Origin of the sequence: Brachybacterium sp. AOP29-B2-41, from assembly GCF_052378395.1 — a bacterium.
Classification (GTDB): Bacteria; Actinomycetota; Actinomycetes; order Actinomycetales; family Dermabacteraceae; genus Brachybacterium.
The window spans coordinates 57,356-113,837 of the sequence record NZ_JBQSXR010000011.1; the positions used below are offsets into that span (position 1 = coordinate 57,356).

Sequence of the window (56,482 nt, forward strand, 5' to 3'; positions counted from 1 at the left end):
CGAGACCAGGATGTTGTAGCCGATGTCGGCCCAGCCCATGGTCCCGGTGTGATAGTTCAGGATGCCGCGCACGATCTGCGCGGACTGCGCGGAGGAATAGTTGTTGGTCCCCGCAGTATGGTGGAGGACCACTGCCTTGAGCTCATCGGCGCCGCTCGTGCCCCGAACCTTGGACTCATCGGCGCCCCAGGCCGCGCGGGAGACGTAGGAGGGAGCACCCGGACCGAGCACGGGCGTGGCAGGGTTCGTCGAGGCGGCAACGGCCATCGTGGTCACCTGATCGGCCTGGGAGACGCGCGCGGAAGGGCCCGTGTACTGCCCGACCTGGCTGTCGGCCGGGGCCGGCGAGGTGGTGACGACGTGCGCGATGAGGGAATCAGTGACGTCGGCGCCCTCGAGCTCGGCGCGGATCTGCAGCGCGGAGACCACACCGATCCATGCGACCTCGGTGCCGGCGGCGTCCTCGCCCGTCTCAGGGTTCTCCGCGGTCTCCAGCGGGAGCCACTCGGTCCACTCGCCGTCCTCGCCGAGGCCACGAGCCTGGACCTCGGGAGCGTCGGCGTCGTTCGGCCAGGTCACGCCGACCATGGTGGCCGGCTGATCGGCGAGGTCGCGAACCTGCGCGCCGCTGTCATCGAGCAGCGGGACGTCCGCGAGGGGGACGTCGACGATACGGGTCTCGCCGTCGGTCACTGCGGGATCGGCGAGCGCGGGGGCGGCAGAGAGCACAGCGGCCCCGGCCGGAACCGAGGCGGCGGCGACGAGGAGGCCACGGCGCGAGAGGGGTGAGGGTCGAGACGTGTCGGGGGCGGGGGGAATGTTCCGCGTGGACATTGATGAACAGCTCCGAACGAGAGGTGGTGAGGCACGAAGACCGGGGCCGAGGCACACCACGAGCTCGAGGAGCGAGACGAGGTTGCCCGGGGAACGGACATCCGTGGATCACCGTAGTGCACGAAGCCCACGGGGGAACTTTCGCCCGGGTCACGATCGGACAAACACCGGAGATGCTGGTCTCAAAACCGCTAGTGGAACCCGGAATGTCCGGTAAAGACCTATCGTCCGTATTCGCCGATCCTCACCGGGAAGGTGCGCTGATTCCTGAAATTCCGATGAGAACGAGGGCGGACCGTCGGGATCTCTCCCGTCGGCCCGCCCTCGGCGTGGCGCTGCTCCTCAGAGCAGAGTGCTCACTTCTCGTCGTCGGCACCCTCGGCGGGCTCGACCGGAGCGACGTCCTCGGCAGCAGCGGTGTCGGCGGCCGCAGCGGTGTCAGCAGCCTTGGCGTCGTTCTTGGCGGCGCCCTCAGCCTCCTTCACCACGGACTGCTTGGCCGAGAACTCCTCGGTGACCAGCTCGATGACGGCCATCGGGGCGTTGTCGCCACGACGCGGTGCCACCTTGGTGATGCGGGTGTAGCCGCCGGGACGCTCGGCGAAGGTCGGTGCGATCTCCTCGAACAGCGAGTAGACGACGCCCTTGTCACGGATGGTCTCCATGACCCGACGACGAGAGGCGAGATCGCCCTTCTTCGCCTGGGTGATGAGACGCTCCGCGTGGGGGCGCAGGCGCTTGGCCTTGGTCTCGGTGGTGGTGATCGCCTTGTGGCGGAACAGCTCGGTCGCGAGGCTGGCGAGGATCATCCGCTCGTGCGCGGGGGATCCGCCGAGGCGCGCACCCTTGGTGGGGGTAGGCATGGTCGTTCTCCTAGTGAAAGATAAAGGTCAGTACTGGTCGCCGAAGCCGTCGGAGTAGGAGTCCAGGGCAGACGGATCGAATCCGGCCGGGGAATCCTTCAGCGACAGACCGAGGTCGGCGAGCTTCGCCTTGACCTCGTCGATGGACTTCTGGCCGAAGTTGCGGATGTCGAGCAGATCGGCCTCGGAACGGGCGGTCAGCTCGCCGACGGTGTGGACACCCTCGCGCATCAGGCAGTTGTACGACCGGACCGGGAGGTTCAGGTCGTTGATCGGACGCGCCAGATCGGCGGCCAGAGCCTGATCCGTGGGCGACGGGCCGATCTCGATGCCCTCCGCCTCCTGGTTCAGCTCATGAGCCAGCCCGAACAGCTCGACCAGGGTCTTGCCGGCCGAGGCCACCGCATCGCGGGGCGAGATGGCGGGCTTGGTCTCGACGTCGACGATCAGCTTGTCGAAGTCGGTGCGCTGCTCGACACGAGTCGCCTCGACCTTGTAGGTCACCTTCAGCACGGGCGAGTAGATCGAGTCGACCGGAACCCGGCCGATCTCGCCGTCGACGCCCTTGTTCTGCGCGGCGGAGACGTAGCCGCGACCGCGCTCGACGATCAGTTCGATCTCCAGGCGGCCCTTCTCGTTCAGGGTCGCGATGTGGAGGTCGGGGTTGTGGATCTCCACGCCGGCGGGCGGGGTGATGTCGGCAGCGGTGACGCGGCCGGCTTCCTCGCGACGCAGGTACATCACGACCGGCTCGTCGTTCTCGGAGGAGACGACCAGGTTCTTGACGTTGAGGATGACCTCGGTGATGTCCTCCTTGACGCCGGGGACCGTGCTGAACTCGTGGAGCACACCGTCGATGCGGATCGAGGTGACCGCAGCTCCGGGGATCGAGGACAGCAGGGTGCGGCGCAGGGAGTTGCCGAGGGTGTAGCCGAAGCCCGGCTCGAGCGGCTCGATGACGAACCGTGAGCGGTTGTCCGACACGACCTCTTCGGTCAGCGTGGGGCGCTGTGCAATGAGCACTGTGGATCCTTTCAGCGAGCGTCCGCCATATGACGCTCAGAAGGGGGCGATGGGCCTAGAAGGTGAGTGGTGTCCAGGGTGCCGGGCGCGGCAGGAGCCCCGCCCGGCACGGAACGGCACAGCGGGGAGCAGAGCCCCGCCGTGACCGTAGAGGTCAGACGCGGCGGCGCTTGGCCGGGCGGGTGCCGTTGTGCGGCTGCGGGGTGACGTCCTGGATCGAACCGACCTCGAGGCCGGTCGCCGTGAGCGAACGGATCGCGGTCTCGCGGCCGGAGCCCGGGCCCTTGACGAAGACGTCGACCTTCTTCATGCCGTGCTCCTGGGCGCGGCGAGCGGCGGCCTCGGCGGCCATCTGCGCGGCGTACGGGGTCGACTTGCGCGAGCCCTTGAAGCCGACCTGGCCCGCGGAGGCCCAGGAGATGACGGCGCCGTTCGGGTCCGTGATGGACACGATGGTGTTGTTGAATGTGCTCTTGATATGAGCCTGGCCGTTGACAATGTTCTTCTTGTCCTTGCGGCGCGGCTTGCGCGCAGCGGCCTGCTGGGTCTTGGATGCCATGCGGCAGTACTCCTCTGGTGGGTTTCGGGTGCGCCGGGTCCCTCAGCGGCGCGAAGTGACTACGGGTCCGAAGACACTCGCGGTCCGACGGCGGAAGCCGTGGATCAGCGGGCCTTCTTCTTGCCGGCGACCGTGCGCTTGGGGCCCTTGCGGGTGCGCGCGTTGGTCTTGGTGCGCTGACCGTGCACCGGCAGACCACGGCGGTGGCGCAGGCCCTGGTAGCTGCCGATCTCGACCTTGCGGCGGATGTCACCGGCGACCTCGCGGCGCAGGTCACCCTCGACCATGTAGTTCTCTTCGATGTGATCGCGAAGCTTGACGAGGTCCTCGTCGCTGACCTCGCGCACGCGCAGGTCACCAGAGACGCCGGTCGCGGCCAGGGTCTCCAGGGCGCGGGTGCGTCCCACGCCGAAGATGTACGTCAGGGCGACTTCGAGGCGCTTTTCGCGCGGAAGGTCTACTCCCACCAGACGTGCCATGTGCAGATTCTCCTACTGTCTCGGAGGCCTGATCCGACACCTCGCCCGGGTCTGTTCCCTGGACGCCGCAGCCTCCGCGCTGCGGGTAGCCGACCCGAGGGCCGGTGGTGTCGTCTCTTCTTTTATGTGTGTCCGACGGATCGGACGGTGCCCTTCAGGGCTGCCGCCTCTGGGGCGGCTGTCACGGCAGTTGCCGGGATGTGCGGAGTGCTCCGCTCAGCCCTGGCGCTGCTTGTGACGAGGGTTCGAGCAGATCACCATGACGCGCGAGTGGCGACGGATCACCTTGCAGTTGTCACAGATGGGCTTGACGCTCGGATTGACCTTCATAGCTTTCCTTCTCCCGGGACGATCACTTGTAGCGGTACACGATGCGGCCACGGTCGAGGTCGTAGGGGCTCAGCTCGACGACCACACGGTCCTCGGGAAGGATGCGGATGTAGTGCTGGCGCATCTTCCCGGAGATGTGCGCGAGCACCTTGTGCCCGTTGTCGAGCTCGACACGGAAACGCGCATTCGCGAGCGCCTCCGTCACCAAGCCCTCGACCTCGATCACGCCGTCCTTCTTCGCCATGCCTCCCCAATCTCTCGCCCCCGGCAAGCCGGTGCCGAGTTCCGCGTTCCTGATTACTCAGGCTGTGCTCACCGACCGTCAGGTGACGGGACGGTGGTCGACAAGGGTGCGCGTTGTGCGTGTCGTCGGCCTCGCTGATCTTCACGGCTGAGCCGTTGGATCGATCGGCGCGACGGGACTGCACGACCTGCGATGAGGACGACATGCACGGAGCACACCCGATGGATCAGCCTACACGCGCCTCGCGGATCAGGCGAGAGGCAGAGGCGATGACCCCGGTCACGTCGGGCCGGAATCCAGGCGATGAAAGGCCGCGCCCCGTCCTGGTCCTCACGTAGCAGGGTCGGCCAGCGGATCCGGCGCGGCCACGATGCCCCGCCGCGCGAGCTCGGCGGCACCGCCGTCGCCCTCGGTGAGCACCAGCAGCCCCTGCTCGGTCACGGCCACGGAGTGCTCTGCGTGGGCGGCACGGCCCCCGGCGGTGGCACGCACGGTCCAGTCGTCATCGTCCAGCGTCCAGTTGCCGGGACCCTGGATCAGCATCGGCTCGATCGCCAGGCACATCCCCGGGCGCACCCGGGGCCCTCGGGAGCGGGTGCGGTAGTTCATGACGTCAGGCGCCTGGTGCATCGCCGTACCGATCCCGTGCCCGCCGAAGCCCTCGAGGTGGGAGAGGGACTCCCCCGCCGCCTCAGCGACGTAGTCCTCGATCGCGGCGCTGATCTGACCCACCCGGTCCGCGGTCGCGAGCGCGGCGATGCCGGCCCAGAGCGCCTCGCGCGTGGTGCGGACCAGATCCTCATCGGCCACCGAGCGCGCCCGGCCCACGATGTGGGTGCGCGCCGCATCCGAATGCCAGCCCTCGATGATCAGGCCGCCGTCGATCGAGACGATGTCGCCCTCGACCAGCGGACGTTCATCGGGGATCCCGTGGACCACGACCTCGTTGACGCTGATGCACAGCGTCGCCGGGTACCCCTGGTAGCCCAGGAAGTTCGGGGTCGCACCCTCGTCGCGGATCATGTCGTGGGCGAGGGTGTCCAGCTCGTTCGTGGTGATGCCGGGCCGGATCTGCGCGGCGAGCATCTCGTGGACGCGGTGCAGCAGCATCCCGCTGCGGCGCATCACATGGATCTGCTCGGGGGTCTTGAGCTCCACGCGCTCCGGCAGGATGCTCATCGGTCGGCGAGGGCCTCGCGCAGCGACGCGGTGACGTCGTCGATCGTTGCCATGCCGTCGACCCGGCGCACCAGATCACGCTTCTCGTAGACGTCGATCAGCGGCGCGGTCTGCTCCGCATAGACCTCGAGCCGGCGACGGATCGTCTCCTCGGTGTCGTCGCTGCGGCCCTGCTGCTCGCCACGCTCGACGAGGCGGCCCACGACCTCCTCGGTCTCGACCACCAGCAGCAGCACCGCATCGAGCGTGGTGCCCAGCTCGGTGAGCATCCCGTCCAGCGCCTCGACCTGGTCGAGGGTGCGGGGGTAGCCGTCCAGCAGGAAGCCGTCCTGGGCATCGGCCTCGCCGAGCCGCGAACGGACCATGTCGTTGGTGACCGAGTCCGGAACGTACTCGCCCTTGTCCATGTAGGACTTCGCGAGCACACCGAGCTCGGTCTCGCCGGACACGTTGGCCCGGAAGATGTCGCCGGTGGAGATCGCCGGGATGGACAGCTCCTCGGCGAGGCGCACGGCCTGGGTGCCCTTGCCCGCGCCGGGCGGGCCCACGATCAGGAGGCGGCGGGCCTGGACGGGCGAGGCGGCGGAGGTGGGGGTGTTCACCGAAGAATCCCTTCGTAGTGGTGCTGCTGGAGCTTCGCATCGATCTGCTTCACGGTGTCGAGGCCGACGCCGATGATGATCAGCAGGGACACACCACCGAGCGGAAAGTCCTGCGAGGTTCCGAGATAGACGAGAGCGAACAGCGGGATCAGGCAGATCACCGCGAGATAGACCGCGCCGGCGGACTGGATCCGGTTGATCACGTAGCGCAGGTAGTTCTCGGTGGGCTTGCCCGCGCGGACGTTGGGGATGAACCCGCCGTACTTCTTCATGTTGTCCGCGATCTCCTCCGCATTGAAGGTGATCGAGGTGTAGAAGAACGCGAAGAAGACGATCAGGGTCACGTACACCAGGGCGTAGACCCAGGAGAAGGAGAAGCCGAGCACGAGGTGGGTGTTCACCCACGCCACCCAGGGGGCCTCAGGATCACCGAAGGAGGAGGCCATCTGCGGCAGCGCGAGGATCGAGCTCGCGAAGATGACGGGGATGACGCCGGCCTGGTTGACCTTGACCGGGATGTAGGTGGAGGTGCCGCCGTACATGCGGCGCCCGACCATGCGCTTGGCGTACTGGACGGGGATCCGCCGCTGAGACTGCTCGACGAAGACCATGCCCACCATGACGACCAGCGCCACGACGATGACCAGGGAGAAGGTCAGCCAGCCCTGCAGCTGCCACACCTGGCCGAAGGAGCCGGGGAACGAGGACGCGATCGAGGTGAAGATCATCAGCGACATGCCGTTGCCGATGCCGCGCTCGGTGATCATCTCACCCATGAACATGATCAGCACGGTGCCGACGGTCATGGTCAGGACCATGGTCAGCAGGGTCGGGATCGACTGGTCGGGAACCAGCTCGAGCTGGCAGCCGACGAAGAAGTTGCCCGAGCGCACCAGGGTGATGATGGTGGTCGATTGGAGGATGCCCAGACCGATGGTGAGGTACCGGGTGTACTGGGTGAGCTTCGCAGTACCGGATGCCCCCTCCTTGTGGAGGGCCTCGAACCGCGGGATCACCACGCGCAGCAGCTGCACGATGATCGACGCGGTGATGTAGGGCATCACGCCCAGGGCGAAGATGGAGAGCTGCAACAGGGCGCCACCGGAGAACATGTTGACCATGCCCAGCACGTTGGAGCCACCGGCCGAGGCGGCCTGATCAGCACAGAACATCACGTTGGAGGCGTCGAATCCCGGGGTGGGGATAAAGACACCGAGGCGATACACCGCGATCAGACCGAGTGTGAAGAGGATCTTCGCTCTCAGCTCGGGGGTGCGCAGCGCGCGCACGAACGAGTTCACCTGTTTCCCTCCTGGAGGTCCGGGGACGGGACCAAGGGTGTCACGGTCCGTCCCGGTGCCGCGGGATTGCGCGGCCATCGGACCGGCCCCGAAATGACGACAGGGCACCGCGGCACAGGATATTCCGTGCCACGGTGCCCCGTCAAAAGAGACTCACGCGGTGGTGACGGACCCGCCAGCCGCCGCGATCTTCTGCTCCGCCGAGGCGGAGAACTTCTGGGCGGTGACGTCGAGCTTGACGCTCACGTCGCCGGCGCCCAGCACCTTGACGGGCTGGTTCTTGCGCACGGCGCCCTTGGCGACGAGATCCTCGACCGTGACGGTGCCGCCCGCGGGGAACAGCTCCTGCAGGGTCGACAGGTTCACTGCCTGGTACTCGACGCGGAACGGGTTGGTGAAGCCGCGAAGCTTCGGCAGCCGCATGTGCAGCGGCATCTGCCCGCCCTCGAAGCCGAGGCGCACCGTGTTGCGGGCCTTGGTGCCCTTGGTGCCACGCCCGGCCGTCTTGCCCTTGGAAGCCTCACCGCGACCGACGCGGGTGCGTGCGGTCTTCGAACCCGGCGCGGGGCGCAGGTCGTGAAGCTTCAGAGGGCTCTGGTTGGAATCAGTCATGTCAGTCCACCTCTTCGAACGTCACCAGATGGGTGACGGTGCGGATCATGCCGCGGATCTCAGGGCGGTCTTCCTTCACCACGGTGTCACCGATGCGCTTGAGGCCGAGGCCGCGCAGGGTGGCTCGCTGGCTCTTGGTGCCGCCGATGTCAGAACGGGTCTGGGTCACCTTGATCTGCATCAGGCACCCACCTTCTGTGCACGGGCTGCAGCGCGACCCGCGGCCTGGGCCCGCAGGAGCGGTGCCGGGGTGACCTGCTCGACCGTGAGGCCACGACGTGCTGCCACGGCCTCCGGCTCCTCGAGCATCTTGAGCGCGGCGACCGTTGCCCGCACGATGTTGATCGCGTTGGTCGAGCCGAGCGACTTGGAGAGCACGTCGTGCACTCCAGCGCACTCGAGGACGGCGCGGACCGGGCCACCGGCAATCACACCGGTACCGGGAGCGGCCGGGCGCAGCAGGACGACGCCTGCTGCATCCTCGCCCTGGACCGGGTGGACCACGGTGCCCTGGATACGAGGGACGCGGAAGAAGTTCTTCTTCGCCTCCTCGACGCCCTTGGCGATCGCCGCGGGCACCTCCTTGGCCTTGCCGTAGCCGACGCCGACCGTTCCGTCGCCGTCACCCACCACCACGAGGGCGGTGAAGGAGAATCGACGGCCGCCCTTGACGACCTTCGACACGCGGTTGATGCTCACGACGCGCTCGAGGAATGCCGACTTCTCGGCTTCCTGACCGCGGCCGCGGCCACCCTGACGCCCACCGCGATCGTTGCCGCCCTGGCGGGCACCGCGATCATTGCTGGTGTTCGTGTTGTCGTTCCCACGGCCGGAGGCCGCGGGACCGTTGCTACGCTGCTGTGCAGCCATATTCAGATCCTCTTCTCGTCCTGTGTCCGGGCGGCGATCACAGCGCCAGGCCAGCCTCGCGGGCGCCGTCTGCGACGGCGGCCACACGGCCGTGGTACTTGTTGCCGCCGCGGTCGAACACGACGGAGTCGATCCCGGCAGCCTTGGCACGCTCAGCGACGAGGGTCCCGACGGTGCGGGCCTTGTCGGTCTTCGCTGCCTCGGTGCCGCGCAGGTCGGCTTCCATGGTCGATGCCGACGCGATGGTCTTGCCGAGAGCGTCGTCGACGACCTGGACGAAGACGTGGCGTGCCGAGCGGGTGACCACCAGGCGCGGACGCTGGGCGGTGCCGACGACGCGACGACGGACCCGCAGGTGACGGCGGCCGCGCGAACGCAGCTTGCTGCCGCGGTTGCCCTTGGTGTGCTTGAGTGCGTAACCCATGATCACTTACCAGCCTTTCCGGCCTTGCGGAGCACGACCTCGTCGGCGTAGCGCACACCCTTGCCCTTGTAGGGCTCGGGCTTGCGCAGCTTGCGGATGTTCGCTGCGACCTCGCCCACCTGCTGCTTGTCGATGCCGTTGACCGAGAACTTGGCCGGCGACTCGACGACGAAGGTGATGCCCTGGGGCGCCTTCACCACGACGGGGTGGGAGAAGCCGAGGGCGAACTCGAGGTCCGTGCCCTTCGCGGTGACACGGTAGCCCGTGCCCACGATCTCCAGCTTCTTGGTGTAGCCCTCGGTGACACCGAGGACGATGTTGTTGATGAGGGTGCGGGTCAGGCCGTGAAGGGCCTTGCTCTCGCGCTCCTCGTCGGGGCGGCTCACCACGATGGTGCCGTCCTCACCGCGCTCGACGGTGAGGGGAGCCGGCACGATGTGCTTGAGCTCGCCCTTGGGGCCGGTCACCGTGACGGTGCGGTCCTCGATGGTGACGTTCTGGACTGAGGCCGGCACTGCGACCGGCAGGCGTCCGATGCGGGACATAGCTGTTTGTCTCCTCTCCCGCTCACCAGATGTAGGCGAGGACTTCCCCACCCACACCCTTCTTGGCTGCCTGCCGGTCGGTCAGAAGGCCGGAGGACGTGGACAGGATCGCCACGCCCAGTCCGCCGAGGACCTTGGGCAGATTGGTGGACTTCGCGTACACACGCAGGCCGGGCTTCGAAATACGACGGATCCCGGAGATGGCACGCTCACGGCTGTCCGAGTACTTGAGCTCGAGGACGAGCTTGGAGCCCACCTCGGCCTCTTCCTCGGTCCAGCCGAGGATGTAACCCTCTGCCTTCAGGATGTCCGCGATGCGGGCCTTCAACTTCGAGTACGGCATGGACGCGGTCTCGTGGTACGCCCCTGAGGCGTTACGGATCCGCGTCAGCATGTCCGCGATCGGGTCGGTCATGGTCATGTCTGTTGCTTCTTCCTCACCTGGTTTCCCTCGGCCGCCATGTATGCGACGAGGGACCTCTGGCGGTAGTCCTTACCAGCTGCTCTTGGTCACGCCGGGGAGCTCACCGCGGTGAGCCATCTCGCGAAGGCAGACTCGGCAGAGCCCGAACTTGCGGTACACGGAGTGCGGACGGCCGCAGCGCTGGCAACGGGTGTAGCCGCGCACAGCGAACTTGGGCTTGCGCTCCGACTTCTTGATCAGGGCTGTCTTCGCCATATCAGTTCTCCTTGAAGGGGAAGCCGAGCAGCTTGAGCAGCGCGCGTCCCTCGTCGTCGGTCTTCGCAGTGGTCACGACCGTGATGTCCATACCGCGGACGCGGTCGATCTTGTCCTGGTCGATCTCGTGGAACATCACCTGTTCCGTGAGACCGAAGGTGTAGTTCCCGTTGCCGTCGAAGTGCTTCGGGGACAGGCCCCGGAAGTCACGAATACGGGGCAGCGCGGTGGACAGCAGGCGGTCCAGGAACTCCCACATGCGGGCGTTGCGCAGGGTGACGTGGGCACCGATCGGCATTCCCTCACGCAGCTTGAACTGCGCGATGGACTTGCGAGCCTTGGTGACCTGGGGCTTCTGGCCCGTGATGTCCGCGAGATCGCGGATGGCACCGTCGATGACCTTGGAGTCGCGAGCGGCGTCGCCGACGCCCATGTTCACGACGATCTTGGTCAGACCGGGGACCAGCATGACGTTGCTGTAACCGAACTGCTCGGTCAGCTGAGCCTTGATGGTCTCGTTGTACTTGCTCTTGAGGCGCGGGGTGGTCGCCTGGGTGGCAGTCTCGCTCATCTCAGATGTCCTTCCCGGAGCGCTTGGCGAAGCGGACACGCACCTGCTTGGTGCGGCCGTTCTCGAGCTCGAGGGTCTCGACGCGGTAACCGATCTTGGTCGGCTTGTTGTCCTCCGGGTCGACCAGAGCCACGTTCGAGACGTGGATCGAGGCCTCGCGCTGCTCGATGCCGCCCGCGCCGCCAGCCTGGTTGGGCTTGACATGGTGCGTGCGGCGGTTGATGCCCTCGACCAGCACACGCTGGGAATCGGGGAACACCTGCAGGACACGGCCCTGCTTGCCCTTGTCGCCGACCTCGAGACCGCGCTTGGCGGCGGTGTCGCTGTCGCTGGTGCGACCGGTGATCACCTGGACGAGGTCGCCCTTCTTGATCTTCATCTTTGCCATGTCACACCACCTCCGGTGCCAGCGAGACGATCTTCATGAAGCGCTTGTCGCGCAGCTCGCGGCCGACGGGGCCGAAGATGCGGGTTCCGCGCGGCTCCCCATCGGTCTTGAGGATCACCGCTGCGTTCTCGTCGAAGCGGATGTAGGAGCCGTCGATGCGACGGACTTCCTTGGACGTGCGGACGACGACCGCCTTGACGATGTCGCCCTTCTTGACGTTGCCACCGGGGATGGCGTCCTTGACGGTCGCCACGATGGTGTCCCCGATGCTGGCGTAACGGCGACCGGAGCCACCGAGAACACGGATGCAGAGAATCTCCTTGGCACCCGTGTTGTCGGCGACCTTCAGTCGCGACTCCTGCTGAATCACTCGTTCTCCTATCGTCTCACCGGTTCTCTTCCCACCCGCGGGAGCGGATGAGCCGAGCCTTGCGGAACGGAATATGGACACTGCATATTGCACTTCACCGACTCTGGGCAGAACTTCGACCAAAGGCGTGACCGTCGACCGGTCCCGGGCACCAAAAAACTCCTCATCCGGACTCAGGCACTAGCGTGAGGAACGCACAGCGTTCGCTTCTCGTGCGAGGTCTCCGGGGAGGATGGATCTGGTGACACCGGATCCTGTCGCAGCCGTCCATCCGCCAGCATCCGAGGATGCATGCGCACAGCCGTCCGGCAACTGCTCAAGACTACGCGCCGCACCAGCCGCTGTCACCCCTTCTCCCCGAGGCGAACCGTGTGTGCTTGCTCTCCTGCCGATCACCGCCGGCAGCACTCCCCCACGACACTCCCCCACGACGGCGATCACCGGTCGGGCACGGCAGATTCTGGGGTGGGGCATAGGCTCGTGCCCATGATCGACATCGACATCGCACGGCGCCTGCGGGACGCAGGACTGCAGTGGGCGCCGGCGGACGGCGACCTCTTCATCATCGACAACGAGCAGCTGCGGGACGAGACCTTCATGCTCTCGGCGATGGTCATCGAGCTCGGGAATGGGCGCAGCGGAGAGCGGGTCTTCCGGTTCAACGGGACCACCGAGTGGGCGCTGGATTCCGTGGAGCAGGAGGACGCGCTCTGGATCCCCCGGGAGGATCAGCTGCGCGCAGCACTCGGTGAATCCTTCAGCGCGCTACGCCGCACCGCGGACGGCAGCTATGCCGTCGCGCTGATCGACGGCGAAGGCGCCACCCGGGAGGTCCCCGCGCCCGCAGCGGAAGATGCGCTTGCCGGCGCACTGCTGATCCAGTTGACCGCCTGACCCGGCTGGGACGGCGCGGCGCACCACCCCCGCGGCCACAGCGGCCAGCTCGGCAGCAGCGCAGAGACGAAGAGAAGGGCCGACCCTCCCTGTGGGAGGACCGGCCCTTCTCTGGATCACGGAGCGGTCACTGGGACCGCCCGATCACTTGGCGCGCTCGACGATCTCGACCAGACGCCACCGCTTGGTGGCGGAGGTGGGACGAGTCTCCATGACGACGACACGGTCGCCGATGCCGGCGCTGTTCTCCTCGTCATGAGCCTTGAACCGGCTCGTCTTGGTCGTGACCTTGCCGTAACGGGCGTGCTTCACACGCTCCTCGACCTCGATCACGATGGTCTTGTCCATCTTGTCCGAGACCACGTAGCCACGCTGGGTCTTGCGGTAGGGACGCTCGTGGGAGGACGCGTGCGCGCCTTCCTTGTCGAGCTCCTCGACGGCCGGGGTCTCGGCCTGGGTGTTGTCAGTCATCTCTGTTCCTCGCTTCGCGGTCACTCGGCGGCGCCGGGCGCCTGACGGATGCCCAGCTCTCGCTCGCGCAGGATCGTGTAGATCCGTGCGATGTCCTTCTTGACGGACCGCAGACGGCCGGAGTTCTCGAGCTGACCGGTCGCGGACTGGAAACGGAGCTTGAACAGCTCGTCCTTGCCCTTGGCAAGTTCTTCCACCAGCTTCGCGTCGTCCAGCTTGTCGAGTTCATCGGCGGTGAGCTTGGTCGCTGCCATCAGATGTCACCACTCTCTCGGCTCAGGATGCGGCTCTTCATGGGGAGCTTGTGCTGCGCCAGGCGGAGTGCCTCGCGAGCCACCTCCTCCTCGACGCCGGCGAGTTCGAACATGACTCGACCCGGCTTGACATTGGCGATCCACCACTCGACCGAACCCTTACCGGAGCCCATGCGGACCTCGGCAGGCTTCTTGGTGAGCGGACGATCGGGGTAGATGTTGATGAACACCTTGCCGCCACGCTTCATGTAGCGCGTCATGGCGATACGTGCAGCTTCGATCTGACGGTTGGTGACATAGGCGGGCTCGAGAGCCTGGATGCCGTAGTCGCCGAACGCGAGATCGGTGCCGCCCTTGGACATGCCACTGCGGTGCGGTCGGTACTGCTTGCGGTGCTTGGTCCTGCGAGGGATCAGCATGTCGCTCAGGCCTCCGTTCCGGGCTGCTGTACGGGCGCGGGTGCCGCCTGCTCGGCGGAAGCGGACGGAGCAGCAGCCGGAGCTGCACCCTCCGAGCCGTCCCGACGCGCGGTGGCGTTGCGCTCGTTGCGACGGCCACGCGGGCGCTCTGCACGCGGGGCGCCACGTCCGCCGGAGCGGGGACCCTGCGAGGCGGCCTGCTGAGCCGCGAGCTCCTTGGCGGTGACGTCGCCCTTGTAGATCCACACCTTCACGCCGATGCGGCCGAAGGCGGTCTTGGCCTCGTAGAAGCCGTAGTCGATGTTCGCGCGAAGGGTGTGCAGCGGCACGCGACCCTCGCGGTAGAACTCGTTACGGCTCATCTCGGCGCCACCGAGGCGACCGGAGACGGCCACTCGGATGCCCTTCGCACCTGCACGCTGCGCGGACTGCATGCCCTTGCGCATCGCACGGCGGAAGGAAACGCGGGCGGCGAGCTGCTCGGCGATGCCCTGAGCAACCAGCTGAGAGTCAGCCTCGGGGTTCTTGACCTCGAGGATGTTCAGCTGGATCTGCTTGCCGGTGAGCTTCTCGAGCTCACCGCGCAGGCGCTCGGCCTCCGCGCCACGACGCCCGATGACGATGCCCGGGCGGGCGGTGTGGAGGTCGACGCGCACACGGTCACGGGTGCGCTCGATCTCGACCTTCGAGATGCCAGCCCGCTCCATGCCCTTGGACATGAGCGTGCGGATCGCGACGTCTTCCTTCACGTAGTCGCGGTAGCGCTGACCCTCCTTGGAGGAATCAGCGAACCACCGGCTGCTGTGCTCCGTCGTGATCCCGAGACGGAACCCATTCGGATTGACCTTCTGGCCCATTCGGGACTCCTTACTTGTTCACGGGAGCGACGACCACGGTGACGTGGCTGGTGCGCTTCTTGATCTGGAAGGCTCGACCCTGAGCACGCGGCTGGAACCGCTTCTGGGTCGGACCCTCATCGACGAAGGCGGCGGCGACGGCGAGGTCGCGCTCGTCAAAGCGCTCCCCTGCCTGATCAGCCTTCACCCGCGCGTTGGCGATCGCGGACTCGACGAGCTTGAGGACGGGCTCACTGGCGGCCTGCGGGGCGAACCGCAGGATGTCCAGGGCCTCGGCCGTGCTCTTGCCACGAATCAGGTCCACAACGCGGCGAGCCTTCATGGGCGACATGCGGAGATGCCGCACCTGCGCCTTGGCTTCCATTGCTGTCCTGCTTTCTTCTGGGTGTCGGGACGTGCTGCCGTGCTGACCTCAGGTCAGCGACGACGGCCCTTTCTGTCGTCCTTCTCGTGGCCCTTGAAAGTCCGCGTAGGAGCGAACTCGCCGAGCTTATGGCCGACCATCGACTCGGTGACGAACACCGAGACGTGCTTGCGACCGTCGTGCACTGCGAAGGTGTGGCCGAGGAAGTCCGGGGTGATGACCGAACGACGCGACCAGGTCTTGATGAGGTTCTTGGTGCCCTTTTCGTTCTGGACATCCACCTTCTTCTGAAGGTGGTCGTCCACGAAGGGGCCCTTGGCGATACTGCGAGGCATAGTTCCTGGTTCTCCCTATCAGCGCTTCTTGCCGGTCCGACGACGGCGCACGATGAGCTTGTCGCTCTCCTTGCCCGGCCGACGGGTACGGCCCTCGGGCTGACCCCAGGGCGACACCGGATGACGACCACCGGAGGTACGGCCCTCGCCGCCACCATGCGGGTGATCGTGCGGGTTCATGACGACGCCACGCACGTGAGGGCGCTTGCCCTTCCAGCGCATGCGGCCGGCCTTGCCCCAGTTGATGTTGGACTGCTCGGCGTTGCCGACCTCGCCGATGGTCGCGCGGCAGCGCGCATCGACGTTGCGGATCTCGCCGGACGGCATGCGCAGCTGCGCATACGGTCCTTCCTTGGCGACCAGCTGCACGGAGGCGCCGGCGCTGCGGGCGATCTTGGCACCGCCACCGGGCCGAAGCTCGATGGCATGGACCACGGTGCCCAGCGGGATGTTGCGCAGCGGCAGGTTGTTGCCGGGCTTGATGTCCGCGCCTGGACCGTTCTCGATCCAGTCGCCCTGACGCAGCTTGGCCGGCGCGAGGATGTAACGCTTCTCGCCGTCCAGGTAGTGCAGCAGTGCGATGCGCGCGGTGCGGTTGGGGTCGTACTCGATATGAGCGACCTTCGCGTTGACGCCGTCCTTGTCGTGACGGCGGAAGTCGATCACGCGGTAGGCCCGCTTGTGGCCACCGCCCCGGTGACGGGAGGTGATACGACCGTTGTTGTTACGACCGCCGGACTTGGACAGCGGGCGGACCAGCGACTTCTCCGGCGTGGATCGGGTGACCTCGACGAAGTCGGCGCCACTCGAGAAACGACGACCGGGCGTGGTCGGCTTGCTCTTACGAATTGCCATGTGGGATTCCCTCAGACTCTCTTCGGCTCCTCGGATATCGGCCGCCTCAGGCGACCGACCCTCCGAAGATGTCGATGGCTCCGTCAGTCAGGGTGACGATGGCGCGCTTGGTGTCCTTGCGCTTGCCGGTCCCGAAGCGCGTGCGGCGCGTCTTGCCCTGACGGTTGATCGTGTTCACCGAGGAGACCGTGACGTCGAAGACCTTCTCGACGGCGATCTTGATCTCGGTCTTGTTGGCGTCGGCAGCCACCAGGAAGGTGTACTTGCCCTCGTCCATCAGCCCGTAGCTCTTCTCGGAGACGACCGGGGCCAGCAGGATGTCGCGGGGGTCCTTGTTCAGCGAGGTCACTTCGACTCCTCCTCGGTGGACTCCTTGACTGCGTTCACGAACCCGGCGGCCTTGGCGGCCTCCTCAGTCGCGAACCAGACTTCGGCCTTGGTACGGCCGTACCACGGGGAGTCCGGGGTGTGGAACTTCATCGAGTCCTGGTTGCCCTTGATCGTGAAGCCCTCAGGTGCGGAGTCGTCGGCCAGCGGGGCCGCCGATCCCTCACCGAAGGGGGCTTCCTGCGCAGCGGCCGGAGCGGCAGCGGCAGCAGCCGGTGCAGACTTCGCAGCGGCGAAGGTCGAGGTGGACAGGGACAGGGTTGCCTGGGCCACGAAGTCCTCGAGCGCAGCGGCGGTGAAGACCACGTCGTCGGAAAGCATGACGTCGTAGGTGTTCACCTGGTCCGCGTACAGGACGTGGGTGGCAGGCAGGTTGCGCGAGCTCAGCGCGCCGAGATCGTCATCGCGACGCACGACCACCAGCAGGTGGCGACGATCGGAGACATTCGCCAGGGTCTGGCGGGCGGCCTTGGTGGACGCGACGTCACCCTCGAGCAGCGAGGAGATGACGTGGATGCGGCCGTTGCGGGCGCGGTCCGAGAGGGCTCCGCGCAGGGCGGCGGCCTTCATCTTCTTCGGGGTCCGCTGGCTGTAGTCACGCGGCACGGGGCCGTGGACGACGCCACCGCCGGCGAACTGCGGCGCACGGAGCGAGCCCTGACGGGCACGACCGGTGCCCTTCTGCTTCCAGGGCTTCTTACCGCCACCACGCACCTCGGCGCGGGTCTTGGTCTTGTGCGTGCCCTGACGAGCGGCCGCCTGCTGGGCGACGACCACCTGGTGGATCAGGGGCACGTTGGTCTGCACGTCGAAGATCGACGCAGGCAGCTCGACGGAGCCGGACTTCTTGCCGGCCGGATCGAGCACGTCGACAGAGAGATTCGCTGCCATCGGGCTCAGGCCTCCTTCGCGGGGCTCTTGACAGCCGAGCGGACGAGCACGAGGCCGCCCTTGGGGCCGGGAACGGCACCCTTGACGAGCACGAGGCCCTTCTCGACGTCGACCGCGTGAACGGTCAGGTTCTGGACACTGGTGCGGTCGCCGCCCATGCGGCCAGCCATGCGCTGACCCTTGAACACGCGACCGGGGGTGGATGCGCCACCGATGGAACCGGGCTTGCGGTGGTTGCGGTGCGCACCATGGGAGGCGCCGACACCGGAGAAGCCGTGGCGCTTCATGACGCCCGCGGTGCCCTTGCCCTTGGAGGTGCCGACGACGTCGACCTTCTGGCCGGACTCGAACACCGAGGCGTTGATCTCCTGGCCGACGGTGTAGTCAGCGGCGTCGACGGTGCGCAGCTCGACGAGGTGACGGCGCGGGGTCACGCCGGCCTTCTCGAAGTGGCCCTTCAGCGGTGCCGACACCTTGCGGGGGTCGATCTGGCCGTAGGCGATCTGCACGGCGTCGTAGCCGTCGGTCTCGATAGACCGGATCTGGGTGACGACGTTCGCACCGGTCTGCACGACGGTCACAGGGACGAGCTTTCCGTTCTCGTCCCAGACCTGGGTCATGCCGAGCTTGGTGCCGAGCACGCCGGACACCGGACGGGCCTTCTGGCCGGTCAATTCGTTGCTCATCTCCACCACCCTCAGAGCTTGATCTCGATGTTGACGTCCGCCGGCAGGTCGAGGCGCATGAGCGAGTCCACAGCCTTGGGCGTGGGATCGACGATGTCGATCAGTCGCTTGTGCGTGCGCATCTCGAAATGCTCACGGGAGTCCTTGTACTTGTGGGGAGAACGGATCACGCAGAACACGTTCTTCTCGGTCGGCAACGGCACCGGGCCCACCACAGTCGCGCCAGCGCTGGTGACCGTGTCGACGATCTTGCGCGCCGAGCTGTCGATCACCTCGTGGTCGTACGACTTGAGCCGGATGCGGATCTTCTGTCCCGCCATGGCGTCCTGTCTCTCTTCTAGGTCTGGCATGGAAGCAGCCGTCTCCCGGTACCCGAGGACGGGCGTGTCGGCCTCTGCGGGGCACACAAGCCCAGCACAGAACCGCCGAAAGTCGGCTGCTGCTGCGTCGATTCCCTCGTTCGATGCGCGATCCATGCCAGGGGCAAGGTTCGCATCCTCGGGACGGGCCTCATCCGGTGATCATTCGCCGAGGTGCCCCAGGGGACACTCAGAGAACGGAACCGGGTATGTCGGCCCACGCAGACAACTTGAACAGTGTGCCAGAGATCGGACCGCCCCCACAAGGGAGGGGCAGGTGCAGCCGATCACATGCTCAGCACCGGCGCCGGTGCCGGAACTCGAGAAGGGCCCGGACGCTGCCGCCCGAGCCCTTGCCACCGTACCCTCCCACGCCGTCCCGCTGGCACATCCGCCGTTCAGAGGGGAGGCGACCGATCACTTGTTCGTGCTCGGCCCGATCCCGCCCTGCAGCTGACGCTGGAAGATGAGGTACACGATCAGCACCGGGATGATGGTGATGGTGACGGAGGCGAACATCGCGCCCCAGTCCGAGTCGTACCCCTGCTGGGCCTGCATGTTCGCAAGACCCTGGGCGAGGACGTACTTGTCCCGATCGGTGTTCAGCACGATCGGGATCAGGAACTGGTTCCACAGGCCCAGGAAGTTGAAGATCGTCACGCTGGCCATGCCCGGGCCCGCCATCGGCAGCATCACCTGGAAGAAGGTCCGGAAGTCCCCCGCGCCGTCGATCGCCGCCGCCTCCGCGATCTCTTCCGGCAGCTGCCGGAAGAAGGCGTAGAGGAAGAACACGGTGAACGGGAGCGCGAAGCCCACATACGCCAGGATGAGGCCGATGTAGGTGCCGCGGATGTACAGCGACTCCATGATGAAGAACAGCGGCACCACCGCGAGGAACAGCGGGAAGGTGAGCCCGGCGATCAGGCCGTAGTACAGCACCTGCCGGCCCGGGAAGTCGTACCTCGCCAGCACGTAGGCGCACATCGCGCCGAGCAGCATGACCAGCACCAGTGCGACGCCCACCACCAGCACGGTGTTGCCGAAGAATCGGCCGATGCCGGCTTCCGTCCAGGCGGTGACGAAGTTGTCGAAGTTCCATGATTCCGGCATGGCGAACGGAGAGGCGAGGATCCCGCCGGAGCTCTTGAAGGAGCTGAAGACCGTCCACAGCAACGGCAGGAGCACGACCAGCGCCCACAGCGAGAGGATGGTCTGGGCGACCACCGTGAACACGCGGTCCTTCGGGTTCGCCCGGCGCCGGCGGGACGTGGCTGTCGCGCCCGTGGAGTGTGCCGGCGCGGATCGGGGGGCCTTGAGCTCGGTGTTCATCGCTCCCCCTTCTGCCGGGTGCTGAACAGGACGATGACAGCCATCAGCATCGTGATCAGCGCCATCACCACACCCATCGCCGAGGCGAGACCGAAGCGGGAGTCACTGAATGCAGTCTGGTAGAGATACCTCGAGACCACCTCGGTGCTCTTGCCGAGCCCACCGTTCGGGGTCATGACGTTGATGTACACGAACATGTCCAGCGCCATGATCCCCATATAGACCGCCGCCGTGGAGACATTCTCCCGCACCATCGGCAGGATCACCGCCACGGAGAGGCGGAAGCGACCGGCCCCGTCGATGCGGGCCGCCTCGACCACCTCGGAGGGGATCGACTTGATCGCCGCGACGAACAGGACCATGTAGAAGCCCACCAGGCTCCACACCACGGCGGCCACGATCGCCGCCAGTGCGAAGCGCCGATCGCCCAACCAGGCGATGTGGATGTCCAACCCGACCAGGTTCAGCAGCCCGTTCAGGAGCCCGCCGTTGGGCGAGTAGATGAAGGCGAAGAGGATCCCGACGACGACCGCGGGGATGACGTAGGGGAAGAAGCTGACGACCCGGAAGATCGTCGCGCCGCGGATGCCGCGGATCGTGCCGCGGCTGTCCCCGCCCACCGTCACCAGGATGGCCAGGATGAAGGCGAGTGTGATGGTCACGGTGGGCAGCACGATCATGAAGATCATGTTGTTCCGCAGTGCCCGACGGAAGACGTCGTCGTGGAAGAGCGTGACGTAGTTGTCCAGCCCGATGAACTGCGGCGCCCTCGCCAGGCCGCGCCAGTCGGTCAGCGAGTAGTAGAACGCCTGCAGGAACGGCGAGACCACGAACACGACATAGATCAGCATCGGGAGGCCGAGGAAGAGCGCGAAGAACAGCACGCGGGAAGGGGTGATACGGGCACGCCTCCCCCGGGAGCGCGGAGCGCTCACCGGAGGAGTGGCCGCGGGGACTACCGCCATCATTCGACGTCGAACTTCTCGATGCTGTCGTCTTCGCGGACCTTGTCGATCGCGGCCTGCGAACGCTCCCGCGCCTCGTCGGCGGTGACGTCACCGTTGAGGAACTCCGCCCACAGGGGCTTGAACTCATCACCCATGCCGTACCAGTCGGTGAAGTTGTAGGTGAAGACATCCTCTCCGGCGGCGTCGATCATGGAGCTGACCGAGGCCAGACCCGTCGAGCCGAAGCCGTCGTCGGGGATGGTGTCTTTGACGATCGTCATCGAGGAGGTGAGCTTCGAGAAGTTCTCGCACTGCTCCTTGGAGAGCATGACGCGGAGGAACTCGAGCCCGCCTGCCCCGTTGGCGGCCTTGCTGGGGACCATGAAGGGCTCGCCGGCAGCGCCGTGGATAGCGGTCGGGCTCATCGTGCCGCCGTCGGCGAGCATCGGGGTCGGGGCGCCGGTCATGGCGTAGTCCTCGGGCGTGGTGCTGCGCTGCTCATTCTCGATCCAGGACCCGGAGGGGTACATGACCGCCTTGCCGGTCACCCACTGGGTCTGGGCCTCGGTGTGCTTGATGCCGGCGCCGCCGGAGAGGAAGTACCCGGCCTTGACGGCCTCCTCGATCGCGGCGAAGGCATCGACCACGGTGGGCTGCTCATAGGCGCCCTCCTCCAGGCGATCCAGCATCTTCGCGACCTCCGGGCCGCCCTGCTTGATCGCCATCGACAGCGCGAGCTCGTGATAGTAGTCGGCGGCGTTCTGACCGCCCCAGGCGAACATGGCCAGACCCTCACCCTTGGCGGCCTCGGCGATGGTCATGACATCGTCCCAGGTGGTAGGGGCCTCCCAGCCCTTGTCCTCGAACTGCTTGGCCGAATACCACAGGGCGAAGACGGTGTACATGTAGTTCAGCGCGTACAGCTTGCCGGAGTAGGTGCCCGGCACCAGCACACCGGGCAGCAGGGACTCCTCGATGGTGCCGCCGTCGAGCGACGGCGCCTTGATGAGGGCGGCGAGGTCCGCGAGGCTGCCCTCGGAGATCAGGGCGCTGGCGTTCATCGACTGCGCACCTGAGTTGTCGAACAGGTCCGGGGGGTTGCCGCCGATGAAGCGGGGCTGGAGGTCGGGCTGGATGTTCACGGTCGAGGTCACCGCAGCGGTCGCCTCGGGGTAGAGCTCCTCGAACTTCGTTCCGGCATCCTTTGCATACTGGTCGCCGTAGCCACCGTTGAAGATGACCACGTCGACGGTCGAATCCGCTTCGACACCGAAGGGGTTCTCATCGCTGACGTCGCCGCCACCCGTGGCGACAGCGCCACCGCCGTCACTTCCTTCGTCGTCACCGCCACCACCGCCAGCCGCACAGGCGCTCAAGGCCACGGCACCGGTGCCGAGGGAGGCGAGAGAGAGGAAGCGGCGGCGGGAAGCGCCCATTCTGTCCAGGGGAGTCTCGAGCAGGGGATCGCGCTCAGCGTCCATGGTGTCCTCATTCGTTGTTCGTCGTCGAATACGAGTGCTGTACAGGACGGTAGTCGTTTATGTCGCGCGTCACGTGGTTTTCAGCGGCGTGCCCCGGATCGTTACCTGCACCCCCTGCCGCCGTGCGGGCGGAACCCAGCAAGTTCTCTCACGACTGCTCTACCGTGGGCTCCATGAGCCAACCGATGCAGTCCCCCCGCTCCGCGTCGCCGCTGACGGCGCGCCTGTACGACCTCGAGTACCCGCGCTCTCTCGGCGTCTACAACACCTACCAGGAGGTGCAGTCCGTGGTCGACACCCTGGCGGACCGTGAGTTCCCGGTGCAGAGCACGCTGATCGTGGGCACGGATCTGAAGCTGATGGAGCGGGTCACGGGGCGAAAGACCTGGCCGCGGGTGGTCGGGCAGGGCGTGCTCTCGGGCCTGTGGATGGGACTGTTCCTGGGCCTGCTCCTGATGCTGCTGAACCCGGGCGACCTCATGATCGTGGTGACCAGCGTCCTGATGGGCATGGTGTTCTTCACCGTGTGGTCCGTCATCGGATATGCGATGACCGGGGGCAAGCGTGACTTCACCTCGATGACCTCGACCATCCCGATGCAGTACGAGCTGCTCGTCGAGCACAAGCACGCCGCGCAGGCGCGCCAGATCCTCGCTGACTCCGGTGCGGGGCCCGCTCCCACCGCTGCACCCGCCCCGGTGACGGCTCCGCCTCACGGCCATACCCCGCTTCCCCACGCAGGCGCACCCTCCAGCGGGGGCCAGCAGTTCGGCGCACGCACGCCGCAGCCCGGCGCACCCGTGTCCGGCGCACCCGCCCGACCCAGCTACGGACAGCCGGCCTCCGGCGCGTCCCCAGCCCAGGGAGAGCCTCGCAGCCACCGGCCCACCTTCGGGAAGCCGGCCGGTGCACCCCTCCATGAGCAGGCGACCTCGCCGTCGACTCCGCAGGCGTCTGCCGCCTCCGGCAGCTTCGGAGCGCCGGCACCTGCGCCCGAGCCTGCGCCTGGTGCCGGGGGTGCCTCACAGTCCCACTCCACACCGGACGGCCGTCCGAGCAGAGGCGATCATGCCGCTCCCCCGCAGGACGGCAGCCAGGACGGCGACGCCTCGCGCTGACCGGTTCGGCTCAGGGGGCAGGCCCCCGCATCAGCACGTCGGGCGTGCTTGGTGCGGGGGCCTTTCTCTGCCCCGTGCCCCTGAGCTCCGTGGTCCTCAGGAGCTCACTGGCCTGCCGTCCCGCCGTCCTCGCCGCCTGCCGGCCTGCCCTCCAGCTGGCCCGGGCACCTGCCGCCAGCCCTTCTGCTGCCCTGCTGCCCTGCTGCCCGTCCTGCTGCTCACGCGCATCAGCAGGATGATCAGCTGTACGGCGTGGGCCCGAAGACGGAGCGGGCCCAGAGACGACGAAAGACCCCGCACCGGTCATCCCGGTGCGGGGTCTTCGTTGCTCAGCGCTCGCAGAGAGAGCGCCTCACGGTTGCGGGGTCACCCCCGCGGCGATCACTTGGTGATCTTGGTGACGCGGCCGGAGCCCACGGTGCGGCCACCCTCACGGATGGCGAAGCCGAGGCCCTCCTCCATGGCGATCGGCTGGATCAGCTCGACCGTCATCTCGGTGTTGTCGCCGGGCATGACCATCTCGGTGCCCTCGGGCAGCGTGATGACGCCGGTGACGTCGGTGGTGCGGAAGTAGAACTGCGGGCGGTAGTTCGAGTAGAACGGGTTGTGACGCCCGCCCTCGTCCTTGGACAGGATGTAGACCTGCGCCTCGAAGTTCGTGTGGGGGGTGATGGTGCCGGGCTTGGCGACGACCTGGCCGCGCTCGACGTCCTCACGCTTGGTGCCACGCAGCAGCAGACCGCAGTTCTCGCCGGCCCATGCTTCGTCCATCTGCTTGTGGAACATCTCGATGCCGGTGACGATCGTCTTCTGCGGCTCGCGGATGCCGAGGATCTCGACCTCGGAGTTGATCGCGAGCTTGCCGCGGTCGACCTTGCCGGTGACGACGGTGCCACGACCCTGGATCGTGAAGACGTCCTCGATCGGCATCAGGAAGGCCTGGTCGAGATCGCGGACGGGGTCCGGGATGGACTCATCCACGGCGTCCATGAGCTCTTCGATGGCCTTGACCCACTTCTCTTCACCCTCGAGGGCCTTGAGAGCGGAGACCTGGATGACCGGCGCGTCCTCGTCGAAGCCCTGAGCGCCCAGCATCTCGCGGACCTCCATCTCGACGAGCTCGAGGATTTCCTCGTCGTCGACCATGTCGGACTTGTTGAGAGCGGCGAGCAGGTAGGGAACGCCGACCTGCTTGGCGAGCAGGACGTGCTCACGGGTCTGAGCCATCGGGCCGTCGGTGGCGGCGACCACGAGGATCGCGCCGTCCATCTGAGCAGCGCCGGTGATCATGTTCTTCACGTAGTCAGCGTGCCCGGGGGCGTCGACGTGCGCGTAGTGGCGCTTGTCGGTCTCGTACTCGATGTGCGAGACGTTGATCGTGATGCCGCGCTGCTTCTCTTCGGGCGCGTTGTCGATCGTGTCGAAGTCACGCTTCTCGTTGAGATCCGGGAACTTGTCGTACAGAACCTTCGAGATCGCAGCGCTCAGCGTGGTCTTGCCGTGGTCGACGTGACCGATGGTGCCGATGTTGACGTGCGGCTTGGTCCGCTCGAACTTGGCCTTCGCCATGATGGTGTCCTCCTAGGACTTCTAATCGTGGTACTTCTGGATCGGGATCGGATCCCGCCTCGGCGAGGCGGAGCTCCGAAGGGAGTGTGGGGGAAACAGGAGAAGGAGCCTACCTGCTTCCCCCGACTCCTCACTCGCCCCGGGTCTTTGCGATGATCTCGTCCGCGATGCTGGACGGGACCTCCGAGTAGCTGTCGAACTGCATGGTGTACATCGCACGGCCCTGGGTCTTGGACCGCAGGTCGCCGACGTAGCCGAACATCTCCGACAGCGGCACGAGAGCACGGACGATCTTGACCCCGCTCGCGTCCTCCATCGACTGGATCTGACCTCGCCTGGAGTTCAGATCGCCGATGACATCTCCCATGTACTCCTCAGGAGTACGGACCTCGACGTCCATGAGGGGCTCGAGGAGGACCGGTTGCGCCTTGCGCAGGGCCTCCTTGGCCGCCATGGAGCCGGCGATCTTGAACGCCATCTCCGAGGAGTCGACGTCGTGGTAGGCGCCGTCAAGCAGCGAGGCCTTGACGTTCACGACCGGGTAGCCGGCGAGGATGCCGGAGACCAGGGCGCTCTGGATGCCTGCGTCCACGCTCGGGATGTACTCGCGCGGGATGCGGCCGCCGGTGACCTTGTTCTCGAACTCGTAGAACACGCCGTCTTCGGCATCGGTCAGCGGAGCGAAGGTCACCTGGATCTTCGCGAACTGGCCGGAGCCACCGGTCTGCTTCTTGTGGGTGAAGTCGAACTTCTCCACCGTCCGCTTGATCGTCTCGCGGTAGGCCACCTGCGGCTTGCCGATGTTGGCCTCGACGTTGAACTCGCGACGCATACGGTCCACGAGGATGTCGAGGTGCAGCTCGCCCATGCCCTTGATGACGGTCTGGCCGGTCTCCTCGTCGAGCTCGACCTGGAAGGTCGGGTCCTCCTTGGCGAGCTTCTGGATGGCCACACCCAGCTTCTCCTGGTCGCCCTTGGTCTTCGGCTCGATGGCGACCGAGATGACCGGCTCCGGGAAGCTCATGGACTCGAGCTGGATCGGGTTCGCCGGATCGGTGAGGGTGTCACCGGTGGTGGTGTCCTTCAGACCGATGAACGCGTAGATGTGGCCCGCGAAGGCCTCATCGACCGGGTTCTCCTTGTTGGAGTGCATCTGGAACAGCTTGCCGACGCGCTCCTTCTTGCCGGTGGTGGCGTTCAGGATCTGATCGCCCTGCTTCACCTGGCCGGAGTAGACGCGCACGTAGGTCAGCGACCCGAAGAACGGGTGCGCGGCAACCTTGAAGGCGAGGCCGGAGAAGGGCTCGTCCCACTCGGGCTTGCGGGTCAGCTCGACCGACTCGTCGTTCGGCTTGTGGCCGACCATCGGGGGCACGTCGAGCGGCGAGGGCAGGTAGTCGATGACACCGTTGAGCATGGGCTGGACGCCCTTGTTCTTGAACGCGGTGCCGCAGAAGACCGGGTATGCCTCGGAGTTGACCGTCATCGAGCGGATGCCGGACTTCAGCTGCTCGAGGGTGAGGTCGCCCTCCTCGAGGTAGGCCTCCATGAGCTCCTCGGAGCTCTCGGCGACGTCCTCGACGAGCTTGCTGCGGTACTCCTCGACGGTGGCTGCCAGATCCTCGGGGATCGGGATCTCGCGCTGCCACTGGCCGAGCGAGGGGTCACCCTTCTTCGAGTTGATCGCGGGCATGTCCTCTTCGAGGGTCTCGGGCCAGTCGTAGGCCTTCATCTCGACGAGGTCGACGATGCCGGTGAAGTCGTGCTCTGCACCGATCGGGACCTGCATGACCAGCGGCTTCGCGCCGAGGCGGTCCACGATGGTCTTGACGGTGAAGAAGAAGTCGGCGCCGAGCTTGTCCATCTTGTTGACGAAGCAGATGCGGGGCACGTCGTACTTGTCGGCCTGGCGCCAGACGGTCTCCGACTGGGGCTCCACGCCCTCCTTGCCGTCGAACACTGCGACAGCGCCGTCCAGCACGCGCAGCGAACGCTCCACCTCGACGGTGAAGTCGACGTGGCCGGGGGTGTCGATGATGTTGATCTGGCTGTCGTGCCAGTAGCAGGTCGTCGCGGCCGACGTGATCGTGATGCCGCGCTCCTTCTCCTGCTCCATCCAGTCCATCGTGCCGGCGCCGTCGTGGGTCTCGCCCATCTTGTAGTTCACGCCGGTGTAGAAGAGGATGCGCTCGGTCGTGGTGGTCTTGCCAGCATCGATGTGAGCCATGATGCCGATATTGCGGACCTTGTTCAGGTCGCTGAGCACTTCAAGTGCCACGGGCTGTGCCTTTCTGGAGAACGGATGCTGGTGGAGCTGCCGAAGGACAGTCGGTGGGGTCCGCCCAGACGGGCGAACCCCACCGTGAACTCACCAGCGGTAGTGAGCGAAGGCGCGGTTGGACTCGGCCATCTTGTGGGTGTCCTCGCGGCGCTTGACAGCTGCACCGAGGCCGTTGGAGGCGTCGAGGATCTCGTTCATCAGACGCTCGGTCATGGTGTTCTCGCGGCGGGCGCGGGAGTAGCTGACCAGCCAGCGCAGCGCCAGCGTGGTGGAGCGGCCGGGCTTGACCTCGATCGGCACCTGGTAGGTCGCGCCGCCGACTCGGCGGGAGCGGACCTCGAGGGAAGGCCGGATGTTGTCCAGAGCCTTCTTCAGGGTGACGACCGGATCCTGGCCGTTCTTCTCACGGGCACCCTCGAGGGCGCCGTAGACGATGCCCTCGGCGACGGTCTTCTTGCCGTCCAGGAGGATCTTGTTGATGAGCTGCGTGACGATCGGCGACCCGAAGACGGGGTCGACGGCCAGCGGGCGCTTGGGAGCGGGGCCCTTACGAGGCATTACTTCTTCTCCTTCTTGGCGCCGTAGAGCGAGCGCGCCTGCTGGCGGCCCTTGACGGACTGGGTGTCCAGTGCGCCGCGAACGATCTTGTAGCGCACGCCGGGGAGGTCCTTCACACGACCGCCGCGGACGAGCACGATCGAGTGCTCCTGGAGGTTGTGGCCCTCGCCGGGGATGTAGGCGCTGACCTCGATGCCGGTCGACAGCCGCACACGCGCGATCTTGCGCAGCGCAGAGTTCGGCTTCTTGGGGGTCTGGGTGTAGACGCGGGTGCAGACACCGCGGCGCTGGGGCGAACCCTGGAGCGCGGGCGTCTTGGAGGAGGACGAACGACCGTCCCGCCCCTTGCGCACCAACTGCTGAATAGTAGGCACAGCTTCTCTTCCTTGTCAGCCCTCGGAGCTGTTGGCACCGAAGGATCAACATCTTCGACCGCTTGCACGGTCGGCGACCCGATATTCACCGCCCCCATGGCCCGGGAGGCTCGGCGTATCGGCCCGCCCGACAGGTGATGGCACCAGTCGGGCGTCCAGGAGGACCGTGATCGGCGCCCCGGGGCAGGAGGCCGGGCATGGCCACCCTTCCCATATTCGGGCACACCGCGAGGATCCGCTCCTCGCGGGGGACATCCCCCGCAGCCCCGAAGGGCACGCGGGTCAGTCCCGGGTCACGACCAGAGGGCACTCCGGACGCATACGCAGTCTACTGAGATGCGCGGGATGCGGTCAAAGCTTCTGGGAGGTTCCGACACAGATCACATGACGCCCTGTGACCGCCGGCCGAACCCGCAGCAAAGCGCCCGGCGAGAGCCAGCATCTCCCCAGGTCAGCGCTATGCGAGCTGTACTGCACATCCCTGACGCCGTGGATCCCACTGGATCCCACGCACAACGGGACCCCGGGCCAGAAGCCCGGGGTCCCGTGGAAGATCAGTGGATCAGCACGTCAGTACGTCGCTCAGCGGATGCCGAGCTTGGAGGTGCAGGAGGGCCATGCGCCCCAGCCCTGCTGGGCCTGAACCTTCTTGGCGATGTCGATCTGCTGGCCGCGGGTGGCCTGGTTCGCAGTGGAGGCGTACTTGCCGCCGCCGAAGGCCTTCCAGGTTCCTGCACTGAACTGCAGGCCGCCGTAGTAGCCGTTGCCGGTGTTGATGGACCAGTTGCCACCGGACTCGCACTGGGCGATGCGGTCCCACACGGAGCCCGACGGAGCAGCCGGCGCCGAGGCACCGGTGTTCCCGGAGGACTCAGACGAGCTGCGCTCGGAGCTGCGGTTGGACTTGCTGCCGGTGCTGCGCTTCTCGCTGGAGGACTTCTCGGAGGACGACTTCTCCTCCTGCACGGGCTCCGGCTTCGGGGCGGGCTTGGTGCCCTTGGCGACGACCTCGGTCACCGGCTCGGTGACGACGGTCTCGGAGACCAGCTCGGACTCGGTGACCTCACCGTCGACGGTCTTCTCGGCGAAGACCTTCTCGGTGGCGCCCGCCTTGCCCTCGGTGGTGGTCTTGGTCTTGCCCTCGAGCAGCGAATCATCCTCGACGGTCTTCGTCTCGAACGGGATCTCGACAGACTCGGTGCGCTCGCCCTCGCGGACGCGTTGGACCGTGTGGGTCGCGCCGTCCTCGAGCAGGGTGTCGCGGGGGACGTCGGCGGTGTCGGTGTCCTCGATATCTCCGAGCACCTTCTCCATCGCCTCGCCAACGGTCAGGGCGGACACCTCGAAGGTGTCCTGGCCCTTCTGGCCGACGAAGGTGACCGTCTTACGGGTGACGATCTCGACCTCGCCGTTCGCGGCGCTGAGCGAGGAGGTGGGCTCCGGGGTGATCACGGCGCCCTCGGCCTTGTAGTCGGTCTCCTCGAGCGCATCGGCCACTGTGTCGCCGGTGGTGAGCAGATCCTTCGCCACCCCGTCGATGGTGACGGTGACCGGGGTGCGCTGGATGACCTGGATCTCGAGGCCGTCGGTGACGGCCTCCGTCAGGGCCGGCACCACCAGGTCGGTGTCCTTGACCTCGATGCCCTGGGCGGAGAGCAGATCCCCCACGGTGGGCTGCGAGAAGGTGCGCACCGAGGATTCCTCGCCGTACACGTTGAGCTGCGCCTCATTCGACATGGCGAACGCGGTGCCGCCACCTCCGACAGCGACGACGCACACGGTTGCGGCTGCGACGATCCACGGGGTCTTCTTCACTGTTCCACCTGTTCCTTGCCGCGGGATGCGGCGTTCGTGTCGTTCTCGGAGCTCCGGTCCCCAGCAGGTGGGGCCTGCAGCTCCGGCACGCGCACGCACTCCGACGGAGATGCGGCAGGAAAGCCTGCGCGGGAACTGCCAGGTGCCATCGTTTCCCGGTTCGTCCCATTGCGTAAGGGGAGAGGCGAGAGTTTGAAGAAGCACCCGAGAGGTCTTTACCCTCTCGTGAACCTCAGGGTCTGCCAGGTCACGCCGCAGAGCCCTGGATCCGCCTGGAACGCGACCGGGACCACAGCGGACGCGTTCGCCGCCACTCCCCCACAGCCATCTGCCGCGGATCCCTCCCCGTGCCCTCTCGCGCCAGTCCCCGTGCCCTCGTGCGGGGGTCCTTCCCTAGACGGGAGCAGCGCCAGTCCCTATACAGGGGCATCGGCAGCAGGCCCCGGACGCAAAGACGCCGCGGGGCGGCCCCACCGAAGTGGAGCCGCCCCGCGGCGTGTGGTCGCTCGTGCGCCGCCTCGACGGCGGACGAGCTCCCGCGCTCAGCGCAGGATCACCGGATCACCGGAAATCAGTGCGGAACGGATCTGCGTAGTCGATGTCGTCGAGGTTGACGGCACCGGTCTGGCCGAAGCCGGAGAAGTCCAGCTCGTCGTAGCCCGGCACCTGGTACATCTGTGCCTTGGCCTCGTCGGTGGGCTCGACCGCGATGTGGCGGAACCGCGACAGGCCGGTGCCAGCGGGGATGAGCTTACCGATGATGACGTTCTCCTTGAGCCCCATGAGCTTGTCGCTCTTGCGGTTCAGGGCAGCCTCGGTGAGCACTCGGGTGGTCTCCTGGAAGGAGGCCGCCGAGAGCCACGACTCGGTCGCCAGCGAGGCCTTCGTGATGCCCATCAGCTCCGGACGACCCGAGGCCGGCTGACCGCCCTCGGAGAGGACCCGACGGTTCTCCCGCTCGAAGTTGACCCGCTCGGCGAAGTCGCCGGGCAGCAGACCGGTGTCACCGGACTCGATGACCGTCACGCGACGGAGCATCTGGCGCACGATGACCTCGATGTGCTTGGCATGGATGTCCACACCCTGGCTGATGTAGACCTTCTGCACCTCGTCGACCAGGTGCTGCTGCACGGCACGCGGGCCGAGGATCCGCAGGACCTGCTTCGGGTCCACCGAACCCAGCGTGAGCTTCTGGCCGACCTCGATGTGGTCACCGTCGGCGATCAGCAGGGACACGCGCTTGGAGACGGTGTAGGACACCGGCTCGGAGCCGTCGTCCGGGGTGACCGTGATCCGGCGCTGCTTGTCGTTCTCCTCGACCTCGACCCGACCCGAGAACTCGGAGATCGGCGCGAAGCCGGCCGGGGTGCGGGCCTCGAAGAGCTCCTGCACACGCGGCAGACCGTGCGTGATGTCGCCCTCGGCGCTGGCCACACCACCGGAGTGGAAGGTACGCATGGTCAGCTGGGTGCCGGGCTCGCCGATCGACTGGGCCGCGACGATGCCGACGGCCTCGCCGATGTCGACCAGCTGGCCGGTCGCGAGCGACTTGCCGTAGCACTGGACACAGGTGCCCACCGCGGAGTCACAGGTCAGCACGGAGCGGATCTTGACCTCGCGGACACCGGCCTCGACGAGCTGCTCGATGCGCACATCGCCCAGCTCGGTGCCGGCCGGAGCCGCCTCGGTACCGTCGGCGCCGATGGCCGCAGTGGCCAGGACGCGCCCGTATACGGTGGATTCCGCGTGCTCGTGGGGACGGAGCACGCCGGCCTCCTCGACCGCGATCGGAAGCACCAGGCCCTTGGTCGTGCCGCAGTTGTCCTCACGGATGATGACGTCCTGCGAGACATCGACCAGACGACGGGTCAGGTAGCCCGACTGCGCGGTCTTCAGCGCGGTATCCGCCAGGCCCTTGCGGGAGCCGTGCGAGGCGATGAAGTACTCCAGGACCGAGAGCCCCTCCTTGTAGTTGGAGAGGATCGGGCGCGGGATGATCTCGCCCTTCGGGTTGTTCACCAGACCACGCATACCGGCGATCTGGCGGACCTGCATCCAGTTGCCTCGAGCGCCCGAGTCCACCATCCGGAAGATGGTGTTGTTCGAGTCGAAGTTCGCCCGCATCGCCTGGTCGACCTCGTTGGTCGCCTCGGTCCAGATGTCGATGAGCTCCATGTTGCGCTCGTGCTCGGAGATCAGGCCCAGGTCGCGGTTCTCCTGGATCTGGGCGTTCTTCTCCTCGTACTTCGCGATGATCTCCGCCTTGTTCGGCGGGGTCACGACGTCGGACAGGGCGAAGGACGCACCCGAACGAGTCGACCAGGAGAAGCCATAGGACTTCAGCGCATCCAGCGATGCGGCGACCTGGCCCTTGTCGTAGCGCTCCGCCAGGGCATTGACGATGCCGCCCAGGCGCTTCTTGCCGACCTGACCCTGCACGAAGGGGAAGTCCTCGGGCAGCGTCTCGTTGAAGTGGACGGCGCCCAGGGTGGTGGTGAGGATGATCGGGTCACCCTCGGTCCAGCCCTCGGGGGCCTCCCAGTCGCTCGGCGGGACGATGTCCGTGAAGCGGATGTCCACCAGCGCGTTGAGATCCAGCTCGCCGCGGTCGTAGGCCATGATCGCCTCGGCCTCGGAGGCGAAGCGCCGACCGATGCCGGGGACGCCCTCGCGCACCGTGGTGAGGTGGTACAGACCGATGATCATGTCCTGTGCGGGCATGGTCACGGGGCGGCCGTCGGACGGCTTGAGGATGTTGTTGCTGGACAGCATCAGGATGCGGGCCTCAGCCTGCGCCTCTGCCGACAGCGGCAGGTGAACAGCCATCTGGTCGCCGTCGAAGTCCGCGTTGAACGCGGCGCACACGAGCGGGTGCAGGTGGATGGCCTTGCCCTCGACGAGCTGCGGCTCGAACGCCTGGATGCCCAGACGGTGCAGGGTGGGCGCACGGTTCAGCAGCACCGGGTGCTCGGTGATGACCTCTTCGAGGACGTCCCACACCTCGGGGCGTGCCCGCTCGACCATCCGCTTGGCGGCCTTGACGTTCTGGGCGTGGCTGAGCTCGACCAGGCGCTTCATGACGAAGGGCTTGAAGAGCTCGAGCGCCATGCCCTTGGGCAGGCCGCACTGGTGCAGGCGCAACTGCGGGCCGTTGACGATCACGGAGCGGGCGGAGTAGTCCACGCGCTTGCCGAGCAGGTTCTGACGGAAACGACCCTGCTTGCCCTTGAGCATGTCCGAGAGCGACTTCAGCGGGCGGTTGCCCGGTCCGGTGACCGGACGGCCACGACGACCGTTGTCGAACAGCGAGTCGACCGACTCCTGCAGCATCCGCTTCTCGTTGTTCACGATGATCTCGGGAGCACCGAGATCCAGCAGCCGCTTGAGGCGGTTGTTGCGGTTGATCACGCGGCGGTACAGGTCGTTGAGGTCGGAGGTCGCGAAGCGGCCACCGTCCAGCTGCACCATCGGACGCAGGTCCGGCGGGATCACCGGGACGGCGTCCAGCACCATGCCCACCGGCGAATTCGTGGTGGTGAGGAAGGCGGAGACGACCTTGAGGCGCTTGAGCGCACGGGCCTTCTTCTGCCCCTTGCCGGTGGCGATGATCTCGCGCAGCAGCACCGACTCGGCCTCGAGGTCGAAGTCGGCCAGACGACGCTGGATCGCCTCGGCGCCCATGCCGCCCTCGAAGTACGTGCCGTAGCGCAGCTTCATCGCACGGTAGAGCTGCTCGTCACCCTCGAGGTCAGCGACCTTGAGAGTCTTGAAGCGCTCCCAGATGCGAGTGATGCGGTCGATCTCGGCGTCGTACTTCTTGCGGATCTGGGCCTGCTCACGCTCGCCGGAGTCGCGGACCTTGCGCTTCGCGTCGGCCTTCGCACCCTCCTCCTCGAGCTGGGCGAGGTCCTTCTCCGCGGACAGCGCGCGGTTGTTGATCGCGGCGTCGCGCTCGTTCTCGAGCTCCTTGACCTCGAGATCGAAGCGGGCCTGGAGGTCCGGCATGTCGTCGTGACGTGCCTGATCATCCACTGCCGTGATCATGTACGCGGCGAAGTAGATGATCTTCTCGAGATCCTTCGGCGCAAGGTCCAGCAGGTAGCCCAGGCGGCTCGGCACGCCCTTGAAGTACCAGATGTGGGTGACGGGGGCGGCGAGCTCCACGTGGCCCATGCGCTCACGGCGCACGGAGGACTTGGTGACCTCCACGCCGCAGCGCTCGCAGATGATGCCCTTGAAGCGGACGCGCTTGTACTTGCCGCAGTAGCACTCCCAGTCCCGGGTGGGGCCGAAGATGCGCTCGCAGAAGAGGCCGTCCATCTCGGGCTTCAGGGTGCGGTAGTTGATGGTCTCCGGCTTCTTGACCTCGCCGTGGGACCAGCCGCGGATGTCATCGGGCGTCGCAAGACCGATGCGCAGCTCGTCGAAGGTATTGACGTCGATCACAGGTGTCCTCCTCTCGAACGGAAGAGTGGTGTCTGAGGGAACGGGGTCGAGGGCGGGGCTCAGGGGGCGGGTGCCGCGTCACGCGGCGACCCGGCCGCCCGAGCCCTATATCCCTCAGACCTCTTCGATGGAGCCGACGCCCTCGTGAGGCCGGCGGGACAGGTCGATGCCGAGCTCCTCCGCGGCGCGGAAGACCTCCTCATCGCCTTCCTGAACTTCCTGGGCCGTGCCGTCGGAGGACAGGACCTCGACGTTCAGGCACAGGGACTGCATCTCCTTGAGGAGCACGCGGAAGGACTCCGGGATGCCGGGCTCGGGGATGTTCTCGCCCTTGACGATCGCCTCGTAGACCTTGACGCGGCCGGCGATGTCATCGGACTTGATGGTCAGCAGCTCCTGCAGGGCGTAGGCGGCGCCATAGGCCTCGAGGGCCCAGACCTCCATCTCGCCGAAGCGCTGGCCGCCGAACTGGGCCTTACCGCCCAGCGGCTGCTGCGTGATCATCGAGTACGGGCCCGTGGAGCGCGCGTGCAGCTTGTCGTCCACCAGGTGGTGGAGCTTCAGCAGGTACATGTAGCCCACGGAGACCGGCTCCGGGAACGGCTCGCCGGAGCGGCCGTCGAACAGCCGTGCCTTGCCGTCCTCCTTGACCATCCGCTCGCCGTCCCGGTTGGGGCGGTGGTTGGCGATCAGGCCGGTGACCTCGTCAGCGGTGAGGCCGTCGAAGACGGGGACGGCGACCGGGGTGCCGGGCTCGCCGTGCAGAGCTGCCTCGGGCAGATCAGCGGCGGTGGCATCCGTCGGATCCAGATCCCAGCCGGACTTGGCGACCCAGCCGAGGTGGGTCTCCATGACCTGGCCGATGTTCATTCGGCCGGGCACGCCCATCGGGTTCAGGATGATGTCGACCGGGGTACCGTCCTCCAGGAACGGCATGTCCTCGACCGGCAGGATCTTCGCGATGACGCCCTTGTTGCCGTGACGGCCGGCGAGCTTGTCACCATCGGTGATCTTGCGCTTCTGGGCCACGTACACGCGGACCATCTCGTTGACGCCGGTGGGGAGGATGTCCCCGTCCTCGTCGTCGTTGAAGACCTGCACACCGATAATGGTGCCGGACTCGCCGTGAGGGACACGCAGGGAGGTGTCGCGCACCTCGCGGGCCTTCTCGCCGAAGATGGCGCGCAGCAGGCGCTCCTCCGGGGTCAGCTCGGTCTCGCCCTTGGGCGTGACCTTGCCGACCAGGATGTCTCCCGGCTCGACCTCGGCGCCGATGCGGATGATGCCGCGCTCGTCGAGATCGGCCAGCACGTCGTCGCCGACGTTCGGGATGTCCCGGGTGATCTCCTCCTTGCCCAGCTTGGTGTCGCGGGCGTCGACCTCGTGCTCCTCGATGTGGATCGAGGTGAGGACGTCATCCTGGACCATCCGCGAGGACAGGATGATGCCGTCCTCGTAGTTGTGGCCCTCCCAGGACATGAAGGCGACCAGGAGGTTCTTGCCGATCGCGAGCTCGCCCTGATCGGTCGAGGGGCCGTCGGCCAGGATCGAGCCCGCTTCGACGCGGTCGCCCTCGTCGAAGAGCACCCGCTGGTTGTAGGAGTTGCCGGCGTTGGAGCGCTGGAACTTCCCGATCGGGTAGGTCTGGCGGGTGCCGTCGTCGGCCATCACCACGACCAGATCTGCGGAGAGCTCCTCGATGACACCGGCCTTCAGCGCGGTGATCACATCGCCGGCGTCGACGGCGGCGCGACGCTCCATGCCGGTGCCGACCAGCGGCATCTCGGAACGGAGCAGCGGCACGGCCTGGCGCTGCATGTTGGAGCCCATGAGCGCACGGTTGGCGTCATCGTGCTCGAGGAAGGGAATCATCGCCGTGGCGACAGACACCATCTGCCGAGCGGAGACGTCCATGTAGCCGACGTCCGCGACGGCGACCAGGTCGGGCTCGCCGCCGGGGAGGCGCACCAGGACCTCTTCCTCCAGGAAGCGGCCCTTCTCATCGATCTTGGCGTTGGCCTGCGCGATGATGTGGCGATCCTCGTCGTCCGCGGTGAGGTAGACGACCTCGTCGGTGACGTGGCCGCCCACGACCTTGCGGTACGGGGTCTCGATGAAGCCGAAGGGGTTGATGCGGGCGAAGGTCGCCAGCGAGCCGATCAGACCGATGTTCGGACCCTCAGGGGTCTCGATCGGGCACATGCGGCCGTAGTGCGAGGGGTGGACGTCACGGACCTCCATGCCGGCGCGGTCGCGGGAGAGGCCGCCCGGGCCCAGCGCCGAGAGCCGGCGCTTGTGCGTCAGGCCCGACAGGGGGTTGTTCTGGTCCATGAACTGCGAGAGCTGGGAGGTTCCGAAGAACTCCTTGATCGCCGCCGTGACCGGTCGGATGTTGATCAGGGTCAACGGCGTGATCGCCTCGACGTCCTGCGTGGTCATGCGCTCGCGGACGACGCGCTCCATGCGGGACAGGCCGGTGCGGACCTGGTTCTGGATCAGCTCGCCCACCGCGCGGATGCGACGGTTGCCGAAGTGGTCGATGTCGTCGGTCTCGACGCGGACCGGCTTGTCGTCGGTGCTGGTGTACTCGCTGACACCGTCATGCAGGGCGACGATGTACTTGATGGTCGAGACGATGTCCTGCAGGCGCAGGGTCGACTCGGAGAGGCTGCCGTCGAGACCGAGCTTCTTGTCGATCTTGTAGCGGCCGACCTTCGCGAGGTCGTAGCGCTTGTTGTTGAAGTACAGATTGTTCAGCATCGCCTCGCCCGCATCGCGCGTGGGCGGCTCGCCCGGGCGCTGCTTGCGGTAGATGTCGATGAGCGCCTCGTCCTGGGACGCGATGCGGTCCTTCTCCAGGGTCGAGCGCATCGACTCGAACTCGCCGAACTCCTCGAGGATGTCCGAGTGGGACAGGCCCAGGGCCTGGAGCAGGGTGGTGACGGACTGCTTGCGCTTGCGGTCGATGCGGACACCGACCTGGTCGCGCTTGTCGATCTCGAACTCGAGCCAGGCGCCGCGCGACGGGATCATCTTCGCGGAGAAGATGTGCTTGTCGCTGGTCTTGTCGATCGACTCCTCGAAGTACACGCCCGGGGAGCGGACCAGCTGCGAGACGACGACACGCTCGGTGCCGTTGATGATGAAGGTGCCCTTGGGAGTCATGAGCGGGAACTCGCCCATGAAGACCGTCTGGGTCTTGATCTCGCCGGTCTCGTTGTTCATGAACTCCGCGATGACGTACAGCGGAGCCGCGTAGGTGAGATCCTTGTCCTTGCATTCGTCGACCGTGTACTTCGGGTCGTCGAAGGTGTGGTCCCGGAAGGACAGCGACATATTGCCGGCGAAGTCCTCGATCGGGGAGATCTCCTCGAGGATGTCCGCAAGACCTGAGGTCTGCGGGACGTCCTCCCGACCTGCGGAAGCGGCTTCCTGGGCACGCTCCTGCCAGCGGTCGTTGCCGAGCAACCAGTCGAACGAGGTGGTCTGCAGACTCAGCAGATCCGGGACCTCGATCGGGTCGCCGAGCTTCGCGAAGGTGACGCGAGGTGAGGCGGTACGAAGTGCGATGTCAGTGGTGCGATCGGTGCTCGAGGCAGCCAAGGGGGGTCCTTCCACAGGCCGATGACGGAATCCCAGGCGCGGCGAACACCCGTCAGGCGGTGGAGCAGACAATGTGGTGAACAGAGCGGCAGAACCGACGGGCGACGCGCAGCGCAAGGACCGAGCATACAGAAATTCGCGGATGGACACAAGTGCCGCGACGCGACTGGTCCATCCACGTCGGCCGCTATATGCCTGGCGCAGAGGTTCTGTCGGTGCTTCCTGCCCGTCTGTCTCGACCGGCCCGGCGGTGTGAACACACCGGGCACGTGCAGCAGGAACAGCTCCGTACGGGAAAAAGCATGAAGGGAAATCGCGCCAGAGTCAAGCAGGCAGGGTCCCGCCCGGAGTGTCGGGGCACGTCAGGGCACCTTTGGGTACCTTTTGGGCATCTTCCTGCCTCCGGGCGGAGGGTGCGCGTCCGGCGCCTTTGCAGCCCCGCAGGGCCGGCCGCGCGCGGCGCGCGAGCACCTTAGGGACAGCACGTGGGGCCGCGTCCTCTCTCAGAGGATGCGGCCCCACATGATCTGCCTCACCGTTCCGGCTCGGAGTCCGTTCCGGCTCGGAGCCGTGTTTCAGCGCCGGAGCTCAGGACCGGGACTCAGGGCCCGTGGTGTTCAGCCTCGGCGGCGAAGTGCGATCAGCCCCCCACCGGCCAGCAGCAGCGCCGCCGCCGCCCCGAGCGGGACGAGGATCTCGGTGCCGGTGCGGGCGAGTGGACCGCCCGAGCCCTTACCGGCGCCGTCAGCCGTGGCGGTGCCCTGTCCCCCGCCGCTGCCAGATCCGCCTCCGGCGCCGGCATCGCCACCGTTGCCATCTCCGCCGGAGCTGCCGTCATCACCGCCCCCGTCACCGCCGGTCCCGCCGCCGGGTACCTCGGCCGGCAGGATCAGGTACGAGGCCTGGGAGGGCCCGGAGAAGGTCAGCATCCCGTCCGCCCAGGTGGAGGTCACCGGCAGGCGGGTTCCGTCCTCCAGCAGCTGCAGGACCCGCTCGCCCTCTGCACCAGGCACGGTGATGACCGACTCCAGGGAGCCGTAGACGTTGGCGAGCGTCACCACCCGGCCTTCGCCGCCCTCGGCATCACCGATGGTGGCCGTCAGCGAGTCATCGCTGCGGAAGGTCGCCGTGGCGCTCACCTCACCCGCGGTGAGGGTCACCTGCTGCAGGGCCACCGTCACGGTGATCCCCAGCTCGACCGCCTCGCCGCCAGCGCCCATGACCGGGTCACCGGCCGCATCGACCACGAGGGCCCGCACCGCTTGCTCTCCGTCGGCCAGGACGGTCCCCGGCGCGAGCCGCAGGCTGTATCCGGCCGCGGCGGCGGCCTCGGCGTCACCGTCGAGTGTCACCTGGTAGCTCGCGAGCGCCGCCTGGGCCAGCGCGGCCTGGTCGCCCAGCTGCTCGCGGTGGATGCTCAGCTCCACCGTCTCGGGACCGCTGATCCCCAGCTCGGGCTCGGCGGCGACGACCTGGAAGATCCGCTCTGAGGTGGACGTGCTGCCGGCGAGGTCGGTGGCGAGCACCGTGAGGGTGTGGATCCCCTCTGCGAGGTCGGCCGTGGGCACCTGGGTGCTCAGCTCGGTCTGCGCGGCACGGGTGCTGGTGCCGAAGGTCGTGACCTCGTCGACGCCATCTGTGCCGTCGGTGTCTGCACCCTCAGCGTCTGCGCCGTCGGCGTCTTCGCCCTGCAGCTCCCGCAGGTCGACCAGCGCGTCTTCGAGGGCGTGCTCCTCGGTGGCGAGATCGGTGGCCTCGTCATAGACCACCTCACCGTCCAACAGCACCTGCATCCCAGCCAGGTTCTCGTCCGCGACGGAGACCTCGATCTCGCGGGCGTCGTCGATGACTTCGCCGTCGGCCAGGTTCGCGATGTCGACCCTTGTGACGTCCTGGTCGAGGATGACCGGGATCAGACCCAACAGCACATTGCCGTTGGAGTCCACGAACTCGACCAGCAGCGTGTCGCCATCGGCCACGGTGATCTCGGTGGAGAAGTCGCGCTGGTTGGACTGCTCCCCCGGGCTGCCGATGTCGAACCGTTCGATGACCGTGGAGTCGTTCAGCCGGAGCCCGTAGCCCCAGCCGTCATCGGACGCGGTGCCGGCCACGGTCACCTGCTCTGTGTTCGTGTACAGGGTCCCGCCCACCAGGGTGGGTTCGTCGATCTGCAGGGTGGGTGCCGTGACATCGAAGTGCAGGCGGACGCCGCGATCGTAGCGGATGGTGCCGTCCGCGTCCTCGATCACCATGCGGTAGTGGTTCTCACCGGTCGTGACCGGGAGCTCGGCGGCGAAGGTGCCGTCCTCCGCGATCTGGGCCGTGATCGGCTCCGGGTCGGTGTACTTCCCGTCCTCGTCCACGCGGCTGCCCGGGGTCAAGGTGATCGTGCCCCCGGACAGGTACTCGCCGCGGAGGGTGAAGACGCTGCCGTCGGCACGCGTATCCGGGGTGTCGCCGGGCACGAAGCATGCGGCCTGCTCGAGCACGCAGTCGGCGTTGGTGATCTCGGGCATCGCCCAAGTCTCGGCAGGGGCCCGCCCGGAGATCGCGAAGGACTCCGAGCTCGTATTCACGCCGTCCGAGGCGGAGAGCGTGAAGGCCGCTGCGATCTCGCCTGGAGTGACCGTGATCTCGAAGCTGCCGTCCTCGGCGATCTGCGCCGTGATCTCACCGGAGGTGACGCTGAGCTGGGCGCCCTCGCGCTCGTCGGCGACCGTGCCGGCGACCGTGAGGGTCCCGTCCTCGCCGACCACGGCGTGTCCCTCCGCGTCGGTCTCCATCGCGGTGATGGTGAGCTCCGGTGCGGTCGAGTCGAAGGTGACCGGGAGCGTCCGTTCCTGCAGCACCGTGCCATCCTCGCCGAGCCCCTCGACGAGGAACTCCTGCGTGCCCTCGGCCAGCGGGAGCACGTGGCGGAAGCGCCCCTCGGGGGTCTCCACCGTCTGGTCACCGACACGCACGGCGACGATGTCGGAGGAGACATAGCCGCTCAGCAGCAGCGATCCGTCCTGCACCAGCGGCGACTGCGGGCCGAGGACGCCCTGCTCGAGCTGGGAGGCGTTGGCGATCAGCATCGTCGAGGGTTCGAAGACCTTCGTGCCGACGCCCAGGTTGAAGCCTGCATCGAGCACCGAGACGGTGACGAACGGGACCGACTCCGGGTCGACCTCGATCGAGAACGTGCCGTCAGGCGCCTCGGTCACCGGGATGTCCTCGCCGGCGGCGCCGGTCGCGGTGGGCGGGGCGAGGATGCCGGAGCCGTCCTCGAGGACCGAGAAGGAGAGCAGCCCAGCCTCGTAAGGACCGAAGTCGACCTCGGGCGCGGTGGCGTCGATCCCGAAGGAGAAGTCGGTGCTCTGCCAGTCCTGCTCCTCACCGAGCCGGGCCTCGACCCGGTAGGTGTACTGCCCATCCGGCAGCGCGGCGTAGCCCACCGCCTGCGGGTCGTAGAGGGTGCCATCGAAGGCAGCCCCGGTCCACTGGAGCTCGCGCGGATCGGCGACGAGTCCCCAGTCGCCGAGCAGGTTCCGGTAGACCCCCTGCTCCTGCCCCAGGACCTTCACCTGCGCACCCGAGGCGTCCAGAACGCTGTAGCGGATGTCGGAGGCATTGCGCATCGTCACCAGATTCGGCGCGATGGTGTCCATGTCGCCGTCACCGTTGGGCGAGAGCCAGAACTCTCCGATGTCGCTGCTGAGCGGCAGGGTGGAGCCGCCCCACATCGTGATCAGCTCGCTCTGCACGCCGACGCCCTCGAGCGGTTCGCCCACGGGGAGCACGATCGGCTCGGCATTCCAGTCACCGGCGAAGCCGAGGAAGGGGATGGAGAGGTTCGGCTGGTCGGCGTCATTCGAGGTGAACTGCACCCAGCCGCCGGTGAAGTGATCAGCACCCGCCTCAGGGGTGACGGCGACCTCGACGGACGCGGTGCCACCGGCGGGCACGGTCACCGTGTTCGGCGTGGCCACGGAGCCGCTCGAGCTGCGCACCGTGGTGGCGCCGCCGGCGCCATTGGTCTCAGCCAGCAGGGTGGTGCTCGGGAGCGTGAACTCCGCGGCGGCGTCCCCGCTGTTGGTCAGCGTCACGGTGAAGGTGGCGGGCCCGGTGATCTCGCGCAGCGCGGCGGCGCCTTCACCCTCGACGGTGGCGATGACCTGGGAGCCCAGTGCCCGATCAATCTGGGCGAGGCCTGCACCGATCTGGCGCGGCGAGGCCGACGGGACGTCGGAGCCCTCCTCGACGGGGATCATCGCCGTGTTCATCAGCATGATCTTCGCGAGGTCCACCCGTTCGGCGCCGGTCACCTCGGGGCGGGTCTGCTCGAGATGCTGGAGCACCAGCGCGGTCATCCCGGCGACGTTCGGAGACGCCATCGAGGTGCCGGAGTTCATGCCGTAGGTGCCGTCGTTGTAGGTCGAGTAGACATTGCCGCCGATGCCGGCGATCTCGGGCTCGAAGTCGAGCGTCGGGGTCGACCCCCAGGAGGTGAAGCTCGACGGGGTCAGCGCGGTCGCGCTGGCGCGCACATCGACCTCGTCGGTGATGCGCAGCGTGGTCTCCCCCGCCGCGATGGCGGCCTGCAGCTCGAGGCCGACGGAGTTGCTGACGGTGATGCCCGGCAGGGTGAAGCTCTCCACCCCCGCCATCCCGAAGGCCGCCTCCTCCGTGTTGAAGACGACCACGCCGCCGGCGTTGGCCGTGATCGCGTTCTCGTACTTCTCGGTGAAAGAGATCTCGCCGCGGGAGATGAGCGCGTAGGCGCCGTCCAGATCCACCCCGTCGATGTCCGCTGCGGTGCCGAGGCCCAGGTCGACCAGGCGGTGCGGCTGATCATCGAGGGTCCCGGTGGCGGGCGAGTAGGGCACGCCTTCGGTCTCGTCGTTCACGTACGCCATCAGCTGCGTGAGGACCGAGTTGTCGATAGAGGCGACGGTCAGCGCGGAACCCAGGGTGCCCGGCGCGCCGACGGTGCCGTCGTCATGGAGCCCGTAGAGATCATCGGCGACCCCGCTGGGCGAGAAGTTCTGGCCGTCGTTGCCGGCGGCGATCACCGTGACGACCCCCGCGTCACGGGCGGACTCGATCGCGAGCGAGCTCGCGTCGGAGGCGTTCTTCTGCCCGTTGGAGGAGCCGAGCGACATGTTGATCACGTCGGCGCCCTGCTTCACCGAGTCCTCGATCGCGGCGACGATGTCCGAGTCCGTGGCACCGCCGCCGGAGTTCGAGAACACCTTCATCGCGAGCAGCTGCGCGTTGGGCGCGGCGCCGTCCAGCTCGCCGGTCTCGACGAAGTCACCGGGGTGGTCGCCCTCGGAGCCGTTGGCCGCGGCGATGCCGCCGACGTGCTGGCCGTGCGCGTCGACCACGCCGTCCTTGATCACGTAGCTCTCGTCGGCGTAGTTGTAGCCGTCGGGGATCTTGCAGGTGAACCCGGCCTCGGCGGCCGGATTGATCTCCGAGATCGCGGCCGCGCCGCAGTCGTCGAGTCGCAGGGCGGGGTGGCTCGGGTCCAGGCCGGAGTCGATGATCGAGATGACCATGCCGGTGCCGTCCACGCCGTGGGCATCGAAGGCCGCGGGCACTCCCTGCAGATCGCGGGCGGTGTGCTCGGTGCGCTCGTAGACCCGCTCCCGGCGGACCGAGAACACCTCCGGCTCGAGCGAGAGAGCGGCGAGCCGGTCCCCCGGCACGGAGGCGCTGAACCCGTTGACCAGGTAGCCGAACTGTCGGTCGATGACGAGCCCGTGCCGCTGGGACCAGGTGTCGATCAGGGACTGCTGAGCCTGCAGCCGCGAGCTCTCCTGGGACATCGAGAGGGTCGAGTCCTCGCCCTTCAGCAGCACCACGACGTCCACCGGATCCGAGGTGACGTCGTCCGGGAGGCTGGGGACACCCTCCACCGGGCTGGGTGCGGCCGGTGGCGTCGGCACCTCAGGGGCCGCGACCGCGGCACTCATACCGAGACCGAGGGTCCCGATCAGCAGTGCGCCGGACAGAGCGGCGAGACGACGAAGCGGCCGAAATGGCACAGGAACCCCCGGGTGATTCACGACATAGGCGGGGTCAGCCTATGGAGCATCCAGCGAACTTTCACCTGGTCGTCAGCATCCGGAAGTCACGAAACGGTGACGGTGCGCCGATGCGCCCCCGGAGCGGGCAGGCATCGCGGCCCCGGGGCGTCTCCGGGCATGCAGAAGGGCCGCCCCGCATCGCGGGACGGCCCTTCGGAAGCAGTACGACTGCCGTCAGATCAGGCGCGCGCCGGAGCGCACGCCACGGATCACTTGACGGAAGCGGACGCGCCGGCCTCTTCGAGCTTGGCCTTGGCAGCCTCGGCGTCTTCCTTCTTGACACCCTCGAGGACAGCCTTGGGGGCCTCGTCGACGAGCGCCTTGGCCTCCTTCAGACCGAGGGAGGTGAGGGCGCGCACCTCCTTGATGACGGCGATCTTCGCGGAACCGGCCGACTCGAGGATGACGTCGAACTCGGTCTGCTCCTCCTCGGCAGCGGCCTCGCCACCGGCGGCGCCACCGGCAGCGGCGACGGCCACGGGGGCGGCAGCGGTGACGTCGAAGACGTCCTCGAACTGCTTCACGAACTCAGAGAGCTCGATGAGGGACATTTCCTTGAAAGCTTCGATGAGCTCGTCGTTGCTGAGCTTTGCCATGGTGGCGTTCCTTCCTATGGTCGGGACCTGCGTCCCTGCGGTGTGAGGCGGCGCTTTCGCGCCAGGTCTTGCGGACCGCGCTTCCTGTGAAGGAGGCACGGGGGACAGCGCTGAGGCTGTGGGTGCGGAGAGCTGAGAGGCTCAGGCCCCTCAGGCCTCCTGCTTGGCCCGCAGCGCGTCCACGGTGCGTGCTGCCTTCGACAGCGGCGCCGCAAACACTGCGGCGGCCTTGCCCATCGACGCCTTCATAGCGCCAGCGGCCTTGGCCAGCAGGACCTCGCGGGACTCGAGGTCCGCGAGCTTCTGGACGTCTTCCTGCGAGAGCACATTGCCCTCGAAGAAGCCGGACTTGATCACGAGCTGGTCGTGGGTCTTGGCGAAGTCACGCAGGGCCTTCGCAGGCCCCACCGGCTCACCCTTGATGAAGGCGATAGCGGTAGGACCGCTGAGCGTGCCATCGAGAGCGGTGATGCCGGCCTCGCGGGCGGCGATCTCCGTGAGCGTGTTCTTCACCACGGCGTAGGTCGTCTCGGAACCCAGGGAGCGACGAAGCTCCTTGAGGTCACCCACGCTGAGCCCGCGATACTCGGTGATGACAGCGGCATCGGACTCGCGGAAAAGCTCCGCGATCTCCGAGACGGCATCCACCTTTTCGGGGTTAGCCATGGCCCTCCTTCCAGAGGTCTCTCGCCACCGGGTGAAGAAGTCTGAGAACAGGAAAGGCCTCGACACGCAAGTGTCGAGGCCTCGAACGCGGTGGGTGCCCGTGCCACGAATGGCTCCAGCCGGGGCCGGACGGGCGACTTCGCGAAAGTCGCTTCTTCACCTGCGCAGGCCATCCCTGACGGGATCTCTTCGGTCGCTCTCGGGGTCGAGCACGACAACCGGCGGTCTTCGGTAGGTCCAGAGTAGACCAGACCCGCGCGCGCGCGCCATGGCGAGAGCCGCGTTCTGCATCACATCGGCGACGACATCCCGGGCCGGTCCGCTCCCCTGCCCGATCCGCACCCCCGCCCGGTCCGCGCCCTGGCCGTCGATGCCGCAATGGCCGACAGCGAATCGCGGATAGCAGATGGCAGAGGGCAGATGACAGATGGCAGATGGCAGATGGCGACACTCCGCTCTCAGGCCGTCGAGATCACCGATCTCCCCCGTTTCCGGCAGAGATCGGTGATCTCGCGCGGCGCGTCGTGGGGGAACCCGCGACAGGGGCCGATCGCGCGCGGCCGCGACTGGGCCGATCGCCGGGAACTGCGGCTGGGCCAGTCGCGGGGAACTGCGACTGGGCCGGTCGGGCGCCGCTGCGGCTCGGCCGGCGGCAGGCAGGGCGTCGTCACATTCCAACGCCCCGTGCATGACGACGGCGCCCCGCCCACCTGCTGGTGGACGGGGCGCCGGAGTGCACCTTCGAGGTGTACCGGAGAGGATCAGGCCTCGTCGGTGTCCTCGAGGAGGTTGCGGGTGCGGTTCACGTCGACCGGGATGCCCGGGCCCATGGTGGTGGACACGGTGATCTTGGTGATGTAGCGGCCCTTGGAGGAGGACGGCTTCAGACGCAGGATCTCGTCCAGCGCTGCGACGTAGTTCTCGACCAGCTGCTGGTCGGAGAAGGAGACCTTGCCGACCAGGTAGTGCAGGTTCGCCGCACGGTCGGTGCGGAACTCGATCTTGCCGCCCTTGATGTCGGACACGGCCTTGGTCACGTCCATGGTGACGGTGCCGGTCTTGGGGTTCGGCATGAGGCCGCGGGGGCCGAGCACGCGGCCCAGCTTGCCGACCTTGCCCATCAGGTTCGGCGTGGCCACGGCCGCGTCGAAGTCGGTCCAGCCGCCGGCGACCTTCTCGATCAGCTCGTCGTCGCCGACCTCGTCGGCGCCGGCCTCACGGGCGGCGTCAGCCTGCGCACCGGTCGCGAAGACGATGACGCGGGCGGTCTTGCCGGTGCCGTTGGGCAGGTTGACGGTGCCGCGCACCATCTGGTCTGCCTTGCGGGGGTCGACACCCAGGCGCATCGAGACCTCGACGGAGGCATCGAACTTGGCCGGGGAGGACTTCTGGGCCAGACGCAGTGCGTCCAGCGGTGAGTAGGCGCGACCCTCTTCGATCAGCGCTGCACCGTTCTTGTATGCCTTGCTACGGAAACCCATTGTCGTCAGCCCTCCACCGTGATGCCCATGGAACGAGCGGTGCCGGCGACGATCTTCGCCGCGGCCTCGATGTCGTTCGCGTTCAGATCAGGCATCTTGGTCTCCGCGATTTCGCGGACCTGTGCCTGGGAGATCTTGCCGACCTTGTCGGTGTGCGGCGTCGCGGAACCCTTCGAAAGCCCAGCGGCCTTCTTGATGAGCTCAGCGGCCGGCGGGGTCTTCGTGATGAAGGTGAACGAGCGATCCTCGTAGACCGTGATCTCGACCGGGACGATGTTGCCGCGCATGTCCGCGGTGCGATCGTTGTAGGCCTTCACGAACTCCATCATGTTCACGCCGGCAGCGCCGAGCGCGGGACCCACGGGCGGCGCAGGGGTGGCCGCGCCGGCCTGGATCTGGAGCTTGATGACGCTCGCGATCTTCTTCTTGGGAGCCATTGCTCTTCCTTACTGTGGTGTGGTCCGGGCGGAGCTCATCATGCGCTCCTCCCACGGCTGGACCCATCTCCGCAGTCAAGCGGAAAAGGGTCCGGGGTGCGACGTTACCTGCACGTCGCGGCGGCGTCGACCGGTATCGAGAGTGATCCTGGTCGTACTGACGCGGCAGCTGCCGCGCGCCGCTCAGATCTTGGTGACCTGGTCGAAGCCGAGCTCGACCGGGGTCTCGCGACCGAAGATGGACACCAGCACCTGAAGCTTCTGGGACTCGGTGTGGATCTCGGAGATCGTGGCCGGCATGGTCTCGAAGGGACCGTCCATGACCGTGACGGACTCTCCGACGTGGAAGTCGGGCATCTTCTGCGCAGCGGCGGCCTTGGCCGGCGTGCCACCCGAGGAGCGCTTCTTCTCCGGCAGTCCGACGGAGGGCGCCAGCAGCGAGTAGATCTCGTCGAAGCTCAGCGGGGTGGGGTCGGTCGCATTGCCCACGAACCCGGTCACACCAGGGGTGTCGCGCACGACGCGCCAGGACTCGGTGGTCAGATCCATGCGCACCAGCACGTAGCCGGGCACTCGCACGCGGCGGACGATCTTCTTCTGGCCGTTCTTGACCTCGGTCGCGTCCTCCATCGGGACCTGGACCTCGAAGATGTAGTCCTCCATGTCCTGGGTCTCGGTACGCGTGGCCAGCTGGGTCTTCACGCGATTCTCGTGACCGGAGTAGGAGTGGACGACGTACCACTCGCCGAAGGAGGAGCGCAGATGCATCTTGAGCTGCACCAGCGGGTCCTCCTCCTCGGGCTCCTCGGACTCCTCGGACTCCTCAGCGGATTCTGCCTGCTCGGCGTCCTCCGGCTGCTCGGCGGAGTCCGACTCGCCCTCGGTCGGCTCGCCCTGCTCGGAGGACTCATCCTGCGAGTCCTCGACGGGCTCGGACTCGCCGAGGGTCTCGGGATCCTGCTCCGCTGCGGAGTCGTCGGCCTCCGGCGCCTCATCGACGGTCTCGTCGGCGGGCTGCTCGTCGGCGTCCACCTGGGGCGCTGCGGTCTGCGGCTGCGAGGAGGCGGAGAAGGAGAGGGAGTCGTCGACACCCTGGTAGGACTCGTCGGGGGTGGAGGACTCTTCGGGGGTAGAGGTCTGGTCGCTCATCGGCGGGTACCTGCCTTCCTGGCGGCGTGGAACTGATCGGTCACGGTGCGTTGCGTGGTGCGGGCCAGCCCGCGGCTCACACGTCGGGAACCGTGAAGGCGATCCTGGAGAGCCAGCTGAACACGGAGTCGAGGCCGAAGATCAGAAGGATCATGAAGACGACGAACAGCAGAACCGTGATCGAGTACAGGACCAGCTCCCGACGGGTCGGGACGACCACCTTCCGGAGCTCCGCGATGATCTGGCGGATGAACAGACCGATGGCCAGGAACGGGTTCTTCGACCCGGAGCCCTGGGCGTCGGCACCGGTGGGAGTCGACGGGGCGTTCTGGCTGGAGTTCACGTCTGGGCTGTCCGATCTCGTCGAGGTCATCCGCATCCGGTCGGGTGACCCCGACCGGACCGGCAGGGCAGACAGGGCTCGAACCTGCAACCTGCGGTTTTGGAGACCGCTGCGCTACCAATTGCGCCACTGCCCTTCACGAGGACCAGGCCTCATGAGGTCTTCGCACTGCCCCCGGAGGAGCATCGTGATTCTGACCAGCGACCAGCATACAAGCCGCAGGGACCTCGTGCGAATCGGCTGGCAGCAGATCACATCACATCTGCTCCAGGAACGGTCCCCCAGCGTTCTCCCCCGCCGTATTCCCCCGTGTCCGAATGGGGTCGGACCTGGCGACTGATCGCGTGCTCTGCCACGATAGGCGGGTGACCAACGACGATGCCAGCATCTCCGCGACCAGCCCGCACACCCCTCAGCACGCCCGCATCTCGCAGCGGGTCGGAGCGATCCAGCCGTCGGCGACCCTTGCGGTCGATGCGACCGCGAAGGCGCTCAAGGCCGCCGGTCGGCCGGTGATCGGCTTCGGTGCCGGCGAGCCGGACTTCCCCACCCCGCAGCACATCGTCGACGCCGCGATCGAGGCGGCGCAGGATCCGCGCAATCACCGCTATTCGGCCACCGGGGGCCTCCCTGAGCTGCGCGAGGCGCTGGCCGAGGCGTTCTCGGGCACCACCGGTCTGGAGATCCAGCCCTCCCAGGTGCTCGTCACCAACGGTGGCAAGCAGGCCGTGTTCCAGACCTTCGCGACCCTGCTGGACCCGGGCGACGAGGTGCTGCTGCCGGCCCCCTACTGGACCACCTACCCCGAGGCGATCCGGCAGACCGGCGCGGTCGAGGTGCCGGTGCTGGCCAGGGTGGACCAGAACTATGTGCCGACCGTCGACCAGCTCGAGGCGGCCCGCACCGAGCGCACACGCGCCCTGGTGCTCTGCTCCCCCTCGAACCCCACCGGGGTGGTGCTGACCCCCGAGCAGGTCACCGAGATCGGGCGCTGGGCGCTCGAGCACGGGATCTGGGTGGTCACCGATGAGATCTACCAGTCCCTCACCTACGACGAGATGCCCTTCACCTCGGTCCTCAAGGCGGTGCCCGAGCTCGCCGAGACCACAGTGCTGCTGGGTGGGGTGGCGAAGTCCTTCGCGATGACCGGCTGGCGGGTGGGCTGGATGGTCGGCCCGGCCGACATCATCAAGGCGGCGACCAACCTGCAGTCCCACCTCACCTCGCACGTCAACAACATCGCCCAGCGGGCGGCCCTGGCGGCGCTCACCGGCCCCACTGAGCCCGTCGAGCAGATGCGCGAGGCGTTCGATCGTCGACGTCGCCTGATCGTGGAGAAGCTCTCCGCGGTACCCGGGTTCACGGTCCCCACCCCCACCGGCGCGTTCTACGTGTTCCCGGATGTCTCCGGAGTGCTCGGCCGCGAGATCCGCGGGCGGAAGATCACCACCTCGGCAGAGCTGGCGGCTGTGATCCTCGAGGAGGCGGAGGTCGCCGCGGTGCCGGGTGAGGCCTTCGGCGCCCCTGGTCACCTGCGCTTCTCCTACGCCCTGGCCGATGAGGACATCGCCGAGGGCATCGACCGGGTGGCAGCGCTCCTGGCCGGATGAGTCCGGCCGATGGTGCTGGCCGCGATCTCGCGGCACTGCCCAAGGCGCACCTGCACCTGCATTTCACGGGGTCGATGCGCCAGCGGACGCTCCTGGAGCTAGCGGACGAGCGGGGCATCCGACTGCCCCGCTCGCTCACCGACGACGTCGCGCTGCAGGTCGAGCCCACGCGCCGCGGCTGGTTCCGCTTCCAGCGCCAGTACGACGCGGCGCGGGCGGTGGTCGATTCCGAGTCGGCCATGCGCCGGATCCTGCACGAAGCGGCCGAGGACGATGCTGCCGAGGGTTCCGGGCGGCTCGAGCTGCAGGTGGACCCCACCAGCTATGCGCCCTTCGTCGGCGGTCTGACCCCGGCGATCGAGATCGTGCTGGACCAGGCCGCCCGTTCCGAGCAGGAGACGGGGGTGAGCATCGGGATCGTCATCGCCGCCTCCCGCACCCGTCACCCCCTGGATGCGCGGACCCTCGCCCGGCTGGCGGCGCGGCACGTCGGCCCGGTGGTCGGCTTCGGTCTCTCCAATGACGAGCGGCGCGGCACCACTGCAGACTTCGCGCTGGCCTTCCGGATCGCTCGCGACGCGGGGCTGATGTCGGTGCCGCACGGTGGGGAGCTGCTGGGACCCGAGCATCTGGAGGACGTGGTGGAGCATCTGCACCCGCACCGCCTGGGCCACGGGGTGCGCGCCGCAGAGGACCCGGCTCTGCTGGAGCGGGTGGTCGAGGCCGGGATCGGTCTGGAGGTGTGCCCCGCCTCCAACGCCTCGCTGGGGGTGGTGGAACAGGCGGCCGACGTTCCGCTGCGCCGCCTGGTGGATGCCGGGGCCCAGATCGCCCTGGGCGCCGATGACCCGCTGCTGTTCGGCTCTCGCCTGCTGGACCAGTATGAGACCGCGCGGGAGATCGGCTTCGACGACGCCGAGATCGCGGACCTCGCTGCGTCCTCGATCCGGATCTCGGCCGCGCCGGTCGCGGTGAAGGAGCGCCTGTTGGGCGGGGTGAGGGCCTGGCTGGCCTCCCCTCCGGCAACGTTCTAGGGTCGGCGCATGAGAACTCCGCGCAGGATGCTCCCGCTGGTGGCGGTCGCCGCCCTGGTGATCACCCTGGTGGTGCCCGTCAGCGTCTCCAGCGATCCTGATTTCGACGCGTTCCTCATGACCAGCGCCGGCCAGCCGGGGACCACCGATTCCCTGCCCCTGATGCTCCCGATCTGGGCGATCGTGCTGGTCGCCGCCGCGACGGTGTGGATCCCGCGCTGGCCGGCTCTCTGGGCGGTCGTCGCCTTCGTCGCCGCTCTCACGCTGGTCATCCTGCCGGCGACCCTCGTCCTGGATCCCCCACGGTTGATGTGGGACGGCTGGGATGAGGCGAACAATCGGCCGACCGGAGGAATGGTGGTTGGTCGACCGTTCATCGGCTCGGCCCTGTGGGTGGCGGGCTCCCTCGCCCTGACGGCCTCGGGAGTGCTCGGGATCCTCGACGCGGTGCGGTCGCGGGCGAGGCGCCCTGCTCAGACGCGGTGAGAGCGGGGGCGACGGGGCCAGGGTGGGCACGGTGTTCTCGGTCAGCGGGGAGAAGCAGCCTCGTTCAGAGCGGCCAGTTCCTGCCGCTCCACCCTTCCGGACGCGGCAAGGAGATCACCCGCACGCCGAGCGCAGCGGCCTCGTCGAATCCGGTGCTCACCAGCAGGATCTGGTCCCCCTCGGCTGTCGCAGTCGGCGTCTGCAGACGTGGCCGGCGTGTCAGCGGTCCTGCCCGGCGCCTTCCGAGGGCAGTGCCAGGAAGAACTCCGGGGCGTCGAAGCCATGCTCGGCGAATGCCGCAGCGATCGCCGCCGCGACCTGCGGGGCCTGCTGCGCCTCGACCAGAGCGATGGTCGAGCCGCCGAAGCCGCCGCCTGTCATCCGCGCACCGTGGGCACCCGCCCCCCGCGCGGCCTCGACCGCGACGTCGAGCTGCGGGACGGTCACCTCGTAGTCCTCGCGCAGGGAGTCGTGCGAGGCGTTCAGCAGGGCGCCGAGGTCCGTCACCTGCTCGCGCACGGTGCCGGCGGCGAGCAGGGCGTCGAACTCCCGCACCCGCTGGATCTCGGTGATGACGTGATGGGCGCGACGGCGCACCACCTCGTCGTCGATCCGGGTGAGCTGCTCGTCCAGCTGTGCGGGGTCGACGTCCCGCAGCGTCGGCACGCCCAGGGCCTGCGCCGCGCGCTCGCTGTCCGCACGGCGTGCCGTGTACTCGCCATCGACATGGGAGTGCTCGGCGCGGGTGTCCGTGATCAGCAGGGCGAGGCCCTGCGAAGCGAGGTCCCACGGCACCGGACGGGTGGAGAAGTCACGGCAGTCTAGGAAGAGGGCATGCCCCTCGCGTGAGAGCACCGAGGCGGACTGGTCCAGACCGCCGGTGGAGGCCCCGGCGAAGTCGGTCTCGGCGGTGATCGCAGCCCGCACCCGGTCCAGCGGCTCGGTGCCGAGGCTCAGCAGCGCCTCGATGGCCTCGGCAGCGGCGCATTCGAGCGCCGCGGAGCTGGAGAGCCCGGCACCCAGCGGCACCTGACCGTCGATCATGATGTCCATCCCGCGGGTCGAGGCCCCCGAGATCCGGGAGCGCAGCGCCCACAGCACACCCGCCACATAGGCCGGCCAGCCGGTGACAGCCTCGGGCGTGAGCGCACGCGCATCGATGTCCAGGACCGTCTCGTCCTGCGCCGAGCGCACCCGCAGCCGATCCGTGGGGGTGCGCGCCGCCGCCGCGAAGCAGCGGTGCGAGATCGCCATCGGCAGGCACAGCCCGTCCTGGTAGTCGACGTGCTCGCCGATGATGTTGACCCGGCCGGGCGCGGACCACACTCCGTCGGGCTCGTAGCCGAAGGACTCGATGAACAGCTGTGCGGCGTGATCCGCGGCCTCCGAGCGGTCCGGGGCGGCGGACAGCTCGACCGCGGCCGGATCTGCTCCGAGTCGCGCAGCGGCGGCGGGAGAAGCGGCAGAGATCATGGGGGTTCCTTCCGAAGCGGTGAGGAGCCGGCGGCGCAGCGGGAAGCGCGCCCTGTCCGGCTCGGCGTCCGAGAGTCTAACCGTCATCTCGACAAGAGCCGAGGAGCAACGTTCAGGGACGCACCGCGAGGCACGCCGCCGACGGAACAGGGATCGGCTCCCCCACCACCTCGAGCCGCTCCCCCGCGCGCCTGAGCACATCGATGCAGTCCCCTTCCTGCGCGGCGACCAGGATCAGTTCGCCCCACTGGGTGAAGTGCCGCGGATGCGCCCCGACCTCGATCTCCGCCACCAGCTGCGGCCGCATCATGGCCAGCGAGAGCAGGGAGAGCGTGTCCGGGCCCCGGTTGGCCACCACCAGCAGCGACTCCTCTGCCGCGAGCTCGATGTGGGAGAGCGCATTGGGACCCTCATGACTGCTGGCCGGGGTCATCGAGCGCACGCTCCAGCGATGTCCGGCCCGCGGGTCCCGGCCGGCGGCACCACGGGTGAGCTGCGGTGCGGGCTCGTCCCGGGATGCGGTGGCGACCATCCCCGAGAGCTCGCAGGCGATGTAGAGCTGCTCCGATTCGTGGTCCGGGGCGAGATGTCGTGGTCCGCTGCCCCGCCGCAGCGGGATCTCCCCGCTGAGGTTGATCATTCCCTCCACGTCCTGGCGGTAGAGCAGCACCCGATCCAGGCCGAGATCCGGCACTGCGAGCACCTCGGTACCGGGCAGCGGGACCACCTGGTGCGGATGCGGGTCCTCTCCGTCGCTGTAGTCGTGATGGTCGTCCAGATCGATCTGCTCGAGGGGGACGCCGTCCGCATCCAGCCGCACCGTGACGACACTGCCCGCCCCGTACTGCGCGATGACCAGCGTGGACCGGTCCGTGCCGAAGCTCAGATGACAGCCCCCGGAGCCGTCCACGGCAAGCTCTCCGAGCACCTCCGCCGCGCACCCGTCGGCGCTCACCCGCACCGCGGCCACCCGGGTGGGGTCCCCTTCGAGCACCGCGTACAGCAGCGTGCCGTCCTCGTTCCAGAGCACGAAGGAGGGAGAGGCGAGATCCACCACCGCCAGCTGCTCCACCGCAGGCACGGCGTGGGGATCCTCGAGGGTGAGCTTCAGCAGGGTCAGACCCGGGCCGCGGCCCGTGCCGCTGCGCGAATATCCGCCGACGGCGATCTGTGCGGTGGCGCTCACGGCGGTGGTGCTCAAGGCGGTGGTGCTCACGAGGGCTCCTCGGGGTCGGTGCGCCGCCGCGAACCGTCCTCGAGGTCCGAGGGCGGATCGAGATCCGCCAGGAAGGACGGGTCCTCGAACATCGTGGAGGACAGCGCTGTCATCTCGCCGGTCATCGTAGACGGCTCGATCACCGGCGCGCCACGACGACGCCGCTGCCCGCGCGAGCCCAGAGAGAGGCGGCGGCGGCGCAGCGTGGTGAACGGCGAGGAGATCGCCGGGGTGTACGCGATCCCGGTGCGGCGGATGTAGGGCATCAGGCGCGAGGCGAGCAGCTGCCCCAGCACCACCCCGGCCGCGATCGAGACCGCGATCTCGGCGGCTCCCAGCAGATCGGCGACGCCGGTGCCGAGATCATCGCCCAGCCCCAGCAGGCCGCGGTAGATGAGGCTGCCGGGGACCAGCGGGATCACGCCGGCCATCACGAAGGCGAGGGACGGGGCGCGCAGCCGATCTGCGAGCGCCGTGGAGACCATGCCGGTGCCGAAGGCCGCCAGGGCGACGGCGACGGTGCGGTCCAGCAGCAGGCCGGACAGCAGATGCGCGAGGATCCCGGAGCTCCCAGCGACCAGCGCCGCGAACAAGAGCAGCCGGGCGGGCACCTGCGTGCCGACCCCGTAGCCGAGCCCCATGCCCAGCCCGGAGATGATCACCACCACCGCTGTGGTGAGGGTGAGGGGAAGGGCTGCGCTGACCGAGATATCCGCGCCGACCAGGTCGGCGAGCAGCATGCCTCCGCGGACCCCGGCCACGAGGCCGACGGTGAGCATCAGCGCTTCGAGCATGCGTCCGGCCGCGGTGACATACCAGCCGGTGACCGCGTCCTGGACGGCGCTGATCGAGCTCAGCCCGGCCAGCTGCACGATGATGCAGGAGATCACCACCGTCGAAGGGCTCGCGCTCTCATCGAGCAGGGCCACGAGCACTGCGCCCCCCACCGCGATGAAGCCCCCCAGCACCTGGCTGTAGAAGGGCGGGATGTTCCATCGCGCCAACAGCTCGCCGATCGCGATCAGCAGCCCGGCGGAGAGGGTCGCCGCAAGCACCACGAGGCTGCCCGCTCCGAAGAAGAGCGCCGCGGCCCCGCCCATGACGGCGAAGCCGGCGACCACCAGGGGGATGCGGTACAGAGGCTGGCGCTGCGGGATCGCGGAGGCCTGACGGCGCGCCTCGTCCAGCGGCAGCTCTCCGGAGAGGTAGCCGTGGGAGATGTCCTCGAAGGCGGCCAGCCGGGCGAAGTCCTGCACCCGTTCGCTCGCGGAGCGCACCCTGGTGAAGGGAGTGGCGGATTCGTCCGCCAGGTAGGAGATCGTCACCTCGTTGAACGTCACCTGCACCGAGACGTTGCGAAGACAGGAGGAGCTGGTCACCCGCAGCACGGTCGCCGTGACCTCGGAGGCCGCGGCGCCGTTGGTGAGCAGGCCCTCGCCGATCCTCATGGCGAGGTCGAACACGGCATGGAGCCGGGTGGAGTCGGTGGGCACCCACCGATCGTGCCACACGCGCCGGGACCTGGAACACTCCGCGGGCCGCTTGACGCCTCACAGCCTGACGCTTCACCGCGCCGACCGGTCCGCGCGGTGCTGCTGCGCCGCGGCGCAGCACGTCCGTCAACGAGGAGGACCGCAGTGACGTCAGCGGAGAGCTGGCGTCAGCGGAGACGTCAGCGGAGAGGTGGCGTCAGGCCGGAGCTCAGAGGTTGGGCGAGGCGGACAGCACGGCAAGGGAGATGGCGAGCAGCA

General features: G+C 67.6%; 57 protein-coding genes and 1 tRNA gene (2 of these 58 cut by a window edge). 5 read left to right on the forward strand and 53 right to left on the reverse strand.

The genetic code is table 11. The annotated features are described in order from the left end of the window. From ACT3T9_RS11750 to rplN, 20 genes are all read right to left on the reverse strand, one after another. Positions 1-729 carry the start of an S-layer homology domain-containing protein gene (locus ACT3T9_RS11750; RefSeq protein ID WP_444606668.1) on the reverse strand. 1,206 nt of this gene lie to the left of the window's left edge, so only the first 729 of its 1,935 coding nucleotides appear in the window; its start codon is at positions 727-729; the stop codon falls past the left edge of the window. Between the two features lie 461 nt (positions 730-1,190). Next, positions 1,191-1,697, reverse strand: a complete 507-nt coding sequence (gene rplQ, locus ACT3T9_RS11755; RefSeq protein ID WP_444592089.1) for a 50S ribosomal protein L17 — start codon at positions 1,695-1,697, stop codon at positions 1,191-1,193. Between the two features lie 27 nt (positions 1,698-1,724). Further along, positions 1,725-2,720 (reverse strand): DNA-directed RNA polymerase subunit alpha, encoded by a 996-nt coding sequence (locus tag ACT3T9_RS11760; protein ID WP_444606669.1) that lies wholly within the window; start codon positions 2,718-2,720, stop codon positions 1,725-1,727. A 154-nt stretch (positions 2,721-2,874) separates the two neighbouring features. Further along, positions 2,875-3,279: a 30S ribosomal protein S11 gene (rpsK, locus tag ACT3T9_RS11765; protein ID WP_441444698.1), complete on the reverse strand. Its 405-nt coding sequence runs from the start codon at positions 3,277-3,279 to the stop codon at positions 2,875-2,877. Between the two features lie 104 nt (positions 3,280-3,383). Further along, positions 3,384-3,758: a 30S ribosomal protein S13 gene (gene rpsM, locus ACT3T9_RS11770; RefSeq protein WP_441444697.1), complete on the reverse strand. Its 375-nt coding sequence runs from the start codon at positions 3,756-3,758 to the stop codon at positions 3,384-3,386. 216 nt (positions 3,759-3,974) lie between these two features. Beyond that, positions 3,975-4,088, reverse strand: a complete 114-nt coding sequence (gene rpmJ / locus ACT3T9_RS11775; RefSeq protein WP_299298739.1) for a 50S ribosomal protein L36 — start codon at positions 4,086-4,088, stop codon at positions 3,975-3,977. A gap of 22 nt (positions 4,089-4,110) precedes the next feature. Next, a complete protein-coding gene (infA, locus tag ACT3T9_RS11780; protein ID WP_299298742.1) occupies positions 4,111-4,332 on the reverse strand; it encodes a translation initiation factor IF-1 in 222 nt (73 codons plus the stop codon). 330 nt (positions 4,333-4,662) lie between these two features. Beyond that, on the reverse strand, positions 4,663-5,511 hold the full coding sequence (gene map, locus ACT3T9_RS11785) for a type I methionyl aminopeptidase (RefSeq protein WP_441444696.1): 849 nt from the start codon (positions 5,509-5,511) through the stop codon (positions 4,663-4,665). Then, positions 5,508-6,113 (reverse strand): adenylate kinase, encoded by a 606-nt coding sequence (locus tag ACT3T9_RS11790; protein WP_441444695.1) that lies wholly within the window; start codon positions 6,111-6,113, stop codon positions 5,508-5,510. Before ACT3T9_RS11790 ends, map begins: the two co-directional genes overlap by 4 nt. Continuing rightward, positions 6,110-7,414: a preprotein translocase subunit SecY gene (gene secY, locus ACT3T9_RS11795; RefSeq protein WP_442331988.1), complete on the reverse strand. Its 1,305-nt coding sequence runs from the start codon at positions 7,412-7,414 to the stop codon at positions 6,110-6,112. The genes ACT3T9_RS11790 and secY overlap by 4 nt, the downstream gene beginning before the upstream one ends. Positions 7,415-7,567: 153 nt before the next feature. Beyond that, positions 7,568-8,026, reverse strand: a complete 459-nt coding sequence (gene rplO, locus ACT3T9_RS11800) for a 50S ribosomal protein L15 (RefSeq protein ID WP_441444693.1) — start codon at positions 8,024-8,026, stop codon at positions 7,568-7,570. Position 8,027: 1 nt separating this feature from the next. Next, positions 8,028-8,207 carry a 50S ribosomal protein L30 gene (gene rpmD, locus ACT3T9_RS11805; protein ID WP_441444692.1) on the reverse strand — a complete coding sequence of 60 codons (180 nt, stop codon included), beginning with the start codon at positions 8,205-8,207 and terminating at the stop codon, positions 8,028-8,030. Beyond that, a complete protein-coding gene (gene rpsE, locus ACT3T9_RS11810; RefSeq protein WP_299298757.1) occupies positions 8,207-8,896 on the reverse strand; it encodes a 30S ribosomal protein S5 in 690 nt (229 codons plus the stop codon). Before rpsE ends, rpmD begins: the two co-directional genes overlap by 1 nt. Positions 8,897-8,933: 37 nt before the next feature. Then, complete coding sequence (gene rplR / locus ACT3T9_RS11815; protein WP_441444691.1) at positions 8,934-9,320, reverse strand: 50S ribosomal protein L18; 387 nt, start codon at positions 9,318-9,320, stop codon at positions 8,934-8,936. A 2-nt stretch (positions 9,321-9,322) separates the two neighbouring features. Further along, positions 9,323-9,865 carry a 50S ribosomal protein L6 gene (rplF, locus tag ACT3T9_RS11820; protein ID WP_441444690.1) on the reverse strand — a complete coding sequence of 181 codons (543 nt, stop codon included), beginning with the start codon at positions 9,863-9,865 and terminating at the stop codon, positions 9,323-9,325. A 22-nt stretch (positions 9,866-9,887) separates the two neighbouring features. After that, entirely contained in the window at positions 9,888-10,286 is a 399-nt protein-coding gene (rpsH, locus tag ACT3T9_RS11825) for a 30S ribosomal protein S8 (RefSeq protein ID WP_299298766.1), read from the reverse strand. Between the two features lie 72 nt (positions 10,287-10,358). Further along, positions 10,359-10,544: a type Z 30S ribosomal protein S14 gene (locus tag ACT3T9_RS11830; RefSeq protein WP_193103395.1), complete on the reverse strand. Its 186-nt coding sequence runs from the start codon at positions 10,542-10,544 to the stop codon at positions 10,359-10,361. A 1-nt stretch (position 10,545) separates the two neighbouring features. Next, complete coding sequence (rplE, locus tag ACT3T9_RS11835) at positions 10,546-11,115, reverse strand: 50S ribosomal protein L5 (protein WP_441444689.1); 570 nt, start codon at positions 11,113-11,115, stop codon at positions 10,546-10,548. 1 nt (position 11,116) lies between these two features. Then, complete coding sequence (gene rplX / locus ACT3T9_RS11840; protein WP_441444688.1) at positions 11,117-11,503, reverse strand: 50S ribosomal protein L24; 387 nt, start codon at positions 11,501-11,503, stop codon at positions 11,117-11,119. A gap of 1 nt (position 11,504) precedes the next feature. Beyond that, positions 11,505-11,873, reverse strand: a complete 369-nt coding sequence (rplN, locus tag ACT3T9_RS11845) for a 50S ribosomal protein L14 (RefSeq protein ID WP_089064412.1) — start codon at positions 11,871-11,873, stop codon at positions 11,505-11,507. Positions 11,874-12,359: 486 nt separating this feature from the next. On the opposite strand from rplN, the gene ACT3T9_RS11850 reads away from it, so the two are divergent. Then, complete coding sequence (locus ACT3T9_RS11850) at positions 12,360-12,767, forward strand: hypothetical protein (RefSeq protein WP_441444687.1); 408 nt, start codon at positions 12,360-12,362, stop codon at positions 12,765-12,767. Positions 12,768-12,911: 144 nt separating this feature from the next. On the opposite strand, the gene rpsQ is transcribed toward ACT3T9_RS11850, so the two are convergent. The 14 genes from rpsQ to ngcE all read right to left on the reverse strand — a co-directional run bounded on the left by rpsQ (position 12,912) and on the right by ngcE (position 22,402). Further along, complete coding sequence (gene rpsQ / locus ACT3T9_RS11855) at positions 12,912-13,238, reverse strand: 30S ribosomal protein S17 (protein ID WP_441444686.1); 327 nt, start codon at positions 13,236-13,238, stop codon at positions 12,912-12,914. 20 nt (positions 13,239-13,258) lie between these two features. Further along, positions 13,259-13,492 (reverse strand): 50S ribosomal protein L29, encoded by a 234-nt coding sequence (rpmC, locus tag ACT3T9_RS11860; protein ID WP_345077038.1) that lies wholly within the window; start codon positions 13,490-13,492, stop codon positions 13,259-13,261. Beyond that, entirely contained in the window at positions 13,492-13,911 is a 420-nt protein-coding gene (rplP, locus tag ACT3T9_RS11865; protein ID WP_441444685.1) for a 50S ribosomal protein L16, read from the reverse strand. The genes rpmC and rplP overlap by 1 nt, the downstream gene beginning before the upstream one ends. A gap of 5 nt (positions 13,912-13,916) precedes the next feature. Continuing rightward, positions 13,917-14,768, reverse strand: a complete 852-nt coding sequence (gene rpsC / locus ACT3T9_RS11870) for a 30S ribosomal protein S3 (RefSeq protein WP_441444684.1) — start codon at positions 14,766-14,768, stop codon at positions 13,917-13,919. A gap of 10 nt (positions 14,769-14,778) precedes the next feature. Continuing rightward, on the reverse strand, positions 14,779-15,132 hold the full coding sequence (gene rplV, locus ACT3T9_RS11875) for a 50S ribosomal protein L22 (protein ID WP_299298804.1): 354 nt from the start codon (positions 15,130-15,132) through the stop codon (positions 14,779-14,781). 53 nt (positions 15,133-15,185) lie between these two features. Further along, entirely contained in the window at positions 15,186-15,467 is a 282-nt protein-coding gene (gene rpsS / locus ACT3T9_RS11880; RefSeq protein ID WP_015776373.1) for a 30S ribosomal protein S19, read from the reverse strand. 18 nt (positions 15,468-15,485) lie between these two features. Next, on the reverse strand, positions 15,486-16,322 hold the full coding sequence (rplB, locus tag ACT3T9_RS11885) for a 50S ribosomal protein L2 (RefSeq protein ID WP_441444683.1): 837 nt from the start codon (positions 16,320-16,322) through the stop codon (positions 15,486-15,488). A 46-nt stretch (positions 16,323-16,368) separates the two neighbouring features. Next, the gene (rplW, locus tag ACT3T9_RS11890; RefSeq protein WP_441444682.1) at positions 16,369-16,671 is read right to left on the reverse strand and encodes a 50S ribosomal protein L23; all 303 of its coding nucleotides are present in this window, start codon (positions 16,669-16,671) and stop codon (positions 16,369-16,371) included. Further along, positions 16,668-17,600 (reverse strand): 50S ribosomal protein L4, sunset domain variant, encoded by a 933-nt coding sequence (rplD, locus tag ACT3T9_RS11895; RefSeq protein ID WP_441444681.1) that lies wholly within the window; start codon positions 17,598-17,600, stop codon positions 16,668-16,670. Before rplD ends, rplW begins: the two co-directional genes overlap by 4 nt. A 5-nt stretch (positions 17,601-17,605) precedes the next feature. Beyond that, on the reverse strand, positions 17,606-18,286 hold the full coding sequence (gene rplC / locus ACT3T9_RS11900; protein WP_441444680.1) for a 50S ribosomal protein L3: 681 nt from the start codon (positions 18,284-18,286) through the stop codon (positions 17,606-17,608). 11 nt (positions 18,287-18,297) lie between these two features. Then, entirely contained in the window at positions 18,298-18,606 is a 309-nt protein-coding gene (gene rpsJ, locus ACT3T9_RS11905; RefSeq protein ID WP_015776378.1) for a 30S ribosomal protein S10, read from the reverse strand. A gap of 456 nt (positions 18,607-19,062) precedes the next feature. Then, the gene (locus tag ACT3T9_RS11910) at positions 19,063-19,974 is read right to left on the reverse strand and encodes a carbohydrate ABC transporter permease (protein WP_444606670.1); all 912 of its coding nucleotides are present in this window, start codon (positions 19,972-19,974) and stop codon (positions 19,063-19,065) included. Next, the gene (locus ACT3T9_RS11915) at positions 19,971-20,942 is read right to left on the reverse strand and encodes a carbohydrate ABC transporter permease (protein ID WP_441444678.1); all 972 of its coding nucleotides are present in this window, start codon (positions 20,940-20,942) and stop codon (positions 19,971-19,973) included. Before ACT3T9_RS11915 ends, ACT3T9_RS11910 begins: the two co-directional genes overlap by 4 nt. After that, the gene (gene ngcE, locus ACT3T9_RS11920) at positions 20,939-22,402 is read right to left on the reverse strand and encodes an N-acetylglucosamine/diacetylchitobiose ABC transporter substrate-binding protein (protein WP_441444677.1); all 1,464 of its coding nucleotides are present in this window, start codon (positions 22,400-22,402) and stop codon (positions 20,939-20,941) included. Before ngcE ends, ACT3T9_RS11915 begins: the two co-directional genes overlap by 4 nt. A 173-nt stretch (positions 22,403-22,575) precedes the next feature. Between ngcE and ACT3T9_RS11925 the strand changes: the two genes are divergently transcribed. Beyond that, a complete protein-coding gene (locus ACT3T9_RS11925) occupies positions 22,576-23,520 on the forward strand; it encodes a general stress protein (RefSeq protein ID WP_441444676.1) in 945 nt (314 codons plus the stop codon). 381 nt (positions 23,521-23,901) lie between these two features. Here ACT3T9_RS11925 and tuf read toward each other — a convergent pair whose 3' ends face one another. The 15 genes from tuf to ACT3T9_RS12000 all read right to left on the reverse strand — a co-directional run bounded on the left by tuf (position 23,902) and on the right by ACT3T9_RS12000 (position 49,048). Further along, positions 23,902-25,089, reverse strand: a complete 1,188-nt coding sequence (gene tuf, locus ACT3T9_RS11930) for an elongation factor Tu (RefSeq protein ID WP_441444675.1) — start codon at positions 25,087-25,089, stop codon at positions 23,902-23,904. 130 nt (positions 25,090-25,219) lie between these two features. Further along, positions 25,220-27,367: an elongation factor G gene (gene fusA / locus ACT3T9_RS11935; RefSeq protein WP_441444674.1), complete on the reverse strand. Its 2,148-nt coding sequence runs from the start codon at positions 27,365-27,367 to the stop codon at positions 25,220-25,222. A gap of 90 nt (positions 27,368-27,457) precedes the next feature. Next, entirely contained in the window at positions 27,458-27,928 is a 471-nt protein-coding gene (rpsG, locus tag ACT3T9_RS11940) for a 30S ribosomal protein S7 (RefSeq protein WP_299298842.1), read from the reverse strand. Further along, complete coding sequence (rpsL, locus tag ACT3T9_RS11945; protein WP_345076990.1) at positions 27,928-28,302, reverse strand: 30S ribosomal protein S12; 375 nt, start codon at positions 28,300-28,302, stop codon at positions 27,928-27,930. The genes rpsG and rpsL overlap by 1 nt, the downstream gene beginning before the upstream one ends. Positions 28,303-28,884: 582 nt before the next feature. Further along, on the reverse strand, positions 28,885-30,117 hold the full coding sequence (locus ACT3T9_RS11950) for a resuscitation-promoting factor (protein ID WP_441444673.1): 1,233 nt from the start codon (positions 30,115-30,117) through the stop codon (positions 28,885-28,887). A gap of 561 nt (positions 30,118-30,678) precedes the next feature. Next, positions 30,679-34,563, reverse strand: coding sequence for a DNA-directed RNA polymerase subunit beta' (locus ACT3T9_RS11955; protein ID WP_441444672.1), 3,885 nt, complete (start codon positions 34,561-34,563; stop codon positions 30,679-30,681). Between the two features lie 114 nt (positions 34,564-34,677). After that, on the reverse strand, positions 34,678-38,166 hold the full coding sequence (gene rpoB / locus ACT3T9_RS11960) for a DNA-directed RNA polymerase subunit beta (RefSeq protein WP_441444671.1): 3,489 nt from the start codon (positions 38,164-38,166) through the stop codon (positions 34,678-34,680). Positions 38,167-38,783: 617 nt separating this feature from the next. Further along, entirely contained in the window at positions 38,784-44,126 is a 5,343-nt protein-coding gene (locus tag ACT3T9_RS11965; protein WP_444606671.1) for a S8 family serine peptidase, read from the reverse strand. Between the two features lie 323 nt (positions 44,127-44,449). Continuing rightward, positions 44,450-44,836 (reverse strand): 50S ribosomal protein L7/L12, encoded by a 387-nt coding sequence (gene rplL / locus ACT3T9_RS11970; protein WP_441444669.1) that lies wholly within the window; start codon positions 44,834-44,836, stop codon positions 44,450-44,452. A gap of 150 nt (positions 44,837-44,986) precedes the next feature. Next, complete coding sequence (gene rplJ / locus ACT3T9_RS11975; protein ID WP_442331985.1) at positions 44,987-45,502, reverse strand: 50S ribosomal protein L10; 516 nt, start codon at positions 45,500-45,502, stop codon at positions 44,987-44,989. Between the two features lie 761 nt (positions 45,503-46,263). Further along, complete coding sequence (rplA, locus tag ACT3T9_RS11980; protein ID WP_441444667.1) at positions 46,264-46,983, reverse strand: 50S ribosomal protein L1; 720 nt, start codon at positions 46,981-46,983, stop codon at positions 46,264-46,266. A 5-nt stretch (positions 46,984-46,988) separates the two neighbouring features. Further along, complete coding sequence (gene rplK, locus ACT3T9_RS11985) at positions 46,989-47,420, reverse strand: 50S ribosomal protein L11 (RefSeq protein ID WP_441444666.1); 432 nt, start codon at positions 47,418-47,420, stop codon at positions 46,989-46,991. 183 nt (positions 47,421-47,603) lie between these two features. Continuing rightward, the gene (gene nusG, locus ACT3T9_RS11990) at positions 47,604-48,569 is read right to left on the reverse strand and encodes a transcription termination/antitermination protein NusG (RefSeq protein ID WP_444606672.1); all 966 of its coding nucleotides are present in this window, start codon (positions 48,567-48,569) and stop codon (positions 47,604-47,606) included. Between the two features lie 76 nt (positions 48,570-48,645). After that, positions 48,646-48,912: a preprotein translocase subunit SecE gene (gene secE / locus ACT3T9_RS11995; RefSeq protein WP_441446251.1), complete on the reverse strand. Its 267-nt coding sequence runs from the start codon at positions 48,910-48,912 to the stop codon at positions 48,646-48,648. 63 nt (positions 48,913-48,975) lie between these two features. Further along, positions 48,976-49,048, reverse strand: a tRNA-Trp gene (locus tag ACT3T9_RS12000). Between the two features lie 229 nt (positions 49,049-49,277). Here ACT3T9_RS12000 and ACT3T9_RS12005 point away from each other — a divergent pair. The 3 genes from ACT3T9_RS12005 to ACT3T9_RS12015 are packed head-to-tail and all read left to right on the forward strand — an operon-like array spanning position 49,278 to position 52,042. Further along, the gene (locus ACT3T9_RS12005) at positions 49,278-50,522 is read left to right on the forward strand and encodes a pyridoxal phosphate-dependent aminotransferase (RefSeq protein ID WP_444606673.1); all 1,245 of its coding nucleotides are present in this window, start codon (positions 49,278-49,280) and stop codon (positions 50,520-50,522) included. Next, positions 50,519-51,556: an adenosine deaminase gene (locus ACT3T9_RS12010; protein ID WP_444606674.1), complete on the forward strand. Its 1,038-nt coding sequence runs from the start codon at positions 50,519-50,521 to the stop codon at positions 51,554-51,556. Before ACT3T9_RS12005 ends, ACT3T9_RS12010 begins: the two co-directional genes overlap by 4 nt. A 9-nt stretch (positions 51,557-51,565) precedes the next feature. Further along, positions 51,566-52,042 (forward strand): hypothetical protein, encoded by a 477-nt coding sequence (locus ACT3T9_RS12015; protein WP_441446248.1) that lies wholly within the window; start codon positions 51,566-51,568, stop codon positions 52,040-52,042. Positions 52,043-52,261: 219 nt separating this feature from the next. On the opposite strand, the gene galK is transcribed toward ACT3T9_RS12015, so the two are convergent. The 4 genes from galK to ACT3T9_RS12035 form a co-directional block, all read right to left on the reverse strand. Continuing rightward, positions 52,262-53,515 carry a galactokinase gene (galK, locus tag ACT3T9_RS12020; protein ID WP_444502122.1) on the reverse strand — a complete coding sequence of 418 codons (1,254 nt, stop codon included), beginning with the start codon at positions 53,513-53,515 and terminating at the stop codon, positions 52,262-52,264. Between the two features lie 112 nt (positions 53,516-53,627). Next, positions 53,628-54,731: a lactonase family protein gene (locus ACT3T9_RS12025; protein ID WP_444606675.1), complete on the reverse strand. Its 1,104-nt coding sequence runs from the start codon at positions 54,729-54,731 to the stop codon at positions 53,628-53,630. After that, positions 54,728-56,224: a threonine/serine ThrE exporter family protein gene (locus ACT3T9_RS12030; protein ID WP_444606676.1), complete on the reverse strand. Its 1,497-nt coding sequence runs from the start codon at positions 56,222-56,224 to the stop codon at positions 54,728-54,730. The genes ACT3T9_RS12025 and ACT3T9_RS12030 overlap by 4 nt, the downstream gene beginning before the upstream one ends. 208 nt (positions 56,225-56,432) lie before the next feature. Further along, on the reverse strand, positions 56,433-56,482 hold the 3' portion of the coding sequence (locus ACT3T9_RS12035) for a DUF3017 domain-containing protein (protein ID WP_441446244.1). The gene runs 241 nt beyond the window's last position; the window shows 50 of its 291 coding nt (coding positions 242-291); the start codon falls outside the window, past its right edge — the gene reads right to left on this strand; the stop codon is at positions 56,433-56,435.

Bases quoted from the DNA above. Each gene is read 5' to 3' on its own strand.
- rplC (WP_441444680.1), bottom strand. From the start codon at position 18,286: ATGAGCAACGAATTGACCGGCCAGAAGGCCCGTCCGGTGTCCGGCGTG.
- ACT3T9_RS11925 (WP_441444676.1), top strand. From the start codon at position 22,576: ATGAGCCAACCGATGCAGTCCCCCCGCTCCGCGTCGCCGCTGACGGCG.
- rplL (WP_441444669.1), bottom strand. From the start codon at position 44,836: ATGGCAAAGCTCAGCAACGACGAGCTCATCGAAGCTTTCAAGGAAATG.
- rplP (WP_441444685.1), bottom strand. From the start codon at position 13,911: ATGCTGATCCCTCGCAGGACCAAGCACCGCAAGCAGTACCGACCGCAC.
- rplA (WP_441444667.1), bottom strand. From the start codon at position 46,983: ATGGGTTTCCGTAGCAAGGCATACAAGAACGGTGCAGCGCTGATCGAA.
- ACT3T9_RS11910 (WP_444606670.1), bottom strand. From the start codon at position 19,974: ATGAACACCGAGCTCAAGGCCCCCCGATCCGCGCCGGCACACTCCACG.
- ACT3T9_RS11965 (WP_444606671.1), bottom strand. From the start codon at position 44,126: ATGAGTGCCGCGGTCGCGGCCCCTGAGGTGCCGACGCCACCGGCCGCA.
- rplK (WP_441444666.1), bottom strand. From the start codon at position 47,420: ATGGCTCCCAAGAAGAAGATCGCGAGCGTCATCAAGCTCCAGATCCAG.
- ACT3T9_RS11830 (WP_193103395.1), bottom strand. From the start codon at position 10,544: ATGGCGAAGACAGCCCTGATCAAGAAGTCGGAGCGCAAGCCCAAGTTC.
- rplQ (WP_444592089.1), bottom strand. From the start codon at position 1,697: ATGCCTACCCCCACCAAGGGTGCGCGCCTCGGCGGATCCCCCGCGCAC.
- rpsS (WP_015776373.1), bottom strand. From the start codon at position 15,467: ATGCCTCGCAGTATCGCCAAGGGCCCCTTCGTGGACGACCACCTTCAG.
- rpsQ (WP_441444686.1), bottom strand. From the start codon at position 13,238: ATGACTGACAACACCCAGGCCGAGACCCCGGCCGTCGAGGAGCTCGAC.
- rplD (WP_441444681.1), bottom strand. From the start codon at position 17,600: ATGGCAGCGAATCTCTCTGTCGACGTGCTCGATCCGGCCGGCAAGAAG.
- ACT3T9_RS12010 (WP_444606674.1), top strand. From the start codon at position 50,519: ATGAGTCCGGCCGATGGTGCTGGCCGCGATCTCGCGGCACTGCCCAAG.
- tuf (WP_441444675.1), bottom strand. From the start codon at position 25,089: ATGGCGAAGGCCAAGTTCGAGCGGACCAAGCCGCACGTCAACATCGGC.
- ACT3T9_RS11850 (WP_441444687.1), top strand. From the start codon at position 12,360: ATGATCGACATCGACATCGCACGGCGCCTGCGGGACGCAGGACTGCAG.
- ACT3T9_RS11915 (WP_441444678.1), bottom strand. From the start codon at position 20,942: ATGATGGCGGTAGTCCCCGCGGCCACTCCTCCGGTGAGCGCTCCGCGC.
- rpsC (WP_441444684.1), bottom strand. From the start codon at position 14,768: ATGGGCCAGAAGGTCAATCCGAATGGGTTCCGTCTCGGGATCACGACG.
- nusG (WP_444606672.1), bottom strand. From the start codon at position 48,569: ATGAGCGACCAGACCTCTACCCCCGAAGAGTCCTCCACCCCCGACGAG.
- rpsG (WP_299298842.1), bottom strand. From the start codon at position 27,928: ATGCCTCGTAAGGGCCCCGCTCCCAAGCGCCCGCTGGCCGTCGACCCC.
- rplX (WP_441444688.1), bottom strand. From the start codon at position 11,503: ATGGCAAAGATGAAGATCAAGAAGGGCGACCTCGTCCAGGTGATCACC.
- galK (WP_444502122.1), bottom strand. From the start codon at position 53,515: ATGATCTCTGCCGCTTCTCCCGCCGCCGCTGCGCGACTCGGAGCAGAT.
- infA (WP_299298742.1), bottom strand. From the start codon at position 4,332: ATGGCGAAGAAGGACGGCGTGATCGAGGTCGAGGGCTTGGTGACGGAG.
- rpsE (WP_299298757.1), bottom strand. From the start codon at position 8,896: ATGGCTGCACAGCAGCGTAGCAACGGTCCCGCGGCCTCCGGCCGTGGG.
- rpsH (WP_299298766.1), bottom strand. From the start codon at position 10,286: ATGACCATGACCGACCCGATCGCGGACATGCTGACGCGGATCCGTAAC.
- rpmD (WP_441444692.1), bottom strand. From the start codon at position 8,207: ATGCAGATCAAGGTGACCCAGACCCGTTCTGACATCGGCGGCACCAAG.
- rplV (WP_299298804.1), bottom strand. From the start codon at position 15,132: ATGGAAGCCAAGGCGCAGGTGCGGCATCTCCGCATGTCGCCCATGAAG.
- rpmJ (WP_299298739.1), bottom strand. From the start codon at position 4,088: ATGAAGGTCAATCCGAGCGTCAAGCCCATCTGTGACAACTGCAAGGTG.
- rplF (WP_441444690.1), bottom strand. From the start codon at position 9,865: ATGTCCCGCATCGGACGCCTGCCGGTCGCAGTGCCGGCCTCAGTCCAG.
- rplJ (WP_442331985.1), bottom strand. From the start codon at position 45,502: ATGGCTAACCCCGAAAAGGTGGATGCCGTCTCGGAGATCGCGGAGCTT.
- rplR (WP_441444691.1), bottom strand. From the start codon at position 9,320: ATGGGTTACGCACTCAAGCACACCAAGGGCAACCGCGGCAGCAAGCTG.
- rplB (WP_441444683.1), bottom strand. From the start codon at position 16,322: ATGGCAATTCGTAAGAGCAAGCCGACCACGCCCGGTCGTCGTTTCTCG.
- rpsM (WP_441444697.1), bottom strand. From the start codon at position 3,758: ATGGCACGTCTGGTGGGAGTAGACCTTCCGCGCGAAAAGCGCCTCGAA.
- ACT3T9_RS12015 (WP_441446248.1), top strand. From the start codon at position 51,566: ATGAGAACTCCGCGCAGGATGCTCCCGCTGGTGGCGGTCGCCGCCCTG.
- map (WP_441444696.1), bottom strand. From the start codon at position 5,511: ATGAGCATCCTGCCGGAGCGCGTGGAGCTCAAGACCCCCGAGCAGATC.
- rplO (WP_441444693.1), bottom strand. From the start codon at position 8,026: ATGACTGATTCCAACCAGAGCCCTCTGAAGCTTCACGACCTGCGCCCC.
- rplE (WP_441444689.1), bottom strand. From the start codon at position 11,115: ATGAGCGAGACTGCCACCCAGGCGACCACCCCGCGCCTCAAGAGCAAG.
- rpmC (WP_345077038.1), bottom strand. From the start codon at position 13,492: ATGGCAGCGACCAAGCTCACCGCCGATGAACTCGACAAGCTGGACGAC.
- rpsJ (WP_015776378.1), bottom strand. From the start codon at position 18,606: ATGGCGGGACAGAAGATCCGCATCCGGCTCAAGTCGTACGACCACGAG.
- ngcE (WP_441444677.1), bottom strand. From the start codon at position 22,402: ATGGACGCTGAGCGCGATCCCCTGCTCGAGACTCCCCTGGACAGAATG.
- rpsK (WP_441444698.1), bottom strand. From the start codon at position 3,279: ATGGCATCCAAGACCCAGCAGGCCGCTGCGCGCAAGCCGCGCCGCAAG.